Genomic DNA, 57217 nt, shown 5'->3' on the forward strand with positions numbered 1-57217 from the left:
GTGCAGCCGAACCTCTCCTTGGCCAGCTCGCCGACGACGTAGGCGTCGGCCTGGTAGCCGACCCACGGGTTGACGGCCATGTTGAGCTCGCCGCAGTCGCCGCTCTCGGCGGCGTTCTCCTCGTTGGCCTGGGTCTGCTCGTCGATCGAGCCCCCGCTGCCGCAGCCCGCCAGCGCCAGTGCGGCGCACGCCGCCAGGGCAGCCAGGCGCCCCGTCCTCCGGTAGGTCCTCATCGGTTCTCCGTCTCTGGTCGTCTCGACCGACTGGTGTGGTGCGACTGTGCGGCGAGGGGCGCCGCGCCCGAGTAGCTGGTCATCGCGCGGCCGCGCCCGACGTGCCGCGCCTGAGCGGGACCTTGACGCCCTCGCCCGTCCGGGCCGCGGCCCGTTGGCCGATCCGGTCGAGCATGATGCCGAGCAGGACGATGGTGATGCCCGCCGCCGCGCCCTTGCCCCACTCCTCGCTGCGCGAGAAGCCGAGCACGACGTCGTAGCCGAGGGCGCCGGCGCCGACCAGGCCGCCGATCACGACCATGGCGAGCACGTAGAGCAGCCCCTGGTTGGCGGCCAGCACCAGCGAGCCGCGCGCCATCGGCAGCTGCACCTGGGTGATCTCCTGCCACGACGTCGTGCCCGTCGACCGGGAGGCCTCGAGGGTGGTCTCGGGCACCGCCTTGACGCCGTCGGCCACGAGCTTGATGGCCGCGGGGGCGGCGTACACCAGGGCGGCGACGATGGCGGTGAACCGCGTCGACCCGAACAGGGCCAGCACGGGGATCAGGTAGACGAAGGCCGGGATGGTCTGGCCGGCGTCGAGCAGCGGTCGCAGCGTGACGTCGATCCGGCGGCTGCGGGCCATCAGGACGCCGAAGACGGTGGCGACGACCATCACCAGGATGGTGGCGACGAGCACCATGTTGAGGGTGACCATGGTGTCGTTCCACAGGTCGAAGAACCAGATGCCGGCCAGGCACACCACCGCCGGCAGCAGCGCGCGTACGCCGCCCAGGGCTGCGGCGATGCCGGCGATGGCCACGGCGGCCAGCCACCACGGCGACTCCGCCAGCAGCGACTGCATCGGGTTGAGCAGGCCGTAGGTCACGGCGTTCTTGAACACCTCGCCGGGCCCGTCGAGCGCCCCCACGACCGACCCGACGACCGAGTCGAGGCCGTCGGCCAGGCTCCGGCCCCACCCGGTCTCCGGGAAGGTCGCGAGGTCGAGCACGGTGCGGGAGAGGTAGACGCAGGCCAGGGCGACGACCGCGCCGACGCCCAGCAGCAGCTGTCGGGGACGGCCCACCAGGCCGCGGCCGCGGGCGGCGAGGTCGGCCCGCTCGCTGGCCGCCGTGGTGGTGCGGTCGAGCATGATCGCGGTCAGCACGATGAGCAGCCCGGGCACCAGCGAGGACCCGACGTCGTTGCGGATCAGGCCCTGGAGGACCGGCTTGCCCAGCCCGGGGCCGTTGACGTAGGAGGCGATGATCGCCATCGACAGCGCGGCCATCGTGGTCTGGTTGAGGCCGACGATGATCGTCTTGCGTGCCATCGGCAGCTGCACCTTGCGCAGCCGCTGCCACCGGGTCTGCCCGAAGGAGTCGGTGGCCTCGAGCGTGGCGGTCGAGACCGCGCTGATGCCGTAGCCGCCGATCCGGATCAGCGGCGGGAGGGCGTAGATCAGGGTGCAGGCCACCGCGCCGGCGACGCCGATCCCGAAGAACAGCACGACGGGGATCAGGTAGACGAACGTCGGCATGGTCTGCATCGCGTCGAGCACCGGCGTGATCACCGCCTTGGCGCGGCGGCTGGTGCCGACCGCGACAGCCAGGGGCATGCCGATCAGCACGGTCATGACCACCGCGAGGCCGGTGACGAGCAGCAGGTCGAGGGAGTCGGACCAGAAGCCGAGCAGGCCGTAGGCCAGGAAGGTGCCGGTCACCAGCAGCGAGATCCGCCAGCTGGCCACCGCCAGGGCCACCCACGCGGCCAGCGCCGTCACGCCGAGCCAGCCGACCTGCGGGACCGGCCGCGGGAAGGCCGGCACCGAGACCAGCCGCTGCAGGAAGTCGAACACGGCGCGAAAGCCCTCGGCGATGGCGGTGGTCAGCCCGATCACGGGGTTGGTGTCGCGGCTGGCCAGCACGCCGTCGCGGAACGCGGTGAGGTCGTCGTGCAGCGGCGTGGAGTCGCGGCCGCGCAGGACCAGCGTGTCCTGGCCGCGGAGGACCGACCACAGCACCACCCAGGCGACCACGATGCCGATCACGAGCACCCAGCGCGGGACCCCGCCGCCGGAGCCGGAGTCGGCCGCGGCCCGGTCCTCCCGCTCCTGGGCGCGTACGGCGGTGCCCGCGGTCGTGCTCACCGGTGACCACCCGCTCCCGGGCCGGTCCCCGGCGGCGCCTGCTCGGCCACCACGACCCGCAGGATCGCGTCGTCGTCGACGATGCCGACGAGCTCGCCGTCGTCGACGACCCGGACGGGGTGGTCGGAGGCCAGCGCCGCCTGGGCGGCCTCGCGCACGATCGTGGAGGAGCTCATCACCGGGCCCTCGGAGGAGTCGTCGGGGCGCGGGGGCCGCATCACCCACTTCAGCGTCAGCACGTGGGAGCGCGGGACGTCGGAGGTGAAGTCCGCGACGTAGTCGTCGGCCGGGGCGCCCACCACCTCGTCGGGCGTGCCGATCTGCACCACCTCGCCGTCGCGCAGGATCATGATCCGGTCGCCCAGCTTGAGCGCCTCGGCGAGGTCGTGGGTGATGAAGACCATCGTCTTGCCGACCTCGCGGTGCAGCCGGATGACCTCGTTCTGCATGTCGCGGCGGATCAGGGGGTCCAGCGCCGAGAACGGCTCGTCGAAGAGCAGCATCGACGGGTCGCCGGCCAGGGCGCGGGCCAGGCCGACGCGCTGCTGCATGCCGCCGGAGAGCTGGTCGGGATAGCTGGTCTCGTAGCCCGAGAGCCCGACCAGGTCGACGACCTCGCCGGCCTTGGCCCGCCGCTCCTTCTTGCTCATGCCGCGGACCTCGAGGCCGTAGGCGACGTTGTCGATGACCTGCTTGTGGGGCAGCAGCCCGAAGTGCTGGAAGACCATCGAGACCTGGTGGCGGCGCAGCTCGCGCAGCTGGGACTCCGAGCAGCTGGTCACCTCGTCGTCGCCGATCCGCACGGTGCCGTGCGTGGGCTCGATCAGCCGGGTCAGGCAGCGCACCAGGGTGGACTTGCCCGAGCCGGAGAGGCCCATCACGACGAACACCTCACCGGGGGCCACGTCGAAGGAGACGTCCTTGACGCCCACCACGCAGCCGGTCTTGGCCTTGAGGTCGGCACGGGAGAGCTCGGCGTCCGGCGTACCGATGATCTTGTCGGCCCTGGGGCCGAAGATCTTCCACAGGTCGCGGACCTCGAGCCCCGCTCCGCCGGCGCGGCCGGTGGCGTCGGGGGTGGTCCGGGCATCGGTGGCGGTCATGGCGTGTCCTCACCTGTCGCGGGGATGGGCGCCAGGTCGTCCTGGCGGGCGGCGCCGGGGTGGTGGTGCGGGTGGATCGAGGGGCCGTACGCCGCGGCGACGCGCGGCGGCACCGGGTCGCTGTTGCGGGGGTCACCGGGAGGGTAGAGCGGGGAGCCGCCGCGGTGGCGGTAGTACGGCGTCTGCGCAGGTGCGAGCGGGGTGTTGCCGAGGACCAGGTCGGCCGCCTTCTCGGCCACCATCATCACCGGCGCGTAGATGTTGCCGTTGGTGACGTAGGGGAAGACGCTGGCGTCCACCACCCGCAGCCCGTCGACCCCGTGGACCCGCAGCGAGTCGGGGTGGGTGACCGAGGCGGCGTCCAGGCCCATCTTGGCGGTGCACGACGGGTGCAGCGCCGTCTCGGCGTCGCGGCGCACCCAGTCGAGGATCTCCTCGTCGGTCTCCACGTCCGCCCCGGGGGACAGCTCGCCGCCGCTGAAGGGCGCGAACGCCGGCTGGCCGAGGATCTCGCGCGCGACCCGGACCGCCTCGACCCACTCGCGGCGGTCGTTGGGCGTGGTGAGGTAGTTGAAGAGCAGCTTCGGCTTGCGCCGCGGGTCGGTGCTGTCGATGCGGACCCAGCCGCGGGTGTCGGCGTACATCGGGCCGACGTGCACCTGGTAGCCGTGGGCGTAGCGGTCCTGGCCGGCCGGCGGCGACCCGTCGTAGCGGATCGCGATGGGCAGGAAGTGGAACATCAGGTTGGGCCAGTCGACGTCGTCGTTGCTGCGGGCGAAGCCCCCGCCCTCGAAGTGGTTGGACGCGGCGGTGCCGGTGCGCTTGAGCAGCCACTCCAGGCCGACGAGCGGCCGGTTGCGCCACTTCAGGCCCTCCACGATGGAGACCGGCTGCAGCGAGGAGTGCTGGATGTAGACCTCGAGGTGGTCCTGGAGGTTCTCGCCGACGCCGGGCAGGTCGTGGACCACCTCGACCCCCAGGGGCCGCAGGTGGTCGGGATCGCCGACGCCGGAGAGCTGGAGCAGCTGCGGCGTGCCGATGGCGCCGCCGCACAGCAGGACCTCGCCCGCGGCGGCGTGGCGCCGGACGCGGCCGCCGCGCAGGTAGTCCACGCCGACGGCGCGCGTGCCCTCGAAGCGCACCCGGGTGGCCTGGGCGAAGGTCTCGACGGTGAGGTTGGGCCGGTGCATCACCGGGTGGAGGTAGGCCCGGGCGGCCGACATCCGCACGCCCTTGACGATGTTGCGGTCGAAGCGTCCGAACCCCTCCTGGCGGTAGCCGTTGACGTCGTCGGAGCGCGGGTAGCCCGCCTGCTCCGCGGCCTCGAAGAAGGCGCTGAACAGCGGGTTGGTCGCGGGGCTGCGCTCGAGGACGAGCGGGCCGGAGCCGCCGCGCCAGGCGTCGGCGCCGACCTGGCCGTCGGGCAGGACGAGCGACTCCATGCGTCGGAAGTAGGGCAGGCAGTGGCGGTAGTCCCAGCGCTCCAGCCCGGGGTCGGCGGCCCAGCGCTCGTAGTCCATCGGGTTGCCGCGCTGGAAGATCATCCCGTTGATCGAGCTCGAGCCCCCGAGGACCTTGCCGCGGGCGTGGTAGACCCGCCGGCCGCCCATGCCCGGCTCCGGCTCGGACTCGTAGCGCCAGTCGTAGAGCGGGTTGCCGATCGGGAACGGCAGCGCCGCCGGCGCGTGCACGAGCGGGTCCCACCGGTCGGTGCGCCCCGCCTCCAGCACGAGCACGGTGGTCGCGGGGTCGGCGCTGAGGCGGTTGGCCAGGGCGCACCCGGCCGACCCGCCGCCGACGATGACGAAGTCGTAGCGGTCGCGGCGGCTCACGACGCGCCGCCCGAGAACCAGTCGGAGCGCGCCGGGGCGATGTTGTGCCAGACGTGCTTGACCTCCTGGTACTCCGCCAGCCCGTGCTCGCCGAGCTCGCGGCCGATGCCCGACTGCTTGTAGCCGCCCCACTCCGCCTGGGCGACGTAGGGGTGGTAGTCGTTGATCCAGACCGTGCCCATCCGCAGCCGGGCGGCGATCCGCTGGCCCCGGCCCGCGTCGCGGGTCCACACGGCCCCCGCGAGGCCGTAGATCGAGTCGTTGGCGATCCGCACCGCCTCGTCCTCGCCGGTGAACGTCTCCACCGTCAGCACCGGGCCGAACGACTCGTCCTGCGCCACGCTCATCGAGGAGTGCACGTCGCCCAGCACGGTGGGGGCGAAGAAGTAGCCCTGCGCCAGGTCGCCGTCGGTGACCCGGTGGCCGCCGACGAGGACGGTGGCTCCCTCGGCGACCCCGGCCTCGACGTACGCCGTGACCTTGTCGAGGTGGGCCTGCGAGATCAGGGCGCCGGTCTCGGCCTGCTCGTCGAAGGGGCCGCCGAGCCGGATGGCGGCGGCGCGGCGTACGAGCTCGGCGGTGAAGTCCTGGGCGACCGCGTCCTCGACCAGCAGCCGGGCGCCCGCCGAGCAGACCTGGCCGGAGTGCAGGAACACCGCGGTCAGCGCCATGTCGAGCGCGACCTCGAGGTCGGCGTCGGCGAAGACGATGTTGGGGTTCTTGCCGCCGAGCTCGAGCGCGACCTTCTTCACCGTCCGCGACGCCGCGGCCATGATCCGCTTGCCGGTCTCCAGGCCGCCGGTGAAGGAGACGAGGTCGACGCGGGGGTCCTCGCTCAGCAGCGCGCCGGCGTGGGGCCCGTCGCCGAGGACGAGGTTGCCGACGCCCGGCGGCAGCCCGGCCTCGTCGAGCAGCCGCAGCAGGTGGACCGCCGTGCTGGGCGAGAGCTCGCTGGGCTTGAGCACGAAGGTGCAACCGGCGGCCAGCGCGGGGGCGACCTTCCACGACACCTGGAGCAGCGGGTAGTTCCACGGGGTGATCAGGCCGCAGACGCCCACCGGCTCGGTGACCACGCGGCTGACGACGCCGGGGTTGCCGGTGTCGACGACCCGGCCGGCACCCGCGTCGGCGACGTGGCCGAAGTGCCGGAAGACGCTGGTGACGTCGTCGATGTCGAGCTCGCTCTCGGCGAGCCGCTTGCCGGTGTCGAGCGACTCGGCCCGCGCCAGCTCGGCCCGGTCGCGCTGCAGCAGGTCGGCCACGCGGAGCAGCAGGTCGCCCCGCTCGCGGGCGCTGGTGCCCGGCCAGGTGCCCTCGTCGAACGCGGTGCGGGCCGCGGCGACGGCGGCCTCGGTGTCGACCTGCGTCGACTCGTCGACCTCGGCCACCAGCGTGCCGTCGGCGGGGCAGCGGATCTCGCGACGGCCCCCGGCGCGCGCCGAGCTCCAGGATCCGGCGATGAAGTTCTCGGGCATCTGCTCATCCGTCCTTGCCGGCGTTGCGCGTCACGCAACCAACCGGCGTCATCCGAAACACACTGGGGCGACGGCGGAGTCCCGTCAAGGTTCGACGTCGGACCGGTGCAGACCGCGTCGCCGCCGTGACCGCCGCGGTCGCCGGCGACTCACCGGGCGCCCCAGCCCAGCCGGTGGGAGAGCTCGTCGGACGCCTCGACCAGCAGGGGGAGCACCCGCTGCATCCGCTCGTCGGTCAGCCGGAAGGTCGGCCCGGAGACGCTGACGGAGCAGACCACGTCGCCGTGGGCGTTGCGCACCGGCGCCGCGGCGGCGGCGAGGCCGACCTCCAGCTCGTCGACGGCCAGGGCGTACCCCTGCTCGCGGACCAGCTCCAGCTCCTTGCGCAGCGCGGCCCGCGAGGTGATGGTCAGCCCGGTGTACGACGGCAGCCGGCCCAGCAGCTGCTTGAGCTCGTCGTCCTCCAGCCAGGCCATCAGCACCTTGCCGTTGCTCGTCGCGTGCAGCGGGATGTGCTGGCCCACCCAGTTGTGCGGCTGCAGCGCGCTCGGCCCGGCCACCTGGTCGAGGTAGAGCGCCGACCCGCCGCTGAGGGTGGCCAGGTTGACCGTCTCGCCGGTGGCGGTGGCCAGCTGCTTGCACAGCGGTCGGGCCTCCTGCACCACGTCGAGCCGGGCGCTGGTGGCCCCGGCGAGGCGGAGCAGGCCGACGCCGAGGCGGTACTTGCCACGACCCTCGACCTGCTCGACCAGCCCGTGCTGCTCCAGCGTCGCCACCAGCCGGAAGGCCGTGCTCTTGTGCACCTCGAGTGCGGCGGCCACCTCGGTCACGCCCGACTCGCCCGAGCGTGCCAGGATCTCGAGGATGCGCAGCGCCCGGTCGACCGACTGCACGCCGCCCGTCGCGGCGGGCACCAGCTCCCGCTCCGCCGCGGCCGTGTTGCTCATGGCGCGAACCTAGACCTCATCGCGCAACTCCGCCAGGTGGGTGCGTGGGTGGGGCGCCGGGGCGACACAATGGCGCCCATGCTCGCCAAGTACGCCACCCGGTGCGCCGCCTGCCCGACCCGGATCGCGCCCGGCGAGGAGATCGTGCGCTCCGCCGACGGGTCCGCCTGGGTCCACGCCGCCTGCGCGGGAGCGCCCCCCTCGGACGGGGACGCTCCTGCCAAGGCCCCGGCGAAGAAGGCCGCGAAGCGGACCGCGAAGCGGGTCCCGATGGTGCAGACGGCCGACGAGCCGGTGCCGGCCGGCACGACGGTCGCGTTCACCGACGGGGCCTGCCGGGGCAACCCCGGACCGGGCGGCTGGGCGTGGGCGGTGCAGGACGGGCCGCAGGGCTCGGGCCACGACCCGGCGACGACCAACCAGCGGATGGAGGTGCGGGCGGCCTACGAGGCGATCGTCGCGCTGCCCGGGCCGCTGGTGGTGGTCAGCGACTCGACGTACGTCGTGAACTGCTTCAAGAACGGCTGGTGGGTCGGCTGGCGCTCGCGCGGCTGGGTCAACTCGGCCAAGAAGCCGGTGGCCAACCGCGACCTGTGGGAGCCGCTGATCGACTTGGTCGAGGAGCGCGGCGACGTGTCGTTCCGCTGGGTCAAGGGCCACTCCGGCCACCCGATGAACGACCTCGTCGACCGGCTCGCCGTCGAGGCGAGCCACCAGGCCGGCTGAGCACGTCCCGCGTCGCCGCGGCTCAGGGGTGGACGAGCCCGAGCGGGACCCGCAGCAGCGGCCCCGGGGCGCAGGTGGCGACGGGATGGGGGACGGGACCCGCGACCGACCCGGCGGCCGGGCCGTCGTCCTCGAGCGGCAGCGTGAAGTAGAAGGTCGATCCGACGCCCACCTCGCTCTCGGCCCAGACCCGGCCGCCGTTGGCCTCGACGATGCGTCGGGTGATGGACAGGCCCAGGCCGGTGCCCGACTGCTGCCGGGCGTCGTCCGGCTCGACCTGGTGGAAGCGGTCGAAGACGGCCTCGAGCTCACCCGGGGGGATGCCGCGGCCGGTGTCGCTCACCGAGACGCGCAGGCCCTCCTCGGTGCGGCGGGCGTCGATGGTGACGGTGCCGCCGGGTGGCGTGAACTTGAGGGCGTTTCCGACCAGGTTGACCAGGGCCTGGGTGACCCGGTCGCCGTCGCAGACCACCCGGGCGGGGCAGGCGGCGATCCGCACCTCGACGCCGGCCTCGCGCGCGAGCGCGTCCAGCGACCCGACGGCGTCCGCGAGCAGGGGCAACAGGTCGTGCGGGGCGGGGCGGAACCCGAACTCGCCGCTCTCCAGGCGTTCGAGGTCGATGATGTCGTCGACCAGCCGGGAGAGCCGCTCGCTGCCGCGGGTCGCCATCTCCACCACGGGGCGGGCGGGCGCCGGCAGCTCGCCGGCGTCGCCGTCGGCGAGCAGCTCCAACGACCCGCGGATCGCGGTGAGCGGGGTCCGCAGCTCGTGGCTCACGGCGGAGACGAACTCCCGCTTCATGGCGTCGAGCCGCTGGTGCTCGGCGGTGAGGTCCCGCAGCTCCTGGGTGCGGTCGGCGACCCGTCGCTCCAGGTCGTCCCGAAGCCGCAGGTTCGTGGTCGTGAGCAGCACCTGGCGCAGGCCGGTGACCACCAGGACGAGGGTGACCAGGACCGCCTGCGCGGTGTCGCTGACGCCGACGACGACCGCGACGGCCAGCGCGGCGAAGGCGGCGAGGTCGGGCAGCAGGGGCGCGATCGGGCCGGCGAGGTGGGGCAGCAGCCGTCGTACGCGGGTCTCGAGCGTCGCGGCCGCCAGCGCCGCGCTCGCGAGCAGCAGCGCGGCCACGACGTAGCCGAGCAGGTAGACGTCGCCGAGCTGCTCGCCGCGCACGCTGCTCAGCGCGAAGCCCAGGTCGGCGACCGCGAACGCCGCGAAGGTGGAGGCGATCAGCACGACGTCGACGCGCAGCCGGCCGGCGGTGCGCAGCAGCAGCACCACCAGCAGCGACAGGATGACGACGTCCATCACGGGGTAGACCAGGAACACGAAGGCGCGGGTGCCCGCCAGGGTGTGCGCCACCTCGGACAGCCCGAGCACCATGCTGAGGAGCAGCATCGAGGAGGCCATCACCAGCCCGTCGAGCAGCGCCGGTCGCCAGGCGCGCCGCAGGCCGCTGGTCATCGGGTAACGCAGCAGCGCGATGCCGGCGGGGACCACGGCGGCGAGGTAGAGCGCGTCGGACCAGGACAGCGAGCGGTCGCCGTCGGACCCTCCGTCGGCCAGCCAGTACGTCGCTCCGACGGCGTTGAGCAGGATCATCACCGCGAACAGCAGCCAGGACAGTCGCATCGGGCCGGTGTTGCGCAGCCCGGCGTGCAGCGCGCACAGCGTGGCGAGGGCGGCGGCCACCACGCCGACGGAGTCGCTGGTCACCGGGCCCCAGGCGTGCCCGCCGAGCACGACGACGCAGGCGAGCACCAGCAGCGAGACGATGACGACCGCACCGAGCCGCAGCACGACCCGGTCGGGTCCCGGGCTCGCCCGCGGGCGCGACGACGGCATGCTGGCAGTTTCCCACTTATTGCCGCCCGAAACGGGTCCAAAGCCTCGAATAGGACAGTTGCGCTAGTCCACCGGTCGGCTAGCGAAAGACCACCGTGCGGTGGCCGTCGAGGCGCACCCGCGACTCGCTGTGCCAGCGCACGGCGCGCGACAGCACGGCCGCCTCGACGTCGCGGCCGGCCGCGACCAGCTGGGCCTGGTCGTGGTTGTGGTCGACGCGGATCACGTCCTGCTCGATGATCGGGCCCTCGTCGAGGTCGGCGGTGACGTAGTGCGCGGTCGCGCCGATCAGCTTCACGCCCCGGTCGAAGGCCTGGTGGTAGGGCTTGGCGCCCTTGAAGCTGGGCAGGAACGAGTGGTGGATGTTGATCGCCTGGCCCGAGAGTCGTCGGCAGACGTCGTCGGAGAGCACCTGCATGTAGCGCGCGAGCACGACGAGGTGGATGCCGAGCTCCTCGTGCAGCGCCATCAGCTCGGCCTCGGCGTCGTCCTTGGTCGCGGCCGTGACCGGGATGTGGCGGAACTCCAGCCCGTGGGAGCGCACCAGCGGCTCGGCGTCGCGGTGGTTGGAGACCACGACCGGGATGTCGACGTGCAACGACCCGGTGGAGTGTCGGAACAGCAGGTCGTTGAGGCAGTGCAGGTGCTTGCTGACCATGATCAGGGTGCGGTACGGCGTGACCGCGTCCCACAGCTCGAAGGTCATCTCGAAATCGGCGGCCGTCCCCGCGAACTCCTCGCGCAGCTGCTCGACCGACGGCCGGTCCTTTGGCGGCGCCGTCATCGCGAAGTCGATGCGCATGAAGAAGCGCCCGTTGAGCCGGTCGCCGAACTGCTGGCTCTCCACGATGTTGCCGCCGTGGCGGACCAGGAACCCGGTCACCGCGTGCACGATGCCGGGCCGGTCGGGGCAGTCCAGTGCGAGCACGAAGTCGCCGGACGGTGGTCCGGCGTTGGTGGACGCAGGTGTGACCATCAGTCCCCGAGCTCCTTGCGACGGCGGACGACGAACTCTTCCATCTCCTGCCGGATCGCCTCGTCGAGGGGTGGCTGCTCGTAGGACTCCAACCGGTCGGCGTAGATCTTCGAGGCGCGGGCCGCGGCGTCGAGACCGCCGTTGCGCGACCACTTCTCGTAGTTGTCCGAGGAGGACAGCAGCGGCCGGTAGAAGCAGGTCCGGAACCGCTCCATGGTGTGCATCGCGCCCAGGAAGTGGCCTCCGGCGCCGACCTCCTCGTGGGCACCGAACGCCAGCGAGGCCTCGTCGATCTCGAGCGGGGTGAACTCGGCGCGCATCATCTGGAGCAGCTCGACGTCGACGATGAACTTCTCGTAGCCCGCGACCAGGCCACCCTCGAGCCAGCCGGCGGAGTGCATCACCCAGTTGGTGCCGGCCAGGAAGGTCGGCAGCAGCGTCATCAGGGCCTCGTAGCCGGCCTGCGCGTCCGGGACCTGCGAGGAGGTGAGGGTGCCGCCGGAGCGGAACGGCAGCCCGAAGTGACGGGCGATCTGGCCGGTGCAGAGCAGGCCCATGCCCGACTCGGGGGTGCCGAAGGTGGGCGAGCCCGACTGCATGTCGATGTTGGACAGGAACGACCCGAACACGACCGGGCAGCCCGGCCGGATGGTCTGCGCCAGCGCGATGCCGGTCAGCGCCTCGGCGATCTGCTGCACCAGCGCCGCCGGGATCGTCACCGGGCTCATGGCGCCCATGAGGATGAAGGGCGTGAGCACGACGGCCTGGTTGGCCTCGGCGTACTCGAAGAGCGAGTCGAGCATCCGGTCGTCCCACCGCAGCGGGGAGTTGCAGTTGATCAGCGAGATCAGCGCCGGCGTCTGCTCCATGCTGGCCCGGCCGGCCTCGCGCCCCGCCGACCCGCCGAGCAGGATCGAGGTCAGCTCGATGGTGTCGCGGGCGTTGGGGCCCGAGACCACGTTGCCCATGAACGGCTTGTCGGTGAGCGTCGCCAGCGCGTAGGTCATGTCGAGGTGGCGGCTGTCGAGCGGGGTGTCGTTGGGCTCGCAGATCACGCCGCCGGCGGAGTCCAGGACCGGGAACGACTGGGCCAGCTTGGTGAAGTTGCGGAAGTCCTCCATGGTCGCGTCACGGCGTACGTCGCCCTGGCGCACGAACGGCGGGCCGTAGACCGCGCCGAAGGCCATCGCGTCGCCGCCGACGTGCACGGAGTGCTCGGGGTTGCGGGCCTGCAGGTCGAACTCGCGCGGCGCCTTCGCCACCTGCGCGAGGATCCAGTCGGGGTCGAACTTGACGTTGTCGCCCTCGACTTTCTGGCCCTCGGCCGCGAGCAGGTCCAGGGCGCGCTGGCTCATGAACTCCACGCCCAGCTCGCTCACCAGCCGCCGCCAGCCCTTGTCCAGCGTGGCCATGGCGTCGGCGGAGAGGACCTCGTAGTGGGGCATCCGGTTGCGGAACATGCGGCTCCTCGTGAGCTGGCGGGCGGACGGCGCCGAAACCGACGCGGGGTGGGTGCTTGACCGTGGCGACGCGGGAAACCTAGCCTCACCATGTGGTCAACGTGATCCACATCATGGGAATCCCGTGCGGGACAACCTTGGACCTGCGCCGGGAGGGCGGTCAAGCGTGACGGGCGACCGGAGTGGCGAGAGCACCAGCGGGACGCAGGCGGTCGACCGTGCTGCGGCGCTGCTGACCCGCATCGTCGAGGCCGACCGCCCCGTCACCTTCGCCGAGCTGACCGAGGAGCTCGGGCTGGCCCGCTCGACCACCTCGCGGCTGCTCAACGCGCTGGAGCGTGGACGGCTGCTCGAGCGCACCGCCCCGGGGGAGTACCGCGGCGGACCCCTCTTCGTGCTGTACGCCGCCCGCCACGACCGCACCCAGCAGCTGGCCCGGCTCGCGACACCGATCCTGGAGGCCGTCGGTGAGGTGACCCGCGAGACGGTGCACCTCGCGGTCGCCAACGGCGGCTGGGTCGAGCACGTCGCCCAGGTCGACGGCACCTACCTCCTCGGCGCCAGCGACTGGAACGACGTCGAGGTGCCGGTGCACTGCTCGGCGCTGGGCAAGGTGCTGCTGGCGTGGAAGCGCCTCGAGCTGCCCGACGGGCGTCTGGCGGCCCCGACCGACCAGACGATCACGCTGCGCACCGACCTCGAGGAGGACCTCGAGTGGGTGCGCGAGCACGGCTACGCCGTCACCCACGACGAGCTCGAGATCGGGCTGTCCGGCGTCGCCGCCCCTGTCTTCGGCCCCGACGACGACGTGGTCGCCGCGGTCGGTGTGTCCGGTCCCACGGCGCGGCTGGAGCAGCGCGCCGAGGAGATCGGGCAGCTCCTGGTCCACCACGCCCGGACGCTCTCGAGGCGGCTCCAGCCCGGCACCCCCACGGAAGGCGCGACATGACACCCGACGAGATCCTCAAGGGGCTCTACGACGAGACCCTGCTCGGCAACGGCCCGCGGGTCCTCGAGCTGACCCACGAGGCCCTGGGGATGGAGATGGAGCCGCAGTCGCTGCTCTTCGACGCCCTGATCCCGTCCCTGGAGGAGGTCGGTGCCCGCTTCGAGCGGGGCGACTACTTCGTGCCGGAGATGCTCGTCGCCGGCCGCGCCATGGCCGGCGCGATGGAGGTGCTGCGACCGCTGCTCGCCGAGACCGGCGTCGAGACCGTCGGCAAGTTCCTGATGGGCACCGTCAAGGGCGACGTCCACGACATCGGCAAGAACCTCGTCAACATCATGCTCGAGGGCGCCGGATTCGAGGTGATCGACCTCGGCGTGCAGGTGGCCCCGGAGACGTTCATCGCCAAGATCCAGGAGCACCAGCCCGACATCGTCGGCTTCTCGGCCTTCCTCACCACGACGATGCCGATGTTCAAGGCCAACATCAACGCGCTCCAGAAGGCCGGCATGCGCGACGACGTCATCGTGATGGTGGGCGGCGCGCCGGTCACCCAGGAGTACGCCGACGCGGTCGGTGCCGACGGCTACGCCGCGGACGCCTCGGGCTGCGTGCGCAAGGCCAAGGCCCTGCTGCAGGAGAAGCGCGCGAAGGTGCTCGCCTGATGTCGGGCGAGATGGCAGCCCCGCTGCACACCACCATCCGTTCGGCCACGCGTGAGCTCGTGATCGGCAGCGACCGGCCGTTCTGCATCATCGGTGAGCGCCTGAACCCCACGGGGCGCCGGATCTTCCAGGACCAGATCAAGGCCGGCGACCTCTCCGCGGTCGGGCGTGACGTCAAGGCCCAGGTCGAGGGGGGCGCCGACGTGCTCGACATCAACATGGGGGTGCCGTTGGTCGACGAGGCCGAGCTGCTGGCGAAGGTCATCACGATGGTCCAGGGCCTGACCGACCTGCCGATCTGCATCGACTCCTCGGTCGTCGAGGCGCTCGAGGCGGGCCTGTCGGTCTACCAGGGCCGGGCGCTGGTCAACTCGATCACCGCCGAGGACGAGCGTCTCGAGCAGGTGCTGCCGCTGGTGAAGAAGTACGACGCCGCGGTCGTCGCGCTGCCCAACGACGTCGACGAGATCCCGATGGAGGCCGAGAAGCGCCTCCTGCTGGTGGAGAAGATCGTCCGCGTCGCGACGCAGGAGTACGGCATCGCCATCGAGGACATCGTGATCGACCCGCTGGCGATGCCCATCGGCGCCGACCAGGCCACCGGCCTCTCGACGCTGGAGACGATGCGCGGCATCCGGGAGCGCTGGGGCATGAACATGACCTGTGGCGCCTCCAACGTCTCCTTCGGCATGCCCGGGCGCCACGAGCTCAACGGCGCGTGGCTCGCGATGGCCATGACCGCCGGGCTCTCCAGCGCGATCATGGACGCCCGCACGCCGAGCGTCGTGTCGGCGGTCCGCGCCGCGGACCTGCTCCTGGGCCACGACGAGTGGGGCATGGCGTGGATCTCGCGCGCCCGCGCGGCCCAGGCCGCCCAGAAGGCGGCTGAGAAGGCGGCCGCCGAGGCCGCCCTGGCCGCGACCGCCGAGCCCGCCGCCACGTGAGTGGTCCGGTGCCCCCCGACGTCGCCGTGGCCGAGCTGCGCCGCGAGGGGCTGATCGCGCCCCCCGGGGCCGACCAGCCGATCCACGACGGCAGCGGGCGGGTGCAGCTGTCCTTCACCGTGATCGACGGGCAGGACCGCACCGTGCGCGTCCCGACCGGGGTGACCGTCTTCGACTCCGCGTCGTGGAACGGCATCGCGATCGACTCGACCTGCGGCGGCCACGGCACCTGCCACAAGTGCAAGGTCCGGCTCGACGTCGGCACCCCGGTGACGCGCCACGACCGGCGCACCTTCTCCGACGGCGAGCTCGACCAGGGCTGGCGGCTGGCCTGCCTGGCCACCGCGACGCGCGACCTCGCCGTCGAGGTGCCGCCGCTGACCACCCGTCCCAAGGCGGCCACGGTCGGCGTCGGGCGCCAGGTGATCCTGCGGCCCGCCGTGCAGAAGCGCTACGTCGAGCTGACCGAGCCCACGCTCGCCGACCAGCGCACCGACCTGGTGCGGCTCACCGACGCCGTCGACGACCTCGAGGTCACCGTCGACCTGCCGGTGCTGCGGCGGCTGGGCCGGGTGCTGCGCGAGGCCGACTGGAAGGTCACCGCGGTGGTCGTCGACGAGGCGCTGGTCGACGTCGAGCCCGGCGACACCACCGGCTCGGCGTACGGCATCGCCTTCGACCTCGGCACCACCACCGTCGTGGCGACGCTGCTCGACCTCACCACCGGCACGCCGGTCGCGGTGGCCTCGCGACTCAACGCCCAGCAGCCCTTCGGTGGCGACGTCATCACCCGGATCAGCGCGGTGATGCTCGACCCCGACGCGCTCGACCGGCTCCAGGGGCTGGCCGCGGCCACGCTCGACGAGCTGGCCCAGCAGGTCTGCGTCGAGGGCGGCATCGACCCGGCGCAGGTCTACGAGTGCGCCGTGGCCGGCAACGCCACGATGACCTCGCTGCTGCTCGGCATCGACCCGGAGCCGCTCGGGGTGGCGCCGTTCGTGATGCCGACGGCCCACCCGCCGGTCGTGCTGGCGGCCGAGGTCGGTCTGCGGCTGCACCCGCGGGCGCGGCTCGCGCTGTTCCCGGCGCTCGGTGCCTACGTCGGCGGCGACATCGTGGCCGGCATGCTCGCCACCGGCATGGACCGCGACAAGCGCACCCGGCTCTTCGTCGACGTCGGCACCAACTGCGAGATCGTGCTCAGCGACGGCGACACCCTCGTCTCGACCGCGGCCCCGGCCGGGCCCGCCTTCGAGGGCGGCGCCATCCGCTGCGGCATGCGGGCCGCCGACGGCGCGATCGAGGTGGTCACGGTCGACGTGGGCGAGGGGACCGTCACGCTCGGCGTGATCGGCGACGTCGAGCCGCGCGGGCTGTGCGGCTCCGGCCTGGTCGACGCGGTCTCCGAGCTGGTCCGGGTCGGGCTGCTCGATGCGTCGGGCCGGTTCGTGCCCGAGGAGCAGGCCGCCGCCACGCTGCCGCTGCTCGCCGACCGGCTGACCAAGGTGGGGGAGGAGCGGGTCTTCGTGCTCCACCGGCCCGCGCCCGACACCGACGTCGCCGAGTGCGTCTACCTCTCCCAGCGCGACGTCCGCGAGCTGCAGTTCGCCAAGGCCGCCATCGCCACGGGCTGGGCGCTGCTGCTGGAGCAGCTGGGGCTCGAGCAGGGCGACGTGCAGCAGGTGCTGCTCGCCGGCTCCTTCGGCTCCTACCTCTCGCCCGCCTCCGCGATCCGGATCGGGCTGGTGCCCAAGATCCCGGTGCTGCGCATCGTCTCGGCCGGCAACGTCGCGGGCGAGGGCGCCAAGATGGCGCTGCTCTCGCTGCGCGAGCGCGCCGGCGCCACCACGCTCCTGGAGGAGGTGGAGTATGTCGAGCTCTCGGACCGTCCCGAGTTCAACGACCGGTTCGTCGACCAGCTCTCCTTCCCGGGGTGAGGGGTCCGGCCGCACCGCGCTGGTCGCCTGCGGGGCGATCGCCCAGCCCGCCGCGCGGATCGTCGCGGCGCAGGGGTGGCCGGTCGACGTCCACCCGCTGCCGCCGCTGCTGCACAACCGGCCCGACCGGATCGCCGGCGAGGTGGAGTCGCTGGTCACGCGGGTGCGGCCGGCGTACGACGCGGTGGTGGTGGGATACGCCGACTGCGGCACCTACGGCGCGCTCGACGCGGTGTGCGAGCGGCTCGGCGTACGCCGCCTGTCCGGGCTGCACTGCTACGACGTCTTCGCCGGAGCAACCCGCGTCGAGGAGCTGCTCGAGGACCAGCCGGGCACCTACCTGCTGACCGACTTCCTGGCGCGCTCGTTCGCGCGGACCGTCGAGCAGGAGCTCGGCCTGGACCGCTTCCCCGAGCTGCTGGACGCCTACTTCGGCCACTACACCCGCGTCGTGTGGCTGGCCCAGAGCGACGACGCGACCGAGCTGGCCGAGCTGCGGCCGCTCGCCCAGGATGCCGCGGACCGCCTCGGGCTGCCGCTGCAGGTCGTGCCCACCGGCACCGACGGGCTGATGCTGGCCCTGCGGTCGCTGCTCCCCGAGGAGTCCCTGTGTCCACCATGAAGATCCCCACCGGCGTACGCCGCAGCCAGCGCGGCCCCCGCGCCCAGCGCGCCACCCGCGAGCAGGCGATGCGCCGGCTGCTGGAGCACACCCGCTACGAGGTGCTCCCGACCGCCACCACCGAGGACAAGGTCCTGGCCGCCGTGCCGACCGACGTCGCGGTGACCGTGACCGCGTCGCCGGGCAAGGGCCTGGAGGCGACGCTGACGCTCAGCGAGACCCTCGCCGGCCACGGGTACGCCGTCGTGCCCCACCTCGCCGCCCGCATGGTCCGCGACCACGCGGAGCTGGTCGACATCCGGGCCCGGTTGCGCGCCGCCGGCATCTCCGCGGTGTTCGTACCGGGCGGCGACGCCGAGCCGGCCGGCGACTACACCGACGCCTTCAGCCTGCTCGAGGACCTCGCGACGCTGGCCGACCCGTTCACCCACGTCGGGATCGCGGGCTACCCCGAGAGCCATCCCACCATCGCCGACGACCTGACCGTGCAGGCGATGTGGGACAAGCGCCGCCACGCCACCCACGTGGTGAGCAACCTGACCTTCGACGCCGCGACGATCCGCGACTGGGTCGGCCGGATGCGGCTGCGGGGGATCACGATGCCGTTGCTGCTCGGCATGCCCGGCCCCATCGACCGCGCCAAGCTGCTGACGATGGCGACCAAGATCGGCGTGGGGGAGTCGACCCGCTTCCTGGCCAAGCACAAGGGCACCTTCGCCCGCCTCGCCGCCCCCGGCGGCTTCACCGGCGAGCGCTTCCTGCGCGACTGCGCCACCGTCGCCGCCCAGCCGACCGCCGGCATCGAGGGCCTCCACGTCTTCACCTTCAACCAGGTCGCCGAGACCGAGGCCTGGCGTCAGGGGCTCCTCTCCGAGCTCCCCTGACCGGGCAGTTGTGCTGAGCCCGGACGCGCCGACCGGGCAGTTGTGGTTGCTGTGGGAGCGCCGAGCGGGCAGTTGTGCGCGGTCCGGAGACGCCGACCGGGCGGTTGTGCTGAGCCCGGACGCGCCGACCGGGCGGTTGTGCTGGGTGCGGGAGACCCGAACCGGCCGCGGGATCTCGAGTGCGCCCGCACGGACGGCGGGCCCGGGGTCCGCCCGTGCCCGTACGGACCGCTGACCTGCGCCGCGTCGGTGACATGGTCGCCCGGCTCGACCTGGTTGCGCCCACCGTTGCCGTGGTGGGTCACCCCAGTGTGTGGCGCCAGGAACTCGTCGAGGTGATGGCCGAGCGGATGCCCGGAGCCGCGGTGGGTGCGGACCTGCCGGTGTGGCTGGAGCCCGACGCGGAGGAGGCGGGCTTCCAGCTGGTGCAGCGGGAGTGGGAGGACAGCGGCGGAAGGGCGCGCGGCGAAGTCCTCGGCACCTGGTCCGTGGCGCCATACAACCCTGGGCGTACGCAGCCCACGTCACGGAGGTCGTGCCCGTCGTCGACGTCGTGTTCGTGCCGGTCAGCGGTGTCCGCCCGCCCCGGGTCATCCGGTTCGGCTGGGACGATCCCGCCGAGGTCCTGTGGGACGAGGACAACGCCTACCTGGGAGAACTCCCGGGCCTGTTGCCCCTCCCGTGACCGCTTCGGACGGCACCGGAGACCTGGGTGCGCTGAGCAGAACTGCCCGCTCGGCGCCCCATGGCCGAGCAGAACTGCCCGGTCGGCGTCCAACAGCTGAGCAGAACTGCCCGGTCGGCGGGGCTACCAGATGCGGACGCGGTCGGCCTCGTCGAGCCAGAGGCCGTCGCCGGGCTTCACCTCGAACGCCTCGTGGAACTCCTCGAGGTTGCGGGCGATGTTGGCGCGGAACTCCGGCGGGGAGTGGGGGTCGGTGGCCAGGAAGGTCGTGGCCAGCTCTTCGCGGCGCTTGGTGCGCCAGACGTAGGCCCAGTTGAGGAACAGCCGCTGCACGCCGGTCAGGCCGTCGCGCTCGGGCACGGGCTCCTCGCCGAGGAAGATCCGGTAGGCCTTGAGCGCGATGGTCAGGCCGCCGAGGTCGCCGATGTTCTCCCCGACGGTCAGGGCGCCGTTGACGTGCTCGCCGGGGAGGTCGCGCGGCTCGTAGCCGTCGTACTGGCTGATCAGCGCCTTGGACTTCACCTCGAAGGCGGCCTTGTCGGCCGGGGTCCACCAGTCGTTGAGGTTGCCGTGGCCGTCGTACTGCGCGCCCTGGTCGTCGAAGCCGTGCCCGATCTCGTGGCCGATGACCGCGCCGATGCCGCCGTAGTTCTCGGCCGGGTCGGCCTCGGCGTCGAAGAACGGCTTCTGCAGGATGCCGGCCGGGAAGCAGATCTCGTTGGTGCCGGGGTTGTAGTAGGCGTTGACGGTCTGCGGGAGCATGAACCACTCGTCGCGGTCGACGGGGGCGCCGATCTTGCGCAGCTCGCGGTCGGTCTCGTAGGCCGTGGAGGCGAGCACGTTGCCGAGCAGGTCGTCGGAGGAGATGGCCAGGTCGGAGTAGTCGCGCCACTTCTCGGGGTAGCCGATCTTGGGCACGAAGGTGTCGAGCTTGTCGTAGGCCCGCTGCTTGGTCTCCTCGGTCATCCAGTCCAGGCCGGAGATCGACTGTCGGTAGGCCTCGAGGAGGTTGGCCACGAGACCGTCCATCAGCTCCTTGGAGCGCGGCGGGAAGTGACGCGAGACGTACTCCCGGCCGACCGCCTCGCCCAGCGCGCCCTGCACCAGCGCGACGCCGCGCTTCCAGCGCGCCCGCAGTTCGGGCGTGCCGGACAGGGTGCGGCCGTAGAAGTCGAAGTTGGTCTCCACGAAGTCGCCCGAGAGGTAGGCCGCGGCGGTGCGCAGCGCGCGCACGGTCAGGAACGCCTTCCAGTCCTCGATCGAGGCCTCGCCGAGCACGACCTCGAGGTGCTCGAAGAACGAGGGCTGCCGCACGATCGTCTCGGCGATGGTGGCCCGGTCGCCGCCGAGCGCGGCGATCCACGCGGTGAAGTCGAAGCTGGGCACGGTCGCCTCGAGCTCGGCCAGGGTGCGCAGGTTGTAGGTCTTGATGACGTCGCGGGTGGCCGCGCGCTCCCAGTGGCCCGCGGCGATGCGGGTCTCCAGGGCCAGCACGCGCGCGGCGGTGGCCTCGGCGTCGGGCCGCTCGGCCAGGGTCAGCAGCCGACGGAGGTAGGCGACGTACTTCTCCCGCACCTCGGCGTGCTTGTCCTCGCGGTAGTAGCTCTCGTCGGGCAGGCCGATGCCGCCCTGGCCGACCTGGACGAGGTAGCGGTCGGAGTCACGGTCGTCGGTGTCGACGAAGGAGCCGAACAGCCCACCGCCGCCGCGCCGCTCGAAGGCCCCGAGGAACTGCGCCAGCGAGGCCAGGTCGGAGATCGCGTCGACCTGCTCCAGCAGCGGCACGATCGGGCTGTAGCCCAGCTCGTCCACGCGCTCCTCGTCCATGAAGCTGGCGTAGAGGTCGCCGATCTTGCGCGCCTCCTCGCCCTCGATGCGGCCCTGGGCGCAGGCCTCGACGATCTCGCGGACGTGCTCCTCGGCCTGGTCGGCGAGCATCACGAACGGGCCCCACGAGGAGCGGTCGTCGGGGATGGTCGCGGAGTCGAGCCACCGGCCGTTGACGTGGCCGAACAGGTCGTCCTGCACGCGGATGTCGGGGTCCATGCCCTCGCGGGCGTCGTCGAGGATCGTCACCTCGTCGAATCTACCGGCGGGGGCCGACAGCCCGGGGGTGGTCGCGGCGACGTTCGCGCTCAGCCGAATCGGCGGCGGTGCTCCTCGCGGGCCCGCGTGTAGTCCTCGACCTGCTCGACGGCGTCCCAGGCGGCCTTGAAGATGCGGGCGCACTCGGCCTTGACGGGGTCCTCGGGCCCGCGGGGCAGCTCGGCCCGGCCGTGGGAGCCGCTCTGCCCCTTCCGGTCGTCCGGCACCGGCCCGTCGTACTTCTTGCCGCCGGGGTGGTTGGCGTAGCGCCGCGACCGGGTGAACCCCATCTGGAGGTACTTCCGCGCCATGTCGGCGCCGACGACGTCGCCGGCCTCGAGGTAGGCGTGGAAGCGCTCGGTGATGGCCGCCGCGCTCTCCCGGGCCTTGTCGGGCGTGGCGAAGCGCCACAGCGGGAGCAGCTCGCCCTTGTAGGGCTGCACCGTCAGCACGCCCTGCTCACCCCGGGCGACGCGGTAGGTCTCGGGGTGCGCGCGGGCGTCGTCGGACTCACTCACGACGTCCCCGTGCCCAGGCGGGTGGGGTTCAGCCCTGCGGCAGGTCGAAGACCAGCAGTGTGCTGGAGCAGGTCGCCACCACGGCGCCCGACGCGTCGGTGACCACGCCCTCGGTGAAGCCGACCCGCGACCCCGCCTTGACGACCGTGCCGACGGCGGTGAGCCGGCCGCTGCTGGCGCGGACGGCCTTGAGGTAGCTGACCTTGATCTCGACCGAGGTGTAGCCCTTGCCCGCCGGGAGCGTGCTGTGCAGCGCGCACCCCGCGACGGAGTCGAGCAGCGTGCACACGAGCCCGCCGTGCACGGCTCCGATGGGGTTGTACGCCGACTCGTCCGGCGTGCACGCGAACTCGACCCGGCCGTGCTCGGCGCTGACCAGCTCCATCTGCACCAGGCTCGAGATCGGCGGCGGTGCGATCCGGCCCTCGACCATCGCCTGCAGGTAGTCCAGACCCGGCAGCGCCAGCCCGGCGCTCGCCGAGCGCAGCGGGTCGTGCCAGGTGACGGTGCGCGAGCGCGGATCGCCCCAGTCCTGGTTGGACGCAGCGGGGGTCGGCTCGGTGATCGGTTCGGTCATCGGGGCTCCTCGGGGGTGGGGTCGGGGATCGCGCTGCGGTCGCGCAGCAGACGGAGGGTCTCGCGGTGGCGGTCCCGGTCGGGGTCGTCGGGGCTCACCGCGTGGTCGCGGCCCCAGACCAGCAGGGCCGTGAGCACGGGCAGCAGGTCGCGGCCCGACCCGGTGAGGTGGTAGTCGAACCGGTCCGGGCCGGACTGGTACTGCCGGCGCTCGAGCACGCCCGCCCCGGTCAGCGACCGCAGCCGTGCGGCGACGCGGTCGCGCGGGGCGCCCGTGCCGGTGACGATGTCGCCGAAGCGGTGCGCACCGAGGGCGACCTCGCGCACCACCAGCAGCGACCACCGCTCGCCGACCAGCTCGAGGGTCGCGGCGACGGGGCAGGGGCGACCGGGCAGCTGCGCGAGCGGGACGGTGGTCACGGTGCCTCCGGTCGGGGTGGCGGTGGAGAGGGGTTCGAGGCTAGGTTCGGCCCGGTGAGTTCGAAAGTCAAACTGACCGACCCGACCGAGCTGCGCGGCACCCGCCCCGACCGCACCCTGCTGCTCGTCGCGCTCGGGACGGCCCTGGTGCTCGTCACCTACGTGACCCCCATGGCGACCGTCCCGCTGACCGCCGCCGACCTCGACCTCGGTGCGGGCACCCGGGCCTGGGTGCTGAGCTCGATGAGCGTCGGCCTGGCCGCCGGGCTGCTGACCACCGGCGCGCTCGGCGACGCCCGGGGCCGCCGTCGGGTGTACGTCGCCGGGCTGGTCGCCCTGGGTCTCGGGGCGCTGGCGTGCGCCGCCGCCCCGACGGGCGTGGTCCTCGTCGCGGCGCGCGTGGTGCAGGGCCTGGGGGGCGCAGCCGTCCTCTCCTGCGGCCTCGCGGTGCTGGCCCACGTCTTCCCCGAGCCGGCGGCGCGCGTCCGCGCCACGGGGGTCTGGGGGGCGAGCGTGGGGCTCGGCATCACGGCCGGCGCGCTCCTGGCCGCGGGCCTGGAGGTCGGCTCCGGGTGGCGGGAGACCTACGCCCTCACCGGCGCGGCGGCCCTGGCCCTGGCGCTGCCGAGCGCCCGGGGCATCGCCGAGTCGGCCGCCCAGCGGCCGCGGCGGCTCGACGTCGCCGGCGCCACCCTCCTCGGCCTGGGACTCACCCTGCTCGTCGCGGGGCTGACCCAGGTGCGGGGCGGCGTGTCCGGCGTCGTGGTCGTGCTCCTGGTGGCCGCGGTCGTCTCCCTGGTGTCGTTCGTGGTGGTGGAGGGCCGGGTGCGCGAGCCCATGGTCGAGCTGTCGCTGCTGCGGCAGCCGGGGTTCCTCGGGGCCACCGTGGGCGCGCTGGCGGTGGGGCTGGGGATCATCGGCATGACCTCCAACGTGCCGCTGGTGGTGCAGGTGGGGCTGGGCGGGAGCCTGTGGGTGGCGACCTGGCTGGTGGTGACCTGGTCCGCGACCAGCGTCGCCTCCTCGCTGCTGCTGCGGCGCTGGCGGCGCCCGCTCGCGGGCGGTCCGACCGTCGCCGCCGGCCTGGGCGTCGTCGGGGCGGGCCAGCTCCTGGGTCTCGGGCTGGGGGTCGACTCCTCGCCGTGGCGGCTGCTGCCCTCGATGGTCGTCGCCGGCCTCGCGAGCGGGGTGCTCAACGCCGTGCTGGGCCGCGAGGCGGTGGCGTCGGTCCCGCGCGACCGGGCGGCGATGGGCAGCGGGACCAACAACACCGCCCGCTACCTGGGGGCCGCCTCCGGCATCACGTTGTTCACGGTCCTGGCCCAGCACGCCGGCGGGGCGGCGACGTCGGCCGGGCTGGTGGCCGGCTGGACGGTCGCGGTCCTGGTCTCCGCGGGCCTGTCCTGGCTGGGCGCGGTGGTCGTGCTGGTGGTGTCCCGGCGCAGGAGAGCCGATCAGTGAACCAGAGCTGCGCTCGTTGTTCAGGTCTTCGTGCAGATCTGTCGGGAAGTTGCCGGATAAACCATCTGCCGGTCTAGTCCCATATAGACACTTCCGGTCGCTATAGCCCCGATGCACCATTTCGAGTAGAGATGTCGATCGTTGACCCGTCACTCTTCTCGTGCTGGTCCGCACCACCGTGGGCCACTTCCTGGAGGGGGAATCCCATGTCTGTTCGCTCCGCTTTCCGCCACAAGCGTCTCGTCGCCGCCGCGTCCGTCCCGGTCGCCGTGATCGCCTCCGGCGCGCTGGTCTGGCAGTCGACGTACGCCGCGTTCTCCGACACCACCACGAGCCCGACCAACAACTGGTCGACCGGCACCGTCAAGCTCGCCGACAACGACGCCGACACCGCCCTCTTCACCGCCGGCAACCTCAAGCCCGGCTCCACCGCCGCCCGCTGCATCACGGTCACCTCGAGCGGCACGCTCGCCTCGACCGTGAAGCTCTACGGCACCGGCTTCACCCAGACCAAGGCCCTGGGCGACGTCATCAACCTGCAGGTCCAGGAGGGCACCGGCGCCACCAACGCCGGCTGCGCCGGCTTCGTGGCCGACACGGCCCCGGCCGCCACCATCTTCACCGGCACGCTCACCGCGTTCTCGGGCAGGACCAGCTTCGCCAACGGGGTCGGCACCTGGGCCCCCGCCGGCGGCACCGCCCCCGTCAGCGAGGCGAAGAGCTACCGGGTGACCTACACCGTCAGCGCCGGCGCCGACAACAACTACCAGGGCGGCACCGCCTCGATCGGGCTCACCTGGGAGGCCCAGAACAGCTGAGCCCCGGCTGATCTGACCGCCACCGATCTCGGGTCTCCAGGAAGCGAACGATGAGCACGATCCACCTCCCCCTCCAGCGTCCGGCCCCCGGCCCGGCGTCCGCTGACGCGGCGCCGGCCGGGGACCCGGCCTGGTCCCGGGTGCTGCTGGTCGCCGGCTCGCGAGCCGCCCTGGCGGTGGTGCTCTCGCTGGTGGTCTGGTCGGTCCTGCCGGCCGCCCTGGGCTGGTCGCCCCGGGTGATCATGTCCGGCTCGATGATGCCCCGGATCCACGTCGGCGACGTCGTCGTCGACCGTCAGGTCGACCCGAGCGTGCTCACCGAGGGACGGATCGTCACCGTCACCGACCCCGACCACCCCGAGAAGACCCGGACGCACCGCTTCCTGCGTCTCGACGAGGCGGGGAGGCTGGTCACGCAGGGTGACGCCAACGACGCCCCGGACTCGACGCCGGTCGACCCCGACGACGTCCTGGGTCTCGCGGCGCTGCGCGTGCCCTACGTCGGGCTCCCGGTCACGTGGATGGCCCAGGGGCAGCTCGCCCCCGTCGGCATCACCGTCACGGTGCTGCTGCTGCTCGGCCTCGCCGCCACCACGCCGCTGCGGTTCGCCGACCCCGATGACGAGGATGACGCCCCTGACGAGGACACGACCGACGACGCTCCCGACGACCGGGACGCCGGGCTCGGGATCCTCGGCGCCGACGCCGAGCGCCGCCGCGCGGACCTGCGGGCGCGGGCGCCACGACGCGGCGGACGCGTCGTCACCCGCTCGGCCCGTGCCGTCGTCGTACGCCGCCCGCGTCTCCTCGGTCTCGCCGGGGCGGCCCTGGGCGCGCTCCTGGCGACGGGGCTCACCACCCAGGCGACCTACGCCGCGCTGTCGTCGACCGCGTCCAACCCCACCACCAGCTTCGCTGCCGCCGCCCTCTTCGACGCCGGCGCCTACCCGGACGCCGTACGGGCGGACGGCCCGCTCCTGTACTGGCGGATGGACGAGCCGTCCGGCGCGACCGTGGCCGACGCCGCGACGGGGGCCGCCGACCCGGGCACGCTGCGGGGGTCCTTCACCCGCGGCTCCGAGAGCGGCCTGCCCTCGGAGCCCTCGTCCCGCTCGACGACGTTCGCCGCGGCGACCCTCGTGGAGGACAATCCGACCTCGGCCCAGACGGCGCGGTTCACCGTCGAGGCCTGGATCAGGACCATCTCGACCGCCGGGGGCCTGGTCGTCGGTCTCGGCAACACGGGCGGCGCCACCGCCCCGACGACCGTCGACCGCGTGCTCTTCCTCTCGCCGGACGGCCGGCTGCGTCTCGGCGTCGACGGCAGGGTCCTCGCCTCCAGCCGGGCACCGCTCAACGACGGGAGGTGGCACCACGTCGCGGGCGTGCTCGACGGCAACGGCAACCTCGACGCGACGCTCTACGTCGACGGCCAGTCCCAGGGGCCGGGCCTCAAGGGCAAGCCCGCCCTCAACAACGGGCACTGGCGCGTGGGTGGGGGCAGCCTGACCGGCTACCCCAACGCCCCGGCCGGGGCCGGCGCGCTGGCCGGGATGGTCGACGAGGTCGCCGTCTACGGCACCGCGCTCGCGGTGGAGCGGATCCAGGCCCACTACGCGACGGCGTGGCGCTGAACAAAACAGACAGGCTTGACTGTTTGTTGCTGCCCGGGCGAGGATCGCCGATGTGACCACGACGCGGGTGCCCCAGGGCGAGCGGAGCCGCGTCATGCGGCAACGGCTGCTCGAGGCCACCGTGGAGTGCCTGGTCGAGCACGGCTGGAGCGGCACGTCGACGACGCTGGTCTCCCAGCGCGCCGGGGTCAGCCGCGGCGCCCAGCTCCACCACTTCCCCACCAAGAGCGACCTGGTGCTGGCCGCCGTCGCCCACCTCAGCGAGGTGCGGGGCGAGGAGCTGCGGGTGGCGGCCGCGTCGCTGCCGTCCGGGGCGCGGCGCACGCGCGCGGTCCTGGAGATGTTCGCCGAGCACTTCACCTCGCCGGTCTTCGCCGCCGCGCTCGAGCTGTGGGTCGCGGCCCGCACCGACGCCGAGCTGCGCGCCGCGGTCGGGCCGCTGGAGCAGCGGGTCGGGCGCGAGGCCCACCGGATCGCGCTCGACGCCCTCGGCGCCGACGAGTCGCACCCGGGCGTCCGCGAGCTGGTGCAGGCCACGCTCGACCTGGTGCGCGGCCTCGGCCTCGCCAACACGATCAGCGACGACGCCGCCCGGCGCCGCCGGATCCTCGACCGGTGGGCGCGCACCCTCGACGCCGCACTGGACCCCGACGCCGCACCGGAGGCCCCGTGACCAGCCAGGACGTGCTCGACCAGGTGCTCGCCGACCTCGCCGCCGAGGGGGCGGCGCTGGAGGAGCTGGTCGCCCCGCTCGACGACGCCGGGTGGCGCACCCCCACCCCCGCCGCCGGCTGGGACGTCGCCACCCAGGTCGCCCACCTCGCCTGGACCGACGAGGTCGCGGTGGCCGCGGCGACCGACAAGGCCGCCTGGGACGCGGTGGTGACGGACGCGATCGGCGACCCCGAGGGGTTCGTCGACGCCGTCGCGCTGGCCGGTGGTCGCGCGGCCGCCGAGGAGCTGCTCGCCCGCTGGCGGGCGGGCAGGAGCGCGCTGGCCGCCGCGCTGCGGCAGGTCCCGGCGGGGGAGAAGCTGCCGTGGTTCGGCCCGCCGATGTCGCCCACCTCGATGGCGACCGCGCGGTTCATGGAGACGTGGGCGCACTCCCTCGACGTCGCCGACGCGCTGGGCGTCGTACCCCTGCCGACCGACCGGATCCGCCACGTCGCCCACCTCGGGGTGCGCACCCGCGGCTTCGCGTACGCCGCGAACGGGCTCGAGCCGGCCACCGCCGAGGTGCGCGTCGAGCTGGTCGCCCCGTCGGGCGAGACCTGGGCCTGGGGGGCCGAGGACGCCGAGCAGCGGGTGACCGGGTCGGCGTACGACTTCTGCCTGCGGGTCACCCAGCGCCGCCACCGCGCCGACCTCGACCTCCACGCGGTCGGGCCCGACGCCGACCGCTGGCTCGACCTCGCCCAGGCCTTCGCCGGCCCGCCCGGACCGGGTCGCCCGCCCGGCGACACCGGCCTGCAGGACCACCCGTGAGCGGCGTGCTGCGGATCGCGAACTGCAGCGGGTTCTACGGCGACCGGCTCTCGGCGATGCGCGAGGTGCTGGAGGGGGGCGAGGTGGACGTCGTCACCGGCGACTACCTCGCCGAGCTGACGATGCTCATCCTGGGCCGCGACCGGATGCGGGACGCCGGCCTGGGGTACGCCCGCACCTTCGTGCGCCAGGCCGAGGACTGCCTCGGGCTCGCCCTGGAGGGCGGGGTGCGGATCGTGGCCAACGCCGGCGGCCTCAACCCCGCCGGCCTGGCCGCGCGACTGCGCGAGGTCGCCGAGGCCCATGGCCTCGCCCCCCGGATCGCGTGGGTCGACGGCGACGACCTCGCCCCGCAGGCCGCGGCGCACGGCTGGGACGACGCCCTGACCGCCAACGCCTACCTCGGCGGCTGGGGCATCGCCCGGGCGCTGGCGGCCGGCGCCGACGTCGTGGTCACCGGCCGGGTCACCGACGCCTCGGTGGTGGTGGGCCCCGCGGCCTGGCACCACGGCTGGAGCCCCGGCGACCTCGACGCGCTCGCGGGCGCGATGGTGGCGGGCCACGTGCTCGAGTGCGGCACCCAGGCGACCGGCGGCAACTTCTCGGGCTTCCTCGACCTGCCCCGTGACGCCCGGCCGCTCGGCTTCCCGCTCGCCGAGGTCGCGGCCGACGGCTCGGCCGTGGTCACCAAGCACGCCGGCACCGGCGGGGCCGTCACCGTCGACACCGTGACCGCACAGCTGCTCTACGAGGTGCAGTCGACGCACTACCTCGGCCCCGACGTGTCCGTCGACCTCGCCTCCGTCGCGCTCGACCAGGAGGGCCCCGACCGGGTCCGGGTCTCCGGCGTGCGCGGACTGCCCCCGCCCGAGCAGCTCAAGGTCTGCGTCAACGCGCTCGGCGGGTGGCGCAACTCCCTCGAGCTGGTGCTGACCGACCTCGACCTGGAGGAGAAGGAGGCCTGGGTCCGGGCCCAGCTCGAGCCCTCGCTGCGCGCCGCCTCGGTCACCTGGTCGCGCTCCGGCTCGCCGGTCGCCGACGCCGACACCGAGGAGGGCGCCTCGCTGCGGCTGCGGGTCACCGTGCGCGACCCCGAGAAGGACGTGGTCGGCAAGGCGTTCACCGCTCCCGGCGTCGAGCTCGCGCTCGCGTCGTACCCCGGCTTCACGCTGACCGCCCCACCCGGCCCCGCCTCGCCCTACGGCGTCTACCGGGCGGCGTACGTCGACCGCTCGGCCGTGCAGCACACCGTCCACCTGCCCGACGGGTCGGCGGAGGTGGTGGCGGATCCGGCGGAGCGGGTGGTCCCGGACGTCCTGGCCCCCGATGTCGGACAGGTGGGGGCGAGAACGTCAGGGACTGTCCCGCACCCCGCCGCCCGCCCCACCCGACGCGTCCCGCTCGGCACCTTCGTCCACGCCCGCTCCGGCGACAAGGGCGGGGACGCCAACGTGGGGCTGTGGGTGCGCGCCGGCGAGAAGCAGGCCGAACGCGCGGCGTGGCTGCTCGCGACGCTGACCCCCGAGCTGGTCCGCAGGCTCCTGCCCGAGGCCGCCGACCTCGACGTCGAGGTCCACCCGCTGCCCAACCTGCACGGCGCCAACGTGCTGCTGCGCGGGCTGCTGGGCGAGGGCGTGGCCGCCTCCGCCCGGTTCGACCCCCAGGCCAAGGCCGTCGGCGAGTGGATCCGCGCCCGGCACGTCGAGATCCCCGAGGAGCTGCTGTGAGCCACCCGACCCGAGACGGCTGGACCCCCGAGCAGCGCGCGCTGCAGGACGCCACCACCGACTTCGTGCGCCGGGAGGTGACCCCCCACCTGCAGCACTGGGAGGACGCCGGGTCGATCCCGCGCGAGCTCCACCTCACCGCGGCCGAGGCCGGGCTGCTGGGGGTGGGCCTCCCCGAGTCCGTCGGCGGCCAGGGCGGCACGCTGCTCGACTCCGTGGCGCTGCAGGAGGCGTTCTTCGCCGCCGGCGGGTCGTCCGGTCTGGCCGCCGGGCTGTTCACCGGCGGCATCGCGCTCCCGCACCTCGCCGCCCACGGCACCCCCGACCAGGTCGACGCCTGGGTCCGCCCGACCCTGGCCGGCGAGAAGATCGGCTCGCTGGCGGTCACCGAGCCGGGCGGCGGCTCCGACGTCGCCGGCATCCGCACCACCGCCGTGCGAGACGGCGACCACTTCGTCGTCAACGGCGCCAAGACCTACATCACCAGCGGGGTGCGGGCCGACTTCGTCACCACCGCGGTGCGCACCGGCGGCCCCGGCCACGGCGGCATCAGCCTGCTGGTGGTGGAGAGGGGCACGCCCGGCTTCACCGTCGACCGCGCGCTGACCAAGATGGGCTGGCACTGCTCCGACACCGCCGAGCTGTCCTACGTCGACGTGCGGGTCCCGGTCGCGAACCTCGTCGGCGAGCAGGACAGCGGCTTCTACCAGATCGCCGAGCAGTTCGTGGTCGAGCGGATCGCGCTCGCGGTGCACGCCTACGGCATCGCGGCGCGGTCGCTGGCCCTGGCCGCGGCGTACGCGCAGGAGCGCGACACCTTCGGCCGGCCGCTCGCCTCGCGGCAGGTCGTGCAGCACCAGCTCGTCGAGATGCACCGGCTGGTGGAGACGGCCCGCGTCTACACCCGCCACGTCGCCGCGCTGCACGTCGCGGGCGAGGACGTCGTCGCGCAGGCGTGCCTGGCCAAGCAGACGGCCGTCGAGGCCTGTGACCACGTGGTGGACCGTGCCGTGCAGCTGCACGGCGGCGCGGGCTACATGCACGGGACCGAGGTGGAGCGGCACTACCGCGACTCCCGGATCCTGGCCATCGGAGGAGGAGCCACCGAGGTGCTGACCGACCTGACCGCCCGCCTGCTGGGGTACGCCGGATGAGCGCCGAGGTGAGCCGGCGCGAGGCGATGCTCGCCAAGGTCGCCGGACTCGAGACCGAGCAGGCCAAGGCGGTGGCCGGGGGCGGTGAGAAGTACGTCGAGCGCCACCACGCCCGCGGCAAGCTGCTGCCCCGGGAGCGGATCGAGCTGCTGGTCGACCCGGGCAGCGCCTTCCTCGAGCTGAGCCCGCTCGCGGGCTGGGGCTCGGACTTCGCCGTCGGTGCCAGCCTCGTGACCGGCATCGGCGTCGTCGAGGGCGTGGAGTGCCTCATCACCGCCAACGACCCGACGGTCAAGGGCGGGGCGAGCAACCCGTGGACGGTCAAGAAGGGCTTCCGGGCCGCCCAGATCGCCGAGGAGAACGGCCTGCCGACGATCTCGCTGGTGGAGTCCGGCGGCGCCGACCTGCCCACGCAGAAGGAGATCTTCATCCCCGGCGGCAAGGTCTTCCGCGACCTCACCCGCTCCAGCGCCCGCAAGCAACCGACCATCGCCCTGGTCTTCGGCAACTCCACCGCCGGCGGCGCCTACGTCCCCGGGATGAGCGACTACACGGTCATGGTCAAGGGCCAGGCCAAGGTCTTCCTCGGCGGTCCGCCGCTGGTCAAGATGGCCACCGGCGAGGATGCGGACGACGAGTCGCTGGGCGGCGCGGAGATGCACGCGCGCACCTCCGGGCTCGCGGACTACCTCGCGGTCGACGAGCACGACGCGATCCGGATCGGCCGGCGGATCGTGGCGCGGCTCAACGCCGACCGCGGGGTCCCGACGGGCCGGACCGGGCCGGCGTACGCCGAGCCGGCGCTGGACCCCGAGGACCTGCTCGACCTCGTCCCGACCGATCTCAAGGAGCCGTTCGACCCGCGCGAGGTGATCGCGCACCTGGCCGACGGGGTCTCGCCGACCAACGGGCAGGTCCTCGACGAGTTCAAGCCGCTCTACGGGCCCTCGCTGGTGACCGGGTGGGCGCGCATCCACGGTCGCCAGGTCGGGATCCTCGCCAACGCGCAGGGCGTGCTGTTCAGCGAGGAGGCGCAGAAGGCGACGCAGTTCATCCAGCTCGCCAACCAGGTCGACTGCCCGCTGCTGTTCCTGCACAACACGACCGGCTACATGGTCGGGGCGGAGTACGAGCAGGGCGGCATCATCAAGCACGGCGCCCAGATGCTCAACGCGGTCAGCAACAGCACGGTGCCGCACCTGACGGTGATCCTCGGGGCGTCGTACGGCGCGGGGAACTACGGCATGAACGGCCGGGCCTACGACCCGAGGTTCCTGTTCACCTGGCCCAGCGCCAAGTCGGCGGTGATGGGGCCGGCGCAGCTCGCCGGGGTGATGGAGATCGTCGCGCGGCAGTCGGCGGAGTCGCGAGGGCAGACCTTCGACGCCGAGGGGTTCGCCGGCATCAAGGAGCTCGTGGAGGCCCAGATCGAGGAGCAGAGCCTGCCGTACTTCCTGTCCGGGATGCTGTACGACGACGGCGTGATCGATCCCCGCGACACCCGGACGGTGCTGGGCATCTGCCTGTCCGTGATCACCTCCCACCACCCCGTCGAGGGCACCAGCCGCTTCGGCGTCTTCCGGATGTAGGGGAACGACATGACCATCACCCGACTGCTCGTCGCCAACCGCGGCGAGATCGCGCGCCGCGTGTTCGCGACCTGCCGCCGCCTCGGCATCGAGACCGTGGCGGTGCACTCCGACGCCGACGCGGGCCTGCCGTTCGTCCGGGAGGCCGACCTCGCGGTGCGGCTCCCCGGCGACGCGCCCGCGGACACCTACCTGCGGGCGGACCTCGTGCTCGACGCCGCCCGCCGCACGGGCGCCGACGCGATCCACCCCGGCTACGGCTTCCTGTCCGAGAACGCCGGCTTCGCCCGGGCCGTGCTGGACGCCGGGCTCACCTGGGTCGGTCCCGCGCCCGCCTCGATCGAGGCGATGGGCTCCAAGATCGAGGCCAAGAAGCTGATGCAGGCCGCCGGCGTGCCCGTCCTGGGCGACCTCGACCCCGACGCCGTCACCGAGGCCGACCTGCCGGTGCTGGTCAAGGCCTCGGCCGGCGGCGGCGGTCGCGGCATGCGGGTCGTGCGGCGGCTCGACGCCCTGCCCGACGCGGTCCGCTCGGCGCGCGCCGAGGCCGAGTCGGCCTTCGGTGACGGCACCGTGTTCGTCGAGAGCTACCTCGAGCACGGCCGGCACGTCGAGGTGCAGGTCGTCGGCGACGGCCGTGGCGAGGTGCTGGTGCTGGGCGAGCGCGACTGCTCGGTGCAGCGCCGCCACCAGAAGGTGGTCGAGGAGGCACCCGCCCCCGGCCTGTCCGACGACGTGCGCCGCACGCTCCACGACGCCGCCCGCGACGCGGCCGCCGCGATCGACTACGTCGGCGCCGGCACGGTGGAGTTCATGGTCGCGGGCGACAGGGTCGCCTTCCTGGAGATGAACACCCGCCTCCAGGTCGAGCACCCCGTCACCGAGGCCGTCTTCGGGGTCGACCTGGTCGAGCTGCAGCTGCAGGTCGCCGAGGGCGGGTCGTGTGCCCCACGACGCGCCGGAGCGCGTCCCGGGGCACACGACCCCGTCGGGCTCGGGCCGGTCGGCCACGCCATCGAGGTCCGCCTGTACGCCGAGGACCCGGCGGCCGACTACCGGCCGCAGAGCGGGCGGCTCGGCCGCTTCGAGGTGCCCGACGTCGACGTGGAGTTCGGGCCGCTGGCCGGCCCCGGGCTGCGGCTCGACTCCGGCTTCGCGAGCGGCGACGAGGTGGGCACCCACTACGACGCGATGCTGGCCAAGGTCGTCGCCTGGGCCCCGACCCGTGGGCAGGCCGCGCGGCGGCTGGCCGGTGCGCTGCGCCGGGCCCGGCTGCACGGCGTACGCACCAACCGGGACCTGCTCGTCGAGGTGCTCGGCCACGAGGCCTTCCTGGCCGGAGACCTGTCCACCGACTTCCTGCACGACCACGCGTTCGCCAGCATCGAGGACGACGCGCTGCCCGGCACCGCGACCGACCAGGGCCTGCTCTGCTTCGCGGCGGCGGTGGCGCTGACCGAGCGGGACGTCGCTCGGCGCCCGGTGCAGCGCGGCATCCCGTCGGGGTGGCGCAACGTGGTCTCGGCCCCGCAGGTGACGCCGCTGGAGGTGCGCGGGACGCGGGTCGACGTGGGCTGGCTCGGCGGGCGGGGCGGCTACCGGTTCGTCGACACCTACGGCGAGGTCCACGGCGCCCGGGCGGTGTCGGTCACCGGCGGCCCGGAGCGGTGGCAGGTCGTGGTCGAGCACGGCGGGGTGAGCCACCCCGTCGAGGTGACGCTCCACGGCGACCTCGTCCCCCACGCGGTCGACGTCGACGCGGCGGTCGGCCACCTGGCGCTCGTCGCGCTCCCGCGCTTCGTGGACCCCGCCGACGTGCTCGCCGAGGGGTCGCTGCTGGCGCCCATGCCCGGCACCGTGGTGGGCGTCCCGGTCGCCGAGGGCGCGCAGGTCGCCGCCGGCGACCCCGTCGTGGTCCTCGAGGCCATGAAGATGCAGCACACGATCAAGGCCCCCGTCGACGGCGTCGTCACCGACCTCGTCGCCGCGGGCCAGCAGGTGGCCGCGGGCGACGTGCTCGCGGTGGTCTCGACGAGCTCGACCAGCGATGACGGCACGACCCACCACGACGAAGGAGAACCCGCATGAGCACCTACACCGAGTCCGACGAGCGGCTGGAGCTGCGCAAGGCGGTGAGGTCGCTCGCGTCGGCGTACGGCCGGGAGTACTTCACCGAGAAGGCCCGCTCCGGCGAGAAGACGACCGAGCTGTGGCTGGAGATCGGCAAGCAGGGCTTCCTCGGCACCAACCTGCCCGAGGAGTACGGCGGCGGAGGCGGCGGCATCGGCGACACCGCCGCGGTCTGCGAGGAGCTCGCCGCGCAGGGCTGCCCGCTGCTGCTCATGGTCGTCAGCCCCGCCATCTGCGGCACGATCATCGGCCGCTACGGCACCGAGGCCCAGAAGCAGAAGTGGCTGCCCGGCATCTGCGACGGCACCGGCACCATGGCCTTCGCCATCACCGAACCCGACGCCGGCACCAACACCCACAAGATCACCACCACCGGCCGCAAGGACGGCGACGAGTGGGTGCTCAACGGTCGCAAGGTCTGGATCTCCGGCATCGACGAGGCCGACCACGTCCTGGTCGTGGCCCGGGTGACCGACGACGGCAGCGGCCGGGTCAAGCCGGTGCTGTTCGTGGTGCCCACCGACGCGCCCGGCTTCGAGGCGCACCCGATCCCGATGGAGATCGTCAGCCCCGAGCGGCAGTTCCAGGTCTTCCTCGACGACGTCCGGCTCCCCGCCGACGCGGTGGTCGGCAACGAGGACGGCGGCCTCGACCAGCTCTTCGCCGGGCTCAACCCCGAGCGCATCATGGCGGCGTCGTTCTCGACCGGCCTCGCGCGCTTCGCCCTCGACAAGGCCACGGCGTACGTCAAGGAGCGCGAGGTCTGGGGCGTCCCCATCGGCTCCCACCAGGGCCTCGCCCACCCGCTGGCGCAGTCCAAGATCGAGATCGAGCTGGCCCGGCTGATGACGCAGAAGGCCGCCGCCCTCTACGACGCCGGGCTGGACTCGGAGGCGGGCGAGGCGGCCAACATGGCCAAGTACGCCGCTGCCGAGGCCGCCTGCGACGCCGCCGACCGCGCCGTCCAGGCCCACGGCGGCAACGGCATCACCCAGGAGTACGGCGTCGCCGGCCTCCTCGTCGCCGCCCGCGCCGGCCGGATTGCCCCCGTCAGCCGCGAGATGATCCTCAACTACATCGGCATGCACTCCCTGGGCCTCCCGAAGTCCTACTGAGGCCGGCGGGGGCTCATGTAACGCGGGGTTATTGCATGTGGACAAGGCCGGTCCGGGCCGTTCTCGTGCACAGCACCGCACCACATGGGTCCAGCGATGGGTACCGAGCACCACACCACCGAGGAGCACCGATGACCGAGACCACCACCCTCGTGACGTACGACGTGCATCAGGCCGTCGCGACCATCACGCTGGACTCGCCGCACAACCGCAACGCGCTGTCGGCGCTGCTGGTGACCCAGCTGCTCGACGCGCTCGACCGTGCGGCGGCCGACGACGAGGCGCGGATCGTGCTGCTGCGCTCCGCGGACCGGGTCTTCTGCAGCGGCGCCGACCTCAAGGAGGCCGGCGCCGGCGGGATGCAGCAGGGTGCCCGGGCGCTGGTGGCGCTGCAGCGCACGATCGTCGCGCACCCCAAGCCGGTGGTGACCCGCCTCGCCGGGCCGGTGCGCGCGGGCGGGCTGGGCATCGTGGCCGCCAGCGACGTGGTGCTGTGCAGCGACGACGTCACGTTCGCGTTCACCGAGAGCCGCCTCGGCCTGGCGCCCGCGGTCATCTCGCTGACCGTGGTGCCGCGGCTGACCAGCCGGGCGGCCGCCGACACCTCCCTGACCGGGCGCACCTTCGCCGCCGCCGAGGCCGCGGCGATAGGCCTGGTCACGCGCGCCGTGCCCGTCGACCAGCTCGACGCCGCCGTCGAGCAGGCCTGCGAGGACCTGCGTCAGGCCCACCCCCAGGGCCTGCGCGAGACCAAGGCGCTGCTCGCCGGCGACCTGCTGCGGCGCATCGACGCCCAGGCCGAGGAGATGGCAACCCTCAGCACCCGACTGTTCGGCTCCGAGGGTGCCCGTGAGGCGATGGCCGCGTTCCTCGAGCGCCGTACGAGGTAGCCGGTCGCGCCACCTGGTGCGGTGCTGTTGCTCCCGGTGCGGCGTACGGCCCTTGTCCACATGCAATAACCCCGCGTTACATGGGGCCGCCGCCGCTGCTCACCGCCGCCGCCGGCCACCGCCTGCGGGCCCGCGCCCCCGGCAGCCCGCCTCAGCGGCCGCCCCGACGACGACCGCCGCGGCGGCGCCAGGGGCCGGTGACGGCGAAGGTGGTGCCGGGGTCGTAGACGTTGAAGAACATCACCCGGCCGTCGGGGGAGAACGAGACGCCGGACAGCTCGCCGGTGTTGCCGGGCGTGGTGGCCTGGCGGTTGCGGGCGAAGACGAACGGCTCGCCCGCGGCGGTGGTGCCGAGCATGTAGTTCTCGCCGTCGGAGTCCTCGCAGATCATCAGCCCGCCGTACGGCGAGACGCAGATGTTGTCGGGGCACTCGTAGACGTCGTCCGCGTCGGTGCCGACGAAGATCAGCTCCAGGGTCAGGGTGTTGCGCCGGGTGTCGTAGCGCCACACCTGGCCGTCGTGGCTCGCGGTCGAGCCGTCCTCGGGGCGGGCGAAGCTGGAGACGAAGTAGGACGAGCTGTCGGCCCGCCCCCACCAGGCGCCCTCGAGCTTCTGCCCGCGGGTGATCGGCTTGGGGTAGTCCTGCGCGCGGGTCGGCGTGGTGGCCGCCGTCGGGTCGGGCACGTCGAGCCACTCGATGCCGCGGAAGGTGGTGCCCGCCTTGCGGACGGTGCTGAGGTCCTCCAGCCCCGGCACGTGCAGGGCCTGGAGCGTGCCGCCGGCGCGCAGCGAGCCGTAGCCGCCCCGGGGCTTGTGGGGCAGGAAGCGGTAGTAGCTGCCGAGCGGGGCGCCCGAGAAGGCGTCCTCGGTCTCGTAGGCGATGCCGGTGCTCGGGTCGATGGCCACGGCCTCGTGCATGAAGCGGCCCATGTCGGTCAGCGGCACGGGGTCGGCGTTGCGGCGGTTGTCGTAGGGGTCGACCTCGAAGATCCAGCCGTGGTCCTTGGTGTAGCCGTTGGTGCCGGTGCGGTCCTCGGTCTCCTCGCAGGTCAGCCACGTGCCCCACGGGGTGATGCCGCCGGAGCAGTTGATGGCGGTGCCGCCGAGGCTGACGTACTCCTCGCGCAGCTTCAGGTCGCTGCCGAGCACGAGGTTGGTGGTGCCGCCGCCGGCGCCCGGGTCGTACGTCGTCTCCAGGCCCGCCGTCGGCACGCGGAACTCGGCGTCGGGGTAGACCTCGTGGTTGCGCACCAGCCGGAAGCCGCCGCCCCGCCGGTTGGCGAAGCTGCCCATCCCGTCGTGGTTGCTGGGCACCGGACCGCCGCCCGAGCGCATCGGCCGGCCCTCGCGGGACAGGATCCGGTAGGAGAAGCCGCGGGGGAGGTCGAGGACGCCCCGCGGGTCGCGCACCAGCGGGCCGTAGCCCTTGGTGGGGCCGCGGCGGCCGGCGTCCGGCATCGCGGTGTAGAGCGCGTCGGCGCGGCCCGAGAGCCCGATCGCCAGTCCGGCCGAGCCGGTGCCGAGCAGCAGGGCGCGGCGGCTCAGTGCAGCGGCGTTGGTCTGGGTGTCCGTCATGGTGTCTCCTCCGAGTAGGCCTGTGACGCTAGTCACTCGCACCGACAGCGTCCATGGGGCCCTGCCCGGCGACGCTCAGCCGCGGTGCACGCGCGGGCCGAAGACGGGGGCGTCGTAGAGCCGCCCGCGGGTGCGCGAGTCGTCGGCCCACACGCGGGTGCCCGAGGCGGTGACGGTGCCCGCGGCGACGCGCACCCAGGCGGGGGCGCTCAGGCACGCGCGGGGCACCACGACGCGGACGGTGGCGTCGTGTCCGTAGCTGATGCTGCTGCGCAGCACGCAGCCCTCGGGGCGCCGGTCGACCCCGGTCAGCTGCGCCCGGCCCTGCCAGGCGCCGGGGCCCGCGGTGACGGCGAGCTCGCGGCGCACGCCCTCGTCGGTCACCATCCGGAACCAGTGGCGGTGCCAGCTCCCGCCCGCCCGCAGCGCGGCGAACCGCAGCTCGAGGGTGACGGTCCGGCGGCCGTGGACCACGCGGCTGGAGGTGACGTCGCCGCTGACGCGGCCGGCGTCGACCCGGCCGGGCGCGCCGCCGCCCTGGACGACGACGTCGCTGCGGCTGTCGGAGCCGGTGCTCGAGGCCGCGTGGGCGGCGGACGGCACGAGCACGCTGACCAGCGCGGCGAGCAGGGCGGCCAGCGCGGACGCGGCGAGGGGGGCACGACGAGACGAGGACACAGCACAGCTCCCGAGGTCCGCGTGGGGGGGGATACGGACGATCAACGACGCTAGGGGAGGGACGCGACAAACCGGGCGGAAATGACGAACTGGTCTACCGCGTCCTGGCCCAGTGGGGCTCAGGGGAGCCAGGCGGCGATCCGGTCGAGCCCGGTCGCGATCTCCTCGGTGCCGCCGGCGAAGGAGAGCCGGACGAACCGGTCGCCCCGCACGGTGTCGAAGTCGAGGCCCGGGGCGGTGGCCACGCCGGTCTCGTCGAGCAGTCGCAGGCACCAGGCGTAGGAGTCGTCGGTGAGGTGGGAGATGTCGGCGTAGACGTAGAACGCCCCGTCCGCCGGGGCCAGCCGGTCGATGCCCAGCCGGGGGAGCCGGTCGAGCAGGAGCGCGCGGTTGGTGGCGTAGCGGGCGACGTGGCCGTCGAGCTCGGCGTACGACTCCGGGGTGAAGGCGGCGAGGGCGGCGTACTGGCCGAGGGCCGGCGGGCAGATGGTGAAGTTGCCGGTGAGCACCTCGACGGGACGGCGCAGGTCCTCCGGCACCAGCATCCAGCCCAGGCGCCAGCCGGTCATCGAGAAGTACTTGCTGAACGACCCGAACACCACGCCCGTGCGCGAGGTCTGCCACGCCGAGCTCGTGGCGACCCCGCCCGTGTCGTAGGTGATGCCGTGGTAGATCTCGTCGCTGACCAGGCGTACGCCGCGCTCCTCGCACCACCGCGCGATCGCGGCCAGCTCCGCGGGCTCGATCATGGTGCCGGTCGGGTTGGCGGGCGAGGCCACGACGAGACCGGCGACCGGACCCTCGACGGCCTCGAGCAGCTCGACGGTCGGCTGGAACCGGGTCTCCGGGCCGCAGTCGACCTCGACCACCTCGCACCCCAGCGCCCGCAGCACGTTGCGGTAGCAGGCGTAGCCGGGCCGGGCCATCACGACGCGGTCGCCCGGCTCGAAGGAGGCGAGGAACGCCAGCAGGAAACCGCCCGAGGACCCGGTCGTGATCACCACGTCGTCGAGGTCGACGTCGATGCCGCTGGTGCGGCGGTGGTGGTCGGCCACGGCCTGGCGCAGCCCGGGGATCCCGGTCGACACCGTGTAGCCGAGCACCTCGGCGTCGAGCAGCCGCTTGGCCTCCTCGCGCACCGCCCGCGGCGCGCCGGTGGAGGGCTGGCCCGCCACGCAGTTGACGAGGTCGCCGTGGGAGAGCTGGCGCCGTTGTGCGGCGGCCAGGAGGTCCATCACGTGGAAGGGCGGGACGTTCGCCCGCGAGGCGACCTGGAGGCGGGCGTGCGACGGCGTGCTCACCACCCGATCGTAGGAGCGCGGAGGCTAGAAGAAGTCGGGGCACCACGGGGCGCGGTGCCAGGAGAACGCCGTGCCGGCGGCGGCGACGGCGCCGGGGGTGTGCTCGGTGACGCGGCCGACGCGGTGCAGGTCCGCGAGGCGTACGCCGCCGAGGTAGACCGTCCCCAGCTCCAGCACCCCCAGCGCGACGTCGGCCGGGTCGTCGGTGCGCTCGACGGTGGTGCTCTCCGCCGGGCCGTCGGTCCGCACGCGCCAGCGGCCGGCGTTGGCGGGGAGCAGGTCGTCGGCGACCTCGATCACGACGTCGAGCGGAGCGGCGTACGACCGGGCGCGGAGCGCGGCGGCCACGTCGACGACGCGGACGTAGAGCGCGTCCAGGACCTCGGTGCCGACCGCGCGGGCGTCGTGGACCAGCAGCCGCAGCAGCTCGTCGGACGGCGCGTTGCGGGCGCGGAAGCGCCGGGCCAGGTCGAGGTCGAGCAGGTAGCGCCACAGCGTCGCGTGGGCCACGGGGTCCTCGGCCCACAGCTCGTTGATCCGCACCTCGCTGTCGGGCTCGGTGGCCGTCTGGTCCTCCTTGAAGCGGTACGTCGCGAAGCCGTCGACCTCGCCCGCCTCGCTCCAGTGCACGACGTGCCGCAGCTCGGTGGCGCCGTCGCGGGCGAACGGCTGGTCGAAGAGGGCGAACTCCCACGAGTGGTCGGCGGGACGCGCCATCGTGCCCGGGCGGTCGCGGCGCAGCCGCTCGTGCAGGGGGCGTACGACGGTCAGGAACTGCTCGCGGGTGAGCTCGTCGACCGACCCGCCGGTCCGCACGCCGGGCAGGAAGTCCAGCGACCGGGTGCGGCCGCGCAGCTGCAGCCGCGACACCGCCGGCCCGTAGCCGAACCGGCCGTAGATCAGCGACTCCGAGGCCCACAGCGCGGCCAGCGGCTCGCCGCGCCGGGCGACGTCCTCGAGCTGGTGGCGCATCATCGCGCTGAGCAGCCCGCGGCGGCGGTACGGCGGGTGCACCGTCACCACCGTCACCGCGGCCGTCGGCACGGAGAAGCCGCCCGGGACGCCGAGCTCGCGGGTCAGGGCCCCGCACGTGGAGACCCACCGGTCGCCGACCCGGAAGCCGAACGAGCGGTCGTCCTCGAACACCTCGCGGTCGAGCGCGAGGGTCTCGGGGTGGTGCTCCTCCTGGAAGCCCCGCGCGACCGCCTTCATCCAGTCCTCGAACGACGCCGCCGTGACGTGGTCCATCGACGGCTCGGCCAGGTGCGGGGCGGGCGGCACGACGCCGGGTGCTGCGGGGGAGACGGTCGGGTCGGGGCTCATGGGTCCATCACAGCGGACGCCCACCGCGGTGGCCAACCGGGTTTCGCGACGACGGCCTCGCCGGCCGGTGCGCCGATTCCGTCACGGCGCGTCCCGCGATGGGCCACACTGCTCGCCCAGCCGTCCTCCACCTCGGGAGCCCCCATGCGCCTGCGCCCCTCCGCCACCCTCGGCCTCGCCCTGGCCGCCCTCGTCCTCGCCGGTTGCGGCGGCGGCGACGACGCCGGCGGGTCCGGCGGGGCCGGCTCCAGCGGCGGTGGCGAGAGCCCGTCGGCCGACGCCGGGTCCGGCGGCGGCGACAAGGAGCTGTGCGGCAAGCCCACGAGCGAGTGGCAGCTCGGGCTGCGCGACGTGGCCCGGGCCGACCCGTCCGACCAGGCGGCGTACGACGCGACGCTGGACCAGGCGGTCGAGGACACCACCGCCCTCGCCGGCCAGGCCCAGGACGCCGACCTGAAGGCGGCGTACACCACGGTCGCGACCGGTCTGGAGGACCTGAAGGAGAAGGTCTCCTCCGGGGCGATCGACACCTCCAACCCGGCGATGATGCTGCGCGCCGGGGCCGACGCGGTGGCCGGTCAGGCCGACGTCGCCGAGGCGTGCCTGGCCCTCGGCGCCGCCTGAGGCCGGAGCCGCTGCCCGACCGGCCTCCCGTCCCCGCGCGCAGCGCCGGGTCGGCGTCCGGGAGGGCCCGGGACCCCTCGGAGGCGTCAGGGGCGGGGCCGTCGCGGCCCTAGACTGGGCCCCCGACCCGACGACCGCCGAGGTGCCCCCGTGACACTCGACGTCCACGAGCTCGACCGCCTGCTGCTGGTCGGGGCGGGCGTGCTGCTGCTGGCGATCCTCGCCGTGCGGCTGAGCGTGCGGGCCGGGCTGCCGAGCCTCCTGGTCTACCTCGCCATGGGCGTGGCGATGGGCGAGTCCGGGCTCGGGATCCGCTTCGACGACGCCGAGGTCGCCCACGCCCTGGGGTTCGCCGCCCTGGTGCTGATCCTGGCCGAGGGCGGTCTCACCACGCCCTGGCCGGAGATCCGGCCGGTGATGCGGCTGGGGGTCTCGCTCGCCACCATCGGGGTGGCGGTCAGCGTGCTGACGATGGCCCTGGTCGGTCACTACCTGCTGGGGCTGACCTGGGAGCTGGCCGTGCTGCTGGGCGCGGTGACCGCGCCGACCGACGCCGCGGCGGTGTTCTCGGTGCTGCGGCGGCTGCCGCTGCCGCGCCGGTTGACCGGTGCGCTCGAGGCCGAGTCGGGCCTCAACGACGCCCCCACCGTCGTGCTGGTCACGCTGATCAGTGCCGCCAGCGCGGGCGGGGGCGAGCGCCACAGCGTCCTCGGGTTCGCCGGGGAGATCGCCTTCGAGCTGGGGCTCGGCGTCCTCGGCGGCGCGGTCGTCGGGTTCAGCGGCGCCTGGCTGCTGCGCCGCTCCGCACTCCCGGCCTCGGGCCTCTACCCGCTCGCGGTGCTGTCCTTCACCGTCCTGGCGTACGCCGGGACGGCGACCCTCCACGGCTCCGGCTTCGCCGCGGTCTACGTCGCGGCGCTCGTCCTCGGCAACGCCGAGCTGCCCCACCGGGCGGCGACGCGGTCGTTCTCCGAGGGGGTGGCGTGGCTGGCGCAGATCGGCCTGTTCGTGATGCTCGGCCTGCTTGCGGCTCCGGGTCGGATCACCCTGGAGACGGTGACGATCGCGGTGGTGGCGCTGCTGGCCCTGACGCTCCTCGCTCGGCCGCTGTCGGTGGGGGTCGCCTCGCTGGTGCAGCCGGTGGGGCTGCGCGAGGCGACGTTCCTGTCGTGGGCCGGACTGCGGGGCGCGGTCCCGATCGTGCTGACGACGATCCCGCTCGCCGACGCCGTCGACGGCTCCACCCAGCTGTTCGACATCGTCTTCGTGGTGGTGCTGCTCGACACCCTGGTGACCGGACCCACGCTGCCCGGGGTCGCCCGGGCGCTGCGGCTGGCCCGGCGCAGCGAGCCGCGCGACCTCGAGGTGGAGGCGGCCCCGCTGGAGCGGATCGCCGCCGACCTGCTCCAGGTCACCATCTCGCCGCAGTCGCTGATGCACGGCGTCGAGGTCGGTGAGCTGCGGCTGCCTCCGGGCTCCTCGGTCGCGCTCGTCGTGCGCGACGGCCAGACGATCGTGCCGGAGCGTCGTACGGTGCTGCGGCACGGCGACGACGTCCTGGTCGTCACCCCCCGGGCGCTGCGCGAGGCGACCGAGAAGCGGTTGCGGGCGGTGTCGGTCGGGGGCCGGCTGGCCCAGTGGCTGGGCACACGGCCACCGGCCTGAGACCGGGGGGAAGCCCTCTCAGCCGACGTCGATGCACTTCTCGACCGGCTGGTCGAGCTTGATCCGGCGCGGCGCCTTCGGGTCCACCCGGTCGAACCGGTCGCCGACGACGACGTCGACGCCCGGGCCGAGGTCCTCGGGCACGAGCCGCACGCGGGTGCGCGGGCCGAGCGCCGAGGCGACGAGCTGGGCGGCCGGGTCCTGCGCCTCCGTGGTCCACACGATCGCTCGCGGCACGGTCGCGTCGTCGGGCGCGTTGCCGGCGTTGCCGCCCCGGAAGCCTGCGTCCTCGAGCTTCTGCAGCGTGGTGCCCGCCAACCCGGACTTCGACCCCGCGTTGTAGACGCTCACCTGGACGTCGCGTCGGGTGATGAACTCCTGCACCTGCTTCTCGGCCTCGGTGCAGCCGGCGTCGGCGCCGCCGCTGCTGGGGAACGGCGCGGTCGCCGCGCGCACGCCGAACACGGCCATGCCCGCGAGCACGAGCAGCAGCACCACCAGGGTGGCGGCGGTCGTGAGGTGTCGTCGGTGCACGGTGCGTCCCCCAGGTCGGCGGCGGTCAGGAGAGGTCGTCGATGACGTGGACCCTGGCATGCAGCACGTGCCGCTGGTGCAGCGCCGCGCGGAGGGCGCGGTGCAGGCCGTCCTCGAGGTAGAGGTCGTCGCGCCACTCCACGACGTGGGCGAACAGGTCGCCGAAGAAGGTGGAGTCCTCGTCCAGCAGGGCCGCCAGCTGCAGCGTGTCCTTGGTGGTCACGAGCTCGTCGAGGCGCACCGGCCGCGGGGGCAGCGCGGCCCAGTCGCGGGAGGCCAGCTCGTGGTCGGGGTAGGGCCGTCCCTCGCCCACGCGCTTGAAGATCACCGCCACATCATAGGGACGGGTCGTCCCCGGCCCGGTCTACTGTGAGCGCCATGAGCCAGTCGCCCGGGGACGCCGGCAGCAGTGGGAGCAGCATCGAGAGCACCGTCGCGGCGGGCTACGCCTTCACCGGTCCGGCCCTCGAGCTGGGTGGCCTGATGACCGACGTGACCACCCTGACCGGCACGCGGGTCCGGATCCCGCTGGCCATGCTGAACCGCCACGGCCTGGTCGCGGGCGCCACCGGCACCGGCAAGACCAAGACGCTGCAGCTGCTCGCCGAGCAGCTCTCGGCCGCGGGCGTGCCGGTCTTCGCGGCCGACATCAAGGGCGACCTCTCCGGGCTCTCGGCCCCCGGCGCCGAGAACCCCAAGGTGGTCGAGCGCGCGACCTCGGTGGGCCAGGAGTGGCAGGCGACCGGCTACCCGGTCGAGTTCTACGCCCTCGGCGGTGAGGGCACCGGCATCCCGCTGCGCGTGACCATGACGGCCTTCGGGCCCACGCTGCTCTCCAAGGTGCTCGGCCTCAACGACACCCAGGAGTCCTCGTTGGGCCTCGTCTTCCACTACGCCGACAAGGCCGGGCTGCCGCTGCTCGACCTCGCCGACCTGCGCGAGGTGGTCAAGCACCTCACCTCCGACGAGGGCAAGGCCGACCTCAAGGACCTCGGCGGGCTCTCCTCGGCGACCGCCGGGGTGATCCTGCGCGAGCTGATCGCGTTCTCCGACCAGGGCGCCGACGCCTTCTTCGGCGAGCCCGAGTTCGAGTCGGCCGACCTGCTGCGCACCACGCCCGACGGCCAGGGCCTGATCTCGCTCGTCGAGCTGCCGCGGCTGCAGGACCGGCCCGCGATCTTCTCCACCTTCTTGATGTGGCTGCTGGCCGACCTGTTCCACGACCTGCCCGAGGTCGGCGACGTCGAGCAGCCCAAGCTGGTCTTCTTCTTCGACGAGGCGCACCTGCTGTTCAACGACGCCTCCAAGGCGTTCCTCGACTCCATCGCGCAGACCGTCCGGCTGATCCGCTCCAAGGGGGTCGGCGTCTTCTTCGTGACCCAGTCGCCCACCGACGTGCCCGACGCCGTGCTGGCCCAGCTCGGCTCCCGGGTGCAGCACCAGCTGCGCGCGGCCACCCCCAACGACGCCAAGGCGCTCAAGCAGACGGTCGCGACCTATCCCCACTCCGCCTACGACGACCTCGGCCAGGTGATCCTGTCCCTCGGCATCGGTGAGGCGATCGTGACGGTGATGAACGAGCGCGGCGCCCCGACCCCGGTCGCCTGGACCCGGCTGCGCGCTCCGCAGTCGCTGATGGGCCCGGCCGAGGCCGCGGCTATGGAGGCGGCGGTCACCGACTCGAGCCTGCACGCGAAGTACGCCGAGGCCGTCGACCGCGAGTCGGCCCGCGAGATCCTCGCCGGCAAGCTCGAGGCCGGGGCCGAGAAGGCGCGGGCCGAGCAGGAGGCGACGCAGGCCGGGCCGGAGGGGGCCGGCACCCCCGAGGAGCGGCTGCGTCGCGAGGGCGAGCGCGCCACCCGGCCGCGCTCGGGATCGCGGCCGCGCGCCCGCCAGGAGAAGTCGATGGCCGAGCAGGTGATGGGCTCGACCGCCTTCAAGCAGGTCGTGCGCACCGCGGCCCGCGAGATCGTGCGCGGGATGTTCCGCACCGGCCGCCGCTGACGGACCCCCGCCGCTCGAGCCCGTCGGGACCCGGTGCCCGCCTGGCGGCGCTGGGTACGTTCGTGAGGTGACCTCACCCCTCGACCTCCCGCGCGCCGCGTCGCGCGCCGCCCAGCGTCGGCTCGGCCTCGCGCTGCGGTCCCGGGTCGCCGGCGACGACGCCCCGGAGCGCGCCGCCCGGATCTGGGGCGCCGAGGGCGAGCGCTGGTTCACCCCCGAGGACCCCGTGTGGCGCGTCAACGCCGACGCCGCGATGTTCCCCGGCGGGATCGCCGCGCTGCTGCTGCAGTCGCTGCACCCGCTGGCCATGGCCGGGGTCGCCGGCCACAGCGGCTACAAGGGCGACCCGTGGGGCAGGCTGCAGCGCACCAGCCACTACCTCGCCGTCACCACCTTCGGCACCGTCGCCGACGCCGAGCAGTCGATCGCCGTGGTCCGAGCGGTCCACCGGCGCGTGCGCGGCGAGCTCGAGGGCGTGCCGTACGCCGCGGACGACCCCCACCTGCTCCGCTGGGTCCACGTCGCCGAGGTGTGGTCGTTCCTGCGGGCCTACCAGACCTACGCCGCGCAGCCGCTGACCGACGCCGAGGCCGACCTCTACGTCCGGCAGACCAACGTCGCCGCCTCCCGCCTCGGCGCGCGCGAGCTGCCGGAGTCGGTGGCCGAGCTCGACGAGGTGCTCGAGGCGTTCCGCCCGGAGCTGCGCATCACCGCCGCCGCCCGCGAGGCGACCCGCTTCATGCTGCTCAACCCACCGGTCCCCGTGCTCGCCCGTCCCGGCTACGCGCTGATCGCCGCCGGGGGCGTGGCGCTGCTGCCGCGCTGGGCGCGCCTGCAGCTCGCCCTGCCCGTGTTCGGTCCCGGGGTCACCGTGGCCGCCGGTGCCGGCAGCCTGTCGACCGCGCTCGTGCGGTGGGGCATGGCCGGCCTCGCCGACCGCGCGCCGGGGGCCGGTCCCCTCGACCGCACCGAGCAGGAGGAGTCCGCGTGAGCGCCTGGAGCAGGGTGGCCACCCGACGCGGGCTGCGCACGCTGGCCGCCACCGGCGCCGCGGCCGCGACCAGCGCCGCGCTCGGTGCAGCCGCCACCACGCCCGACGACCCGTGGTACCGCGCGCTGGCCAAGCCCCCGTGGGACCCGCCGCCGATCGCGTTCCCGCTCGTCTGGACGCCGCTGTACGCCGACATCGCCGTCACCGGCGCGGCCGCCCTCACCGAGCTCGAGGAGCAGGGTCGCACCGAGGACGCCGCGATGCTGCGTCGCACGCTCGCGGTCAACCTCGTCCTCAACACCGGGTGGAGCGTGCTGTTCTGGCGCTCCCGCCGGCCGGTGCTCTCGACCGTGTGGTGCGCCGCCCTGGCCGCCCACTCCGGCGTGCTGGTCCGCCGGGTGGCCTCGGCCGACCCCTCGCTCGGGGTCGCGCTGGCGCCGTACCCCGCCTGGTGCACCTTCGCCACGGCCCTCAACGGCTCGATCGCCCGCCGCAACCGCTGACCCTCGGGCACACGACCCAGGGGTGGGGTCCTCAGTGGGCGAGCTTGAGGCCGACCACGCAGCCGACCAGGCCGACGAGCAGCAGCACCTTGACCACCGAGACCTGCTCCTCGCCGGTCCACATCGCCCAGGCGACGGTCAGCGCAGCACCCACGCCCACCCACACGGCGTACGACGTCCCGAGCGGCAGCGTGCGCATCGCGAACGCCAGCCCGCCCATGCTGGCCACGAGCGCGACCGCGAAGACGACCGACGGGACGGGGCGGGTGAACCCCTCGGAGCGACCGAGGGCGGTCGCCCAGACGGCCTCGAGGACACCGGAGACGATCAGCACGATCCAGGAAACGGGAGCTCCTCGTGGCCGTCGGTCGCTGACCGGGTACGGCTCCCTCGTCCGGACGACCGGGTGCGGCCGTTGCGCCCGAACCTAGCAAACGCGGGGGCTCAGGCCGGGTCGGTGTCCGCGCCGGACAGGCTGTCGCCGGTCGCGGAGGTGCCCTCGGCGCCGTCGTCGTCCAGCGAGCGGCGCAGCGCCTCGCGCAGCGGCACCGAGGTGTAGTCGTCGGGCAGCAGCTCACGCGTGGCGTCGCGCTCGCCGCACACCAGGTCGTGCGAGAGGCTGTCGACCAGGGAGACCACGGTGGGACGGTCCATCCGGGTGACGAGGGCGACGATGCGCCCCGCCAGTCCCTTGGGCACCAGCGGGACGGTCGCCTGCGGACGGCGTACGCCGAGCACGTCGGCCATCACGCGCAGCAGCTCGGGGTAGGTCACCACGTCGTCGCCCCCGACGTCGTAGTGCCGGTCGCGCGGCTCGCCCTCGAGGGCACCGGCCACGGCCAGGGTGACCTCCTCGATCGTCACCGGCTGGAGCCGCGAGCGCATCCACGTCGGGATCGGCGCCACGGGGACCCGCGTGGTGAGGCGTCGCAGGATCTCGAACGAGGTCGACCCGGCGCCGATGACCATCGCCGCGCGCAGCACGGTGGCGGGCACCGAGGAGCCGAGGAAGACCTCCTCGACCTGGAGCCGTGAGCGCAGGTGCTCCGACAGCTCGCCCTCGGGCACCAGCCCGGAGAGGTAGACGACGCGACCGACGCCGGCCTGCTCGCAGGCCTCGGCGACCAGCTCGGCCGCCTCGCGGTCCTTGGTGAGGAAGTCGTCGGAGTCCAAGGAGTGGATCAGGTAGACGACCGCGTCCATGCCCCGCACGGCCTGGCGGACCAGGTCGGGCTCGGTGATGTCGAACCGGGTCAGCTCGACGTCGCCGGCCCAGGGGTAGTGGTCGGCCGAGCCCTCGCGGCGCACCGCGGCGTGGACGTCGTGGCCGCGCTCGAGCAGTCGGGGCACCAGCCGCGACCCGACGTAGCCGGTGGCGCCGGTGACGAGGACCTTCACGCTGCGACTCCGCGCAGGGCCGGGACGGGGACGGCGGACCGCACGGCGTCGCGCAGGCCGCGACGGCGGCGCTCCACCCAGCCGTCGGGCAGGGAGAGCCGCGCCACCTTGTGCCAGGCCGAGGCGAGCTGGGTCGGGAACGACCCCGAGTGGTAGCGCAGGCCGTGGCGCTCGAAGACCCCGCGCACCCGCGGCGCGATCCGCGCGTAGCGGTTGCTGGGCAGGTCGGGGAACAGGTGGTGCTCGATCTGGTGCGACAGGTTGCCGCTGAGCAGGTGGAGCAGCGGGCTGCCGGAGATGTTGGCCGAGCCGAGCATCTGGCGGAGGTACCACCGGCCGCGTGTCTCGTCGGGGTCGATCGCCTCCTGCGCGAAGGTCTCGACGCCCTCGGGGAAGTGGCCGCACATGATGATCGAGTGGCTCCAGACGTTGCGCGTCAGGTTGGCCGTCGCGTTGGCGGCCATCGTGTGGCGCCACGACCGTCCCGACAGCAGCGGCATCAGCAGGTAGTCCTTGGCGGCGTGGCGGCCGACCTTGCGCAGCGTGGCGCGCAGCCGCACCCGCTGGTCGTCGGAGAGGCCGGTGCCCGAGCGGAAGCTATCGCCCAGCTGCAGGTCGTACGCCGCGATGCCGTACTCGAAGAAGCACGCGTTGAGCGCGTTCCACAGCGGCTGCGCGAGGTAGCGCGGCCTCCACGGCTGCTCCTCGTCGACGCGCATGATCCCGTAGCCGAGGTCGTCGTCCATGCCGAGGATGTTGGTGTTCACGTGGTGCGAGCCGTTGTGCGAGCGCTTCCACTCCGCCGCCGGGGTGGCGTGGTCCCACTCCCAGGTCGTGGAGTGGATCTTGGGGTCGCGCATCCAGTCCCACTGCCCGTGGAGGACGTTGTGCCCGATCTCCATGTTCTCGAGGATCTTGGACAGGCTCAGCGCAGCGGTGCCGAGCAGCCACAGGGGTCGGCGGCGGCTGCCGAGCAGCGCGGCCCGGCCGCCGAGCTCGAGCAGGCGCTGCACCAGGATCACCCGTCGGATGTACGCCGCGTCGGCCGCGCCGCGCGAGGCCAGCACCTCGCGGCGGATGGCGTCCAGCTCCTCGCCGAGCCGCTCGACGTCGGCGTCGGTCAGGTGCTGGACCTGGTTGGGGGTCTTGTGCTCCAGCGCGGTCACGACGTGCTCCTCGGCGGTCCGGTGTCGGGCGGGCGTCGGCGTTCGATCGGTGGGCGACGACCCGGACGCTGTACCCGATGCGGGCCGGACCGCTCGCACCCCGGGTGCAGACGTGGGCCCGGCAGCCCGGCCGGAGCCGGGCCTCCGGGCCCACGAGCGGCGGAGGATAGGGGATTCGAACCCCTGAGGGCGTTAACCCAACCCGCTTTCCAAGCGAGCGCCATAGGCCACTAGGCGAATCCTCCGCCGGAGAGGCTACCGCCCCCGGTTCGCGCGCGGGAAATCGCCCGGTTGGTCGACCGGTCGGCCCCTCGCCTAGACTCCGGGGCAACCCCCCGTGCGGCGGTACCTCACTGAACTCCCCCAGGGCCGGAAGGCAGCAAGGGCAGGTGGGCTCTTCCGGGTGCACGGGGGGCCTTTCGCTCCCCGGACGGCGTCGATGCGGCCGTCGTACGCCTGTCGGCGCCGGTCGTTAGGGTGACCGGGTGCAGTCCTCGCTCGCCCTCTACCGCCGCTACCGGCCGGAGACGTTCGCCGAGGTGATCGGGCAGGACCACGTCACCGAGCCGCTCCGCGCGGCGCTGGCCCACAACCGGGTCAACCACGCCTACCTGTTCTCGGGCCCGCGCGGCTGCGGCAAGACGACCAGCGCCCGCATCCTGGCCCGGGCGCTCAACTGCGAGCGGGCGCCGATCTCCGACCCCTGCGGCGAGTGCCGGTCGTGCGTCGACCTGGCCCGGGGCGGTCCGGGATCCGTGGACGTCATCGAGATCGACGCGGCCAGCCACGGCGGCGTCGACGACGCCCGCGACCTGCGCGAGCGGGCCTTCTTCGCGCCGGTCAGCAGCCGCTACAAGGTCTACATCATCGACGAGGCCCACATGGTCTCCTCGCAGGGCTTCAACGCCCTGCTCAAGCTGGTCGAGGAGCCGCCGGAGCACCTCAAGTTCATCTTCGCCACGACCGAGCCGGAGAAGGTCATCGCGACGATCCGCTCGCGGACCCACCACTACCCCTTCCGGCTGATCCCGCCGCGGGTGCTCTCGGACTACCTCGCCGAGCTGTGCACCAAGGAGGGCGTCCGCATCGACGCCGCCGCGCTGCCGCTGGTGGTGCGGGCCGGCGCGGGGTCCGCTCGCGACTCGCTCTCGGTGCTCGACCAGCTGCTCGGGGGCGCCGGCCCCGACGGGGTGACCTACGAGGTCGCCACCGGGCTGCTCGGCTACACCCCCGACAACCTGCTCGACGAGGTCGTCGACGCCTTCGCCGCCCAGGACGGCGCCGGGGTCTTCGGCGTCGTGGACAAGGTGATCGAGACCGGACAGGACCCCCGTCGGTTCACCGAGGACCTGCTGCGCCGGCTCCGCGACCTCGTCATCGTCGCCGCGGTGCCCGAGGCCCACGCCTCGGGGCTGCTCGACGCCCCGGAGGACCAGGCCGAGCGGCTCGTCGCCCAGGCCGCACGCTTCGGTCGCGCCGACCTGGTCCGCGCCGCCGACCTCGTCGCGGCCGGGCTGACCGAGATGCGCGGAGCCACCACGCCCCGGCTGCTGCTCGAGCTGCTGTGCGCCAAGGTGCTGCTGCCGGGCGCCGACCACGCCGAGCTCGGCGTCCTGGCCCGGATGGACCGCCTCGAGCGCCGCCTCGACGTCGCCGGCTCCGGCCCCGTCGACCTCCCCGCCGCCCGCCCGGTCCCCCGGCCCGAGCCCACCGCCCCCACCGCCCCCCGGGCCGAGGAGCCGGCCCCCGCCGCCCCCCGGGCCGAGCAGCCCGCGCCCGCCGCCCCTCGGTCCGAGGAGCCCGCGCACGCCGGTCCCCGGATCCCCGAGGAGGTCGCGCAACGACCGTCTCGAGGCGCCGGACCCGACCAGCCCGCACCCCAGCCCATCGCCGAGCCCGCCGCCGACGAGGCCGCCCCCGGTCAGCTCTCCCTGGCCGACGTCCGCCGGCTCTGGCCCGACCTGCTCGAGCAGGTCAAGCGGATGCGGCGCTTCACCTGGATCCTGCTCAGCCAGAACGCCCAGGTCATCGCGGTCGACCAGCGCAGCCTCACGGTCGGGTTCAAGACCGCCGGCGCCCGCGACTCCTTCCTCGGTGGCGGCAGCGAGGAGATCCTGCGCCAGGCCGCCATCGACATGGTCGGTGCCGACTGGAAGATCGAGACCGTCGTCGACTCGGCGACCGACCCGGGTGCGCAGACCGCGATGCGGGTCACCCGGCCGGCCGTGCCCGACGCCCCCGAGCCCCCCTCCGGCCCCGAGCCGCCCGACCCCGGCCCGGCGGCGACCGCCCAGGCCGCACCCCCACGTGCCGGGGCGAGCGAGGCTGCTCGCGCCCGGATCGCGGCCACCCGCGGCCCCGGCGCCCCCGAGGGGGAGCAGGGTCCCCGCGAGGACCCCGACGCCGACGCCCACCGCGACGACCCGTCGGCGGCCGACAACGGCATCGACACCACCGAGCTGCTCGCCCGCGAGCTGGGTGCCACGGTCATCGAGGACATCCCGCACAGCTGAACGTCCGACCCGCACCACCCGGCACCACCCCCGGATCTCGGCACCACCCCACCCGCCACCCACCTGGAGCGACGACATGACCGACAACCCCTTCGGCAGCTTCGACCTCAACTCCATGCTCGAGCAGGCCCAGCAGATGCAGGCCCAGCTGATGCAGGCGCAGGCCGAGCTCGCCGAGCGCACCGTCGAGGGCTCGGTCGGCGGCGTGGTCGTCACCCTCAGCGGCACCGGCGACCTGACCGGCGTCACCGTCTCGCCCGAGGCCGTCGCCGGCACCGACGCCGAGTCCCTCACCGACCTCGGCGACCTGGTCGTCGCGGCCTACCGCGACGCCAAGAGCCGGGTCGACGAGCTGGCCGCGGACGCGCTCGGCCCGCTGGCCGGCGGTGGCCTGGACCTCGGCGGCGATCTCGGCGGCGCCCTGGGCGGCCCCGGCGCCGACCCGCAGGAGCCGCGTCGCCCCGGGGGCTTCTAGGTGTACGAAGGCGTCCTCCAGGACCTCATCGACGAGCTCGCCCGGCTCCCCGGCGTGGGCCCCAAGGGCGCGCAGCGGATCGCCTTCCACCTGCTGGCGGCCGAGCCGACCGACGTGCGCCGCCTGGCCGAGACCATGCTGGAGATGAAGGCCAAGGCGACGTTCTGCTCCACCTGCGGCAACGTCTCGCAGGCCGAGCAGTGCCGGATCTGCGCCGACCCCCGCCGCGACCCGACGCTGATCTGCGTCGTGGAGGAGCCCAAGGACGTCGTCGCCATCGAGCGCACCCGGGAGTTCCGAGGGCGCTACCACGTGCTCGGCGGCGCGATCTCGCCGTTGGAGGGCATCGGGCCCGACCAGCTGCGGATCCGCGAGCTGATGGGCCGGCTGGCCGACGGGACCGTCGTGGAGGTGATCCTCGCGACCGACCCCAACATCGAGGGCGACGCGACCGCGGCCTACCTCAGCCGCTTCCTGCGCACCCTCGACTTGCGCGTCACGCGACTGGCGAGTGGACTGCCGGTGGGAGGGGACCTCGAGTACGCCGACGAGGTCACCCTGGGACGAGCTTTCGCAGGACGGAGGAACGCCGGTGACTGACGACGTGCACGAGGCGGTGCCGACGATGCCGGACCAGGAGCGTGACGAGCTGGCCCAGCAGGTGGCCGACGCCGTGGAGGTCTACCTCCTCGGGCTGCAGGCGATCTCGCGCGGCGAGGCGGCCGGCGGGGCCGCCGTACCCCTGCTGCTGCTCGAGGTCAGCCAGCTGCTGCTCGCCGGGGCCCGGCTGGGCGCCCAGGTCGACTTCGAGACCCCCACCCGCTACCAGCCCGACGTCGGACCCGACCCCGACCTCGACGCCATGCGGCTGCGGCTCGCCAGCGTGCTGGGCGACATCGACACCTACGCCCACAACTTCGAGCCCTACGACCCGGCGACCCTGCCGAGCCAGCTCTCCGACGACCTCACCATCATCGCCACCGACGTGGCCCACGGGCTGCGCCACTTCCGCAACGGTGACGCCCGCGAGGCGCTGTGGTGGTGGCAGTACTCCTACCTCGCCTCCTGGGGCACCAGTGCCTGCGGCGTGCTCAGCGCGCTGCACTCGGTGGTCGCCCACGACCGGCTCGACCGCGACGTCGAGGACGAGGTCGAGCTGCTCGAGGCGGCCGAGGAGCTCGGTGACGTCCTGGCCGGCGGCGGGGCCGTCCTGGACGGTGGCACGGCGCGTTCCTGACCGGCCGTAGAATCGTCGTCGGTCCGCCCGTCGGACCGACGTCCCAGCAGCCGAGCCCAGGGGATCCCGTGAGCACTGAGGTGGCCGACCAGGCCGCGACCCGGGGCCTCGTCGTGCAGAAGTACGGCGGGTCCTCCCTCTCCGACGCCGCCGCGGTCAAGCGCGTGGCCCGCCGCATCGTCGAGGCCAAGAAGCAGGGCAACGACGTCGTGGTCGCCGTCTCGGCGATGGGCGACTCGACCGACGACCTGCTCGACCTCGCCAGCAAGGTCAGCCCGGTGCCCCCGGCCCGTGAGCTCGACATGCTGCTGACCGCCGGTGAGCGCATCTCGATGGCCGTGGTCGCGATGGCGATCTCCGACCTCGGCTTCACCGCGCGCTCCTTCACCGGGTCCCAGGCCGGCGTGATCACCGACTCGGTGCACGGCAAGGCCAAGATCATCGACGTCACCCCGGGGCGAATCACCGACGCGCTCTCCGAGGGCCACATCGTGATCGTGGCGGGCTTCCAGGGCGTCAGCCAGGACACCAAGGAGATCACCACGCTGGGCCGTGGCGGCACCGACACGACCGCCGTCGCCCTGGCCGCGGCGCTCGACGCCGACGTGTGCGAGATCTACACCGACGTCGACGGCGTCTTCACCGCCGACCCGCGGATCGTGCCGACCGCGCGCAAGCTCGAGCGCGTCACCTACGAGGAGATGCTCGAGCTCGCCGCCTGCGGCGCCAAGATCCTGCACCTGCGGTGCGTGGAGTACGCCCGCCGCTACGACATCCCGATCCACGTCCGCTCGTCGTTCAGCCAGCTCCACGGCACCGTGGTCTCCGGCAGCATCGACGACCAGGAGTCCCAGGAGGGCACCATGGAGCAAGCCATCATCTCCGGCGTCGCGCACGACCGCAGCGAGGCCAAGATCACCGTCGTCGGCGTGCCCGACAAGGTGGGCGAGGCCGCGCGCATCTTCGACGCCCTGTCCAAGGCGCAGATCAACCTCGACATGATCGTGCAGAACGTCTCGGCCGCCTCGACCAACCTCACCGACATCTCCTTCACGCTGCCGCGCACCGACGGGCAGACCGCGATGCAGGCGCTGCACGCGCTCAAGGGCGCCATCGGGTTCGACTCGCTCATCTACGACGACCGCATCGGCAAGGTCTCGCTGATCGGCGCCGGGATGCGCTCGCACCCGGGCGTGACGGCGAAGTTCTTCAACTGCCTGGCCGAGGCCGGGGTCAACATCGGGATGATCTCCACCTCGGAGATCAGGATCTCGGTGATCGTGGACGAGGGCGACGTGGACGCCGCCGTGACGGCGACCCACACCGCCTTCGACCTCGACAGCGACGAGGTCGAGGCCGTGGTCTACGGCGGGACGGGGCGCTGAGGTGGCCCGCATCGGGATCGTCGGCGCGACCGGTCAGGTCGGCGTCGCCATGCGCCAGATCCTCCTCGAGCGGGGCTTCCCCGCCGAGGAGGTCCGCTTCTTCGCCTCGGCCCGCTCGGCCGGCACGGTGCTGCCCTTCGGTGACCGCGAGGTCACCGTCGAGGACGCCGCCACCGCCGACCCCGCCGGGCTCGACATGGCGTTGTTCTCCGCCGGGGCGGCCACCTCGCGCGCGCAGGCGCCGCGGTTCGCCGAGGCGGGCGTGGTCGTGGTCGACAACTCCTCGGCCTTCCGCATGGACGACGACGTCCCGCTGGTGGTGAGCGAGGTCAACCCCGAGGCGATCGAGCTGGCCCTCGCGGGGCGCCGCATCATCGCCAACCCCAACTGCACCACCATGGCCGCGATGCCGGTCCTCAAGCCGCTGCACGACGAGGCCGGCCTCACCCGGCTGATCGCCTCCACCTACCAGGCCGTCTCCGGGTCCGGCGTCGCCGGCGTCGAGGAGCTCGCGGGCCAGGTCGGGGCGGCGGGGGAGAAGGCCCGGGAGCTGTCCTACGACGGCGCGGCCGTCGACTTCCCGGCCCCGGTGAAGTACGAGCGCACCATCGCCTACAACGTCGTCCCGCTGGCCGGTGCGATCGTCGACGACGGCCTCGACGAGACCGACGAGGAGAAGAAGCTGCGCAACGAGTCGCGCAAGATCCTCGGTCTCCCCGAGCTGCTCGTCTCCGGCATCTGCGTCCGGGTGCCGGTCTTCACCGGCCACTCGCTGGCGATCAACGCCGAGTTCGCGCGCTCGATGCCGGTGGCACGGGCCCGCGAGATCCTGG

At 73.6% G+C, this 57217-nt stretch carries 51 protein-coding genes, 1 tRNA gene, 1 other RNA gene, 1 pseudogene and 1 riboswitch (2 of these 55 only partly in view); of the genes and pseudogenes, 31 read left to right on the top strand and 23 right to left on the bottom strand.

The annotated features are described in order from the left end of the window. The 6 genes from EDD33_RS00265 to EDD33_RS00290 all read right to left on the bottom strand — a co-directional run. A protein-coding gene (locus EDD33_RS00265; protein WP_123388639.1) for an ABC transporter substrate-binding protein crosses the window boundary here: on the bottom strand, window positions 1-233 show its 5' end (the start). It extends 754 nt beyond the left edge of the window; the window shows 233 of its 987 coding nt (coding positions 1-233); it begins with the start codon at window positions 231-233; the stop codon falls past the left edge of the window. A 79-nt stretch (window positions 234-312) separates the two neighbouring features. Continuing rightward, window positions 313-2361, bottom strand: a complete 2049-nt coding sequence (locus tag EDD33_RS00270) for an ABC transporter permease (RefSeq protein ID WP_123388640.1) — start codon at window positions 2359-2361, stop codon at window positions 313-315. Next, on the bottom strand, window positions 2358-3464 hold the full coding sequence (locus EDD33_RS00275; RefSeq protein WP_123388641.1) for a quaternary amine ABC transporter ATP-binding protein: 1107 nt from the start codon (window positions 3462-3464) through the stop codon (window positions 2358-2360). The genes EDD33_RS00270 and EDD33_RS00275 overlap by 4 nt, the downstream gene beginning before the upstream one ends. Next, window positions 3461-5296 carry a choline dehydrogenase gene (gene betA / locus EDD33_RS00280; RefSeq protein WP_123388642.1) on the bottom strand — a complete coding sequence of 612 codons (1836 nt, stop codon included), beginning with the start codon at window positions 5294-5296 and terminating at the stop codon, window positions 3461-3463. Before betA ends, EDD33_RS00275 begins: the two co-directional genes overlap by 4 nt. Then, entirely contained in the window at window positions 5293-6771 is a 1479-nt protein-coding gene (locus tag EDD33_RS00285) for an aldehyde dehydrogenase family protein (RefSeq protein WP_123388643.1), read from the bottom strand. Before EDD33_RS00285 ends, betA begins: the two co-directional genes overlap by 4 nt. Window positions 6772-6920: 149 nt before the next feature. Further along, the gene (locus EDD33_RS00290) at window positions 6921-7718 is read right to left on the bottom strand and encodes an IclR family transcriptional regulator (protein ID WP_123388644.1); all 798 of its coding nucleotides are present in this window, start codon (window positions 7716-7718) and stop codon (window positions 6921-6923) included. Between the two features lie 78 nt (window positions 7719-7796). Here EDD33_RS00290 and EDD33_RS00295 point away from each other — a divergent pair, with 78 nt between their 5' ends. Then, window positions 7797-8444 carry a ribonuclease H family protein gene (locus EDD33_RS00295; protein ID WP_123392815.1) on the top strand — a complete coding sequence of 216 codons (648 nt, stop codon included), beginning with the start codon at window positions 7797-7799 and terminating at the stop codon, window positions 8442-8444. 22 nt (window positions 8445-8466) lie between these two features. Here the strand turns inward: EDD33_RS00295 and EDD33_RS00300 are convergent, their stop codons facing one another. From EDD33_RS00300 to EDD33_RS00310, 3 genes and pseudogenes are all read right to left on the bottom strand, one after another. Beyond that, on the bottom strand, window positions 8467-10290 hold the full coding sequence (locus EDD33_RS00300; protein WP_123388645.1) for a sensor histidine kinase: 1824 nt from the start codon (window positions 10288-10290) through the stop codon (window positions 8467-8469). A 79-nt stretch (window positions 10291-10369) separates the two neighbouring features. Further along, window positions 10370-11266, bottom strand: coding sequence for a formyltetrahydrofolate deformylase (gene purU / locus EDD33_RS00305; protein WP_123388646.1), 897 nt, complete (start codon window positions 11264-11266; stop codon window positions 10370-10372). After that, a pseudogene (locus EDD33_RS00310) lies at window positions 11266-12747 on the bottom strand (trimethylamine methyltransferase family protein); the annotation flags it as partial. The gene purU and the pseudogene EDD33_RS00310, both read right to left, overlap by 1 nt. Before the next feature lie 145 nt (window positions 12748-12892). Here EDD33_RS00310 and EDD33_RS00315 point away from each other — a divergent pair. The 7 genes from EDD33_RS00315 (at window position 12893) to EDD33_RS19850 (ending at window position 19409) form a co-directional block, all read left to right on the top strand. Further along, a complete protein-coding gene (locus EDD33_RS00315) occupies window positions 12893-13675 on the top strand; it encodes an IclR family transcriptional regulator (protein ID WP_211332359.1) in 783 nt (260 codons plus the stop codon). Then, window positions 13672-14337, top strand: a complete 666-nt coding sequence (locus tag EDD33_RS00320; protein ID WP_123388649.1) for a corrinoid protein — start codon at window positions 13672-13674, stop codon at window positions 14335-14337. The genes EDD33_RS00315 and EDD33_RS00320 overlap by 4 nt, the downstream gene beginning before the upstream one ends. An 11-nt stretch (window positions 14338-14348) precedes the next feature. Beyond that, window positions 14349-15281, top strand: a complete 933-nt coding sequence (locus EDD33_RS00325; protein WP_123392816.1) for a dihydropteroate synthase — start codon at window positions 14349-14351, stop codon at window positions 15279-15281. Window positions 15282-15289: 8 nt separating this feature from the next. Next, entirely contained in the window at window positions 15290-17218 is a 1929-nt protein-coding gene (locus EDD33_RS00330) for an ASKHA domain-containing protein (protein WP_211332360.1), read from the top strand. Further along, window positions 17151-17840 (top strand): DUF1638 domain-containing protein, encoded by a 690-nt coding sequence (locus tag EDD33_RS00335; RefSeq protein WP_123388651.1) that lies wholly within the window; start codon window positions 17151-17153, stop codon window positions 17838-17840. The genes EDD33_RS00330 and EDD33_RS00335 overlap by 68 nt, the downstream gene beginning before the upstream one ends. Further along, on the top strand, window positions 17837-18724 hold the full coding sequence (locus tag EDD33_RS00340) for a methylenetetrahydrofolate reductase (RefSeq protein WP_246003623.1): 888 nt from the start codon (window positions 17837-17839) through the stop codon (window positions 18722-18724). The genes EDD33_RS00335 and EDD33_RS00340 overlap by 4 nt, the downstream gene beginning before the upstream one ends. A 535-nt stretch (window positions 18725-19259) precedes the next feature. Further along, on the top strand, window positions 19260-19409 hold the full coding sequence (locus EDD33_RS19850; protein WP_170169658.1) for a hypothetical protein: 150 nt from the start codon (window positions 19260-19262) through the stop codon (window positions 19407-19409). 123 nt (window positions 19410-19532) lie between these two features. Here EDD33_RS19850 and EDD33_RS00345 read toward each other — a convergent pair whose 3' ends face one another. Genes EDD33_RS00345 through EDD33_RS00360 form a run of 4 tightly spaced genes read right to left on the bottom strand, consistent with a single transcriptional unit; the run spans window position 19533 to window position 23008 of the window. Continuing rightward, the gene (locus EDD33_RS00345) at window positions 19533-21485 is read right to left on the bottom strand and encodes a M13 family metallopeptidase (protein WP_123388652.1); all 1953 of its coding nucleotides are present in this window, start codon (window positions 21483-21485) and stop codon (window positions 19533-19535) included. Between the two features lie 59 nt (window positions 21486-21544). Next, window positions 21545-22012, bottom strand: coding sequence for a DUF4385 domain-containing protein (locus EDD33_RS00350; protein ID WP_123388653.1), 468 nt, complete (start codon window positions 22010-22012; stop codon window positions 21545-21547). Between the two features lie 28 nt (window positions 22013-22040). Further along, window positions 22041-22589 (bottom strand): PaaI family thioesterase, encoded by a 549-nt coding sequence (locus tag EDD33_RS00355; RefSeq protein ID WP_123388654.1) that lies wholly within the window; start codon window positions 22587-22589, stop codon window positions 22041-22043. Further along, window positions 22586-23008, bottom strand: a complete 423-nt coding sequence (locus EDD33_RS00360; protein ID WP_123388655.1) for a winged helix-turn-helix transcriptional regulator — start codon at window positions 23006-23008, stop codon at window positions 22586-22588. The genes EDD33_RS00355 and EDD33_RS00360 overlap by 4 nt, the downstream gene beginning before the upstream one ends. 54 nt (window positions 23009-23062) lie before the next feature. Here EDD33_RS00360 and EDD33_RS00365 point away from each other — a divergent pair, with 54 nt between their 5' ends. From EDD33_RS00365 to EDD33_RS00415, 11 genes are all read left to right on the top strand, one after another. Next, window positions 23063-24469, top strand: a complete 1407-nt coding sequence (locus EDD33_RS00365; RefSeq protein ID WP_123388656.1) for an MFS transporter — start codon at window positions 23063-23065, stop codon at window positions 24467-24469. A 206-nt stretch (window positions 24470-24675) separates the two neighbouring features. Further along, the gene (locus EDD33_RS00370) at window positions 24676-25287 is read left to right on the top strand and encodes a TasA family protein (RefSeq protein ID WP_123388657.1); all 612 of its coding nucleotides are present in this window, start codon (window positions 24676-24678) and stop codon (window positions 25285-25287) included. Window positions 25288-25337: 50 nt separating this feature from the next. Next, window positions 25338-26921 (top strand): signal peptidase I, encoded by a 1584-nt coding sequence (locus EDD33_RS00375; RefSeq protein WP_123388658.1) that lies wholly within the window; start codon window positions 25338-25340, stop codon window positions 26919-26921. A 52-nt stretch (window positions 26922-26973) separates the two neighbouring features. Next, the gene (locus tag EDD33_RS00380) at window positions 26974-27594 is read left to right on the top strand and encodes a TetR/AcrR family transcriptional regulator (RefSeq protein WP_342773569.1); all 621 of its coding nucleotides are present in this window, start codon (window positions 26974-26976) and stop codon (window positions 27592-27594) included. Beyond that, entirely contained in the window at window positions 27591-28406 is an 816-nt protein-coding gene (locus EDD33_RS00385; protein WP_246003278.1) for a TIGR03084 family metal-binding protein, read from the top strand. Before EDD33_RS00380 ends, EDD33_RS00385 begins: the two co-directional genes overlap by 4 nt. After that, on the top strand, window positions 28403-30133 hold the full coding sequence (locus EDD33_RS00390) for an acyclic terpene utilization AtuA family protein (protein ID WP_246003279.1): 1731 nt from the start codon (window positions 28403-28405) through the stop codon (window positions 30131-30133). Before EDD33_RS00385 ends, EDD33_RS00390 begins: the two co-directional genes overlap by 4 nt. Continuing rightward, window positions 30130-31287 carry an acyl-CoA dehydrogenase family protein gene (locus EDD33_RS00395; protein ID WP_123388659.1) on the top strand — a complete coding sequence of 386 codons (1158 nt, stop codon included), beginning with the start codon at window positions 30130-30132 and terminating at the stop codon, window positions 31285-31287. Before EDD33_RS00390 ends, EDD33_RS00395 begins: the two co-directional genes overlap by 4 nt. Then, on the top strand, window positions 31284-32876 hold the full coding sequence (locus EDD33_RS00400; RefSeq protein WP_123388660.1) for an acyl-CoA carboxylase subunit beta: 1593 nt from the start codon (window positions 31284-31286) through the stop codon (window positions 32874-32876). The genes EDD33_RS00395 and EDD33_RS00400 overlap by 4 nt, the downstream gene beginning before the upstream one ends. A 9-nt stretch (window positions 32877-32885) precedes the next feature. After that, window positions 32886-34964, top strand: a complete 2079-nt coding sequence (locus tag EDD33_RS00405) for an acetyl/propionyl/methylcrotonyl-CoA carboxylase subunit alpha (RefSeq protein ID WP_123388661.1) — start codon at window positions 32886-32888, stop codon at window positions 34962-34964. Continuing rightward, entirely contained in the window at window positions 34961-36121 is a 1161-nt protein-coding gene (locus tag EDD33_RS00410) for an acyl-CoA dehydrogenase family protein (RefSeq protein ID WP_123388662.1), read from the top strand. The genes EDD33_RS00405 and EDD33_RS00410 overlap by 4 nt, the downstream gene beginning before the upstream one ends. A gap of 131 nt (window positions 36122-36252) precedes the next feature. Next, window positions 36253-37011, top strand: coding sequence for an enoyl-CoA hydratase family protein (locus tag EDD33_RS00415; protein ID WP_123388663.1), 759 nt, complete (start codon window positions 36253-36255; stop codon window positions 37009-37011). Between the two features lie 151 nt (window positions 37012-37162). Here EDD33_RS00415 and EDD33_RS00420 read toward each other — a convergent pair whose 3' ends face one another. The 4 genes from EDD33_RS00420 to EDD33_RS00435 form a co-directional block, all read right to left on the bottom strand. Continuing rightward, window positions 37163-38587: an alkaline phosphatase PhoX gene (locus EDD33_RS00420; protein WP_123388664.1), complete on the bottom strand. Its 1425-nt coding sequence runs from the start codon at window positions 38585-38587 to the stop codon at window positions 37163-37165. A 75-nt stretch (window positions 38588-38662) separates the two neighbouring features. Then, window positions 38663-39265: a hypothetical protein gene (locus EDD33_RS00425; protein WP_123388665.1), complete on the bottom strand. Its 603-nt coding sequence runs from the start codon at window positions 39263-39265 to the stop codon at window positions 38663-38665. 119 nt (window positions 39266-39384) lie between these two features. After that, the gene (locus EDD33_RS00430) at window positions 39385-40566 is read right to left on the bottom strand and encodes a pyridoxal phosphate-dependent aminotransferase (RefSeq protein ID WP_246003280.1); all 1182 of its coding nucleotides are present in this window, start codon (window positions 40564-40566) and stop codon (window positions 39385-39387) included. A gap of 24 nt (window positions 40567-40590) precedes the next feature. Further along, a complete protein-coding gene (locus tag EDD33_RS00435; RefSeq protein ID WP_123388666.1) occupies window positions 40591-41889 on the bottom strand; it encodes a GNAT family N-acetyltransferase in 1299 nt (432 codons plus the stop codon). A 144-nt stretch (window positions 41890-42033) separates the two neighbouring features. Between EDD33_RS00435 and EDD33_RS00440 the strand changes: the two genes are divergently transcribed. Both EDD33_RS00440 and EDD33_RS00445 read left to right on the top strand, forming a co-directional pair. Further along, the gene (locus EDD33_RS00440; RefSeq protein ID WP_123388667.1) at window positions 42034-42513 is read left to right on the top strand and encodes a hypothetical protein; all 480 of its coding nucleotides are present in this window, start codon (window positions 42034-42036) and stop codon (window positions 42511-42513) included. Between the two features lie 150 nt (window positions 42514-42663). Next, a complete protein-coding gene (locus EDD33_RS00445; RefSeq protein ID WP_123388668.1) occupies window positions 42664-44178 on the top strand; it encodes a potassium/proton antiporter in 1515 nt (504 codons plus the stop codon). Window positions 44179-44196: 18 nt separating this feature from the next. Here the strand turns inward: EDD33_RS00445 and EDD33_RS00450 are convergent, their stop codons facing one another. Then, window positions 44197-44712, bottom strand: coding sequence for a LytR C-terminal domain-containing protein (locus tag EDD33_RS00450; protein ID WP_170169659.1), 516 nt, complete (start codon window positions 44710-44712; stop codon window positions 44197-44199). Between the two features lie 25 nt (window positions 44713-44737). Beyond that, window positions 44738-45040 (bottom strand): type II toxin-antitoxin system VapB family antitoxin, encoded by a 303-nt coding sequence (locus EDD33_RS00455; protein WP_123392824.1) that lies wholly within the window; start codon window positions 45038-45040, stop codon window positions 44738-44740. Window positions 45041-45090: 50 nt separating this feature from the next. On the opposite strand from EDD33_RS00455, the gene EDD33_RS00460 reads away from it, so the two are divergent. The 3 genes from EDD33_RS00460 (at window position 45091) to EDD33_RS00470 (ending at window position 48210) form a co-directional block, all read left to right on the top strand. Next, window positions 45091-46716, top strand: a complete 1626-nt coding sequence (locus EDD33_RS00460) for a helicase HerA-like domain-containing protein (protein ID WP_123388670.1) — start codon at window positions 45091-45093, stop codon at window positions 46714-46716. A 67-nt stretch (window positions 46717-46783) separates the two neighbouring features. Further along, window positions 46784-47707 (top strand): oxygenase MpaB family protein, encoded by a 924-nt coding sequence (locus tag EDD33_RS00465; protein WP_123388671.1) that lies wholly within the window; start codon window positions 46784-46786, stop codon window positions 47705-47707. Further along, window positions 47704-48210 carry a TspO/MBR family protein gene (locus tag EDD33_RS00470; RefSeq protein ID WP_211332362.1) on the top strand — a complete coding sequence of 169 codons (507 nt, stop codon included), beginning with the start codon at window positions 47704-47706 and terminating at the stop codon, window positions 48208-48210. Before EDD33_RS00465 ends, EDD33_RS00470 begins: the two co-directional genes overlap by 4 nt. Before the next feature lie 31 nt (window positions 48211-48241). On the opposite strand, the gene EDD33_RS00475 is transcribed toward EDD33_RS00470, so the two are convergent. The 4 genes from EDD33_RS00475 to EDD33_RS00490 form a co-directional block, all read right to left on the bottom strand. Then, window positions 48242-48544, bottom strand: coding sequence for a DMT family transporter (locus EDD33_RS00475; RefSeq protein WP_246003281.1), 303 nt, complete (start codon window positions 48542-48544; stop codon window positions 48242-48244). A 22-nt stretch (window positions 48545-48566) separates the two neighbouring features. Then, window positions 48567-48629: riboswitch (guanidine-III (ykkC-III) riboswitch) on the bottom strand. A 25-nt stretch (window positions 48630-48654) separates the two neighbouring features. Then, window positions 48655-49608: an NAD(P)H-binding protein gene (locus tag EDD33_RS00480; protein WP_170169660.1), complete on the bottom strand. Its 954-nt coding sequence runs from the start codon at window positions 49606-49608 to the stop codon at window positions 48655-48657. Further along, window positions 49605-50774, bottom strand: a complete 1170-nt coding sequence (locus EDD33_RS00485) for a fatty acid desaturase family protein (RefSeq protein WP_123388674.1) — start codon at window positions 50772-50774, stop codon at window positions 49605-49607. The genes EDD33_RS00480 and EDD33_RS00485 overlap by 4 nt, the downstream gene beginning before the upstream one ends. A 160-nt stretch (window positions 50775-50934) precedes the next feature. Continuing rightward, a tRNA-Ser gene (locus tag EDD33_RS00490) sits at window positions 50935-51019 on the bottom strand. 84 nt (window positions 51020-51103) lie between these two features. Here EDD33_RS00490 and ffs point away from each other — a divergent pair. The 7 genes from ffs to EDD33_RS00525 all read left to right on the top strand — a co-directional run. Next, window positions 51104-51194: signal recognition particle sRNA small type (gene ffs, locus EDD33_RS00495), an RNA gene on the top strand. A gap of 65 nt (window positions 51195-51259) precedes the next feature. Further along, window positions 51260-53287 (top strand): DNA polymerase III subunit gamma and tau, encoded by a 2028-nt coding sequence (locus EDD33_RS00500; RefSeq protein WP_123388675.1) that lies wholly within the window; start codon window positions 51260-51262, stop codon window positions 53285-53287. A 76-nt stretch (window positions 53288-53363) separates the two neighbouring features. Next, window positions 53364-53762 (top strand): YbaB/EbfC family nucleoid-associated protein, encoded by a 399-nt coding sequence (locus tag EDD33_RS00505; RefSeq protein WP_123388676.1) that lies wholly within the window; start codon window positions 53364-53366, stop codon window positions 53760-53762. Continuing rightward, window positions 53763-54362, top strand: coding sequence for a recombination mediator RecR (gene recR, locus EDD33_RS00510; protein ID WP_123388677.1), 600 nt, complete (start codon window positions 53763-53765; stop codon window positions 54360-54362). It begins immediately after the preceding gene. Further along, on the top strand, window positions 54355-54999 hold the full coding sequence (locus tag EDD33_RS00515) for a DUF5063 domain-containing protein (RefSeq protein WP_246003282.1): 645 nt from the start codon (window positions 54355-54357) through the stop codon (window positions 54997-54999). The genes recR and EDD33_RS00515 overlap by 8 nt, the downstream gene beginning before the upstream one ends. Before the next feature lie 68 nt (window positions 55000-55067). Further along, window positions 55068-56384, top strand: a complete 1317-nt coding sequence (locus tag EDD33_RS00520) for an aspartate kinase (RefSeq protein WP_246003283.1) — start codon at window positions 55068-55070, stop codon at window positions 56382-56384. Window positions 56385-56433: 49 nt separating this feature from the next. Further along, window positions 56434-57217, top strand: partial view of an aspartate-semialdehyde dehydrogenase gene (locus EDD33_RS00525; RefSeq protein ID WP_246003624.1) — the 5' portion only. Its footprint extends 203 nt past the window's final position; 784 of the gene's 987 nt are visible here — the first part of the coding sequence; its start codon is at window positions 56434-56436; its stop codon lies off the right edge, out of view.

Origin of the sequence: Nocardioides aurantiacus, assembly GCF_003752505.1 — a bacterium.
Classification (GTDB): Bacteria; Actinomycetota; Actinomycetes; order Propionibacteriales; family Nocardioidaceae; genus Marmoricola; species Marmoricola aurantiacus.

What these genes read in the sequence shown, in the direction of transcription:
- EDD33_RS00285 (WP_123388643.1), bottom strand. Translation starts at nt 6,771, where the DNA reads ATGCCCGAGAACTTCATCGCCGGATCCTGGAGCTCGGCGCGCGCCGGG.
- EDD33_RS00375 (WP_123388658.1), top strand. Translation starts at nt 25,338, where the DNA reads ATGAGCACGATCCACCTCCCCCTCCAGCGTCCGGCCCCCGGCCCGGCG.
- EDD33_RS00440 (WP_123388667.1), top strand. Translation starts at nt 42,034, where the DNA reads ATGCGCCTGCGCCCCTCCGCCACCCTCGGCCTCGCCCTGGCCGCCCTC.
- EDD33_RS00290 (WP_123388644.1), bottom strand. Translation starts at nt 7,718, where the DNA reads ATGAGCAACACGGCCGCGGCGGAGCGGGAGCTGGTGCCCGCCGCGACG.
- EDD33_RS00410 (WP_123388662.1), top strand. Translation starts at nt 34,961, where the DNA reads ATGAGCACCTACACCGAGTCCGACGAGCGGCTGGAGCTGCGCAAGGCG.
- EDD33_RS00420 (WP_123388664.1), bottom strand. Translation starts at nt 38,587, where the DNA reads ATGACGGACACCCAGACCAACGCCGCTGCACTGAGCCGCCGCGCCCTG.
- EDD33_RS00335 (WP_123388651.1), top strand. Translation starts at nt 17,151, where the DNA reads ATGTCGAGCTCTCGGACCGTCCCGAGTTCAACGACCGGTTCGTCGACC.
- EDD33_RS00355 (WP_123388654.1), bottom strand. Translation starts at nt 22,589, where the DNA reads ATGACCGAACCGATCACCGAGCCGACCCCCGCTGCGTCCAACCAGGAC.
- EDD33_RS00340 (WP_246003623.1), top strand. Translation starts at nt 17,837, where the DNA reads ATGAAGATCCCCACCGGCGTACGCCGCAGCCAGCGCGGCCCCCGCGCC.
- EDD33_RS00320 (WP_123388649.1), top strand. Translation starts at nt 13,672, where the DNA reads ATGACACCCGACGAGATCCTCAAGGGGCTCTACGACGAGACCCTGCTC.
- EDD33_RS00400 (WP_123388660.1), top strand. Translation starts at nt 31,284, where the DNA reads ATGAGCGCCGAGGTGAGCCGGCGCGAGGCGATGCTCGCCAAGGTCGCC.
- EDD33_RS00275 (WP_123388641.1), bottom strand. Translation starts at nt 3,464, where the DNA reads ATGACCGCCACCGATGCCCGGACCACCCCCGACGCCACCGGCCGCGCC.
- EDD33_RS00505 (WP_123388676.1), top strand. Translation starts at nt 53,364, where the DNA reads ATGACCGACAACCCCTTCGGCAGCTTCGACCTCAACTCCATGCTCGAG.
- EDD33_RS00435 (WP_123388666.1), bottom strand. Translation starts at nt 41,889, where the DNA reads ATGAGCCCCGACCCGACCGTCTCCCCCGCAGCACCCGGCGTCGTGCCG.
- EDD33_RS00460 (WP_123388670.1), top strand. Translation starts at nt 45,091, where the DNA reads ATGAGCCAGTCGCCCGGGGACGCCGGCAGCAGTGGGAGCAGCATCGAG.
- EDD33_RS00405 (WP_123388661.1), top strand. Translation starts at nt 32,886, where the DNA reads ATGACCATCACCCGACTGCTCGTCGCCAACCGCGGCGAGATCGCGCGC.
- purU (WP_123388646.1), bottom strand. Translation starts at nt 11,266, where the DNA reads ATGGTCACACCTGCGTCCACCAACGCCGGACCACCGTCCGGCGACTTC.
- EDD33_RS00370 (WP_123388657.1), top strand. Translation starts at nt 24,676, where the DNA reads ATGTCTGTTCGCTCCGCTTTCCGCCACAAGCGTCTCGTCGCCGCCGCG.
- EDD33_RS00300 (WP_123388645.1), bottom strand. Translation starts at nt 10,290, where the DNA reads ATGCCGTCGTCGCGCCCGCGGGCGAGCCCGGGACCCGACCGGGTCGTG.
- EDD33_RS00415 (WP_123388663.1), top strand. Translation starts at nt 36,253, where the DNA reads ATGACCGAGACCACCACCCTCGTGACGTACGACGTGCATCAGGCCGTC.
- EDD33_RS00295 (WP_123392815.1), top strand. Translation starts at nt 7,797, where the DNA reads ATGCTCGCCAAGTACGCCACCCGGTGCGCCGCCTGCCCGACCCGGATC.
- EDD33_RS00325 (WP_123392816.1), top strand. Translation starts at nt 14,349, where the DNA reads ATGGCAGCCCCGCTGCACACCACCATCCGTTCGGCCACGCGTGAGCTC.